Below are 46,621 nucleotides of genomic sequence, written 5' to 3' on the forward strand. Positions count from 1 at the left end.
ACAGCGTCATGCTCAATTCGGCACCCGGGTGGGTGACCTCCAGATCGAAAGACTGATTGCCAATCTGCAGGCGCACAAGGTCATAAAGCTCGGGCCCGGTGTATTTGAAGGTGAATTTAACGCCTTGAGCCGCCCGTTCCGCGCTGATGCCGTCGGTGACCACGTCGCCTGGAATCTCCAGAACCAGGTCGATCGGTCCTTGCAGATGGTAGAGCACGTCCAGATCGCGTGAGGGTTGCGGGTGGCCACCGAGGCGAGTTACGACGTAATACAGGCGATTGGTGCCATGTTTCAGGAGGTTATGCGGCACATAGAGGGGGATGCGCTTATGCTCGTCTCCGGGTTGCACGGTGTGGCTTGTCACCGGTGGTTCGTCGTCGTTGAGATAAAGGGCGACCGAATCGAATTCCGCCTTGGGGTCTTGAAAGAACTGCCGTTCAGTCCATGGATCGATCACCACCTGCAGGCCCAATGGGTTACCGTCGTAAATTGATTTGGGAATACCGCCGTGGGCACGATCGGCGGGCTTGATCGGGGTAATCCAGCCTGGAATGAATAAGGGATAAAGCTCAAAAATCTCGTTCGATATGGAATGGATATCCATGGCTTGCACCTCGCGTGATAGGCGTCTGTCCAATCGGACGTAGCTCATCTCACCTCAGGTAAAAGCCGTTGCCTACTGTCATATCTGACAGGTGAGGGCGGGTATCAGACGAACGGTTCCTGCGCTGTTGGTTGAAAAATAAAGCCTGAAACATTACTCGTCCAAGCCTGCTAATCATTAGCAGCCGCCAGCGACATGGCCCGTGACACCGTCGACCACTCACAGCGCCGAGCGATGCTGATGCTGCATCAGGTCATCATGCTCAGTGAACTGATGATCAACCGGGTACTGGACGGCCGCCGCGTCCCGAACTAATCACCGGCCCCCTGTAGGAGCTGCCGAAGGCTGCGATCTTTTGATCTTGTTTTTTAAAAGCACCATCAAAAGATCGCAGCCTTCGGCAGCTCCTACAGGTCGTAATTCATTCAAAAAGTGCCTCGATCGGAACTTCACAGCATAATTTAAAGTGTTGTTTTTTAAGGCAGGAGAGCCAGGCACAAAGTCAAGGTGCATGCCGTCAGGATACTGATAATCCTGAGCGTTCATTGCGTTCCTGATTGTTTTTTTTGCGGCCCAGGAATTGGTCTGCATATATTTTGAGTGATGGAGATAAATATTCCGATAAGGCTGTGCTCGGGTCAATTGAGCGGGATAACACTTTTATGGGAAAAAGCATTACACCGCCCAAAAAAACCTCCTGTAATTATTTATGTCTATCGAAAAACGCCAGCTTTGGGAGTAGGTGACAAGCGTCCCCACCGATCAAGGAGAGGCGCTTGGCGTGAGTTGCCGGTTTTAGTGTCAGTGATGCTGTTGGAAATTTTATTTCCTCTTACCTTAAGTACCGGGCTCACCTGTTGTTCACCGGCTCCCCTCCAACGGCGCGTTGTATGACGTAGCTGATTTTTAGTTTTTGAAAGTGATATGTTGAAATTGTACACTTTCGCGAATCACCTCTTGGCCCGAAAAATAAAACCTGAACTCATCGAACGCTTGGCCGTATTTTGGAGCGAAGTGCCTCTCTTCCCATACGTTTTCATCTGAGTTTAGAGGCACCGGGGTGGAGTGTACTACGACATTTTTCTCTAGAAGCTCAAGTCGGATGTGAAGTCCTGTTGCGTTTAAAGCACACAAGATTGTTGCACTCTTGGCACTTCCCTGTTTCAGTACCAAGGAGAACGCAAAAGGTTCTCGATAGGGCAAGATTGTGAGGCCGCCACCAGCACCAGTGCGGACGACTGCATTATCTGTGTGCGAGTTTGTAATAATCGTTGTTTTGGTGTGCGTTCCCTCAAGGAATGCCCCTGGGTTTGTGATAAAGACGCTTGATGGATACGAAGTAAAGTCTTCGACGAGGTCAACGAGCTCGGCAACGGTCACCGTCCACGCTCTTGACTGCGTCCCGCTGCCATACAACGCCTTGGCTTTGAACTCATGCCTCGTAGGTGTCAGCCAGGTCAGCAGTACCGTCCATACACCTTTGTCATCGGCCCTGACCTTTTTGCCAGTGGAGGTGGCACCGTCGAAAATCTCCACCTCAAGAAAGGTGTTCGCCGTCCCCGTCAGGCGGATACGGGTGTCAGGAGTACTTCCACCATTACTGATTGGCTGCCCGTTGGAATCATGCGCTGCAGTAATGGTCGGCGCCACGCCATTCAACACGGTCAAACGCCAGAGGTGCGACGTCGGATTATTCGCGTATTGGCCAACGGCCTTGAGGGTGTGCAGCACGTTCAGCGCTAATCCGCTTACGGTTCGTGTCCAGATCCTGTCGGAGCCAGCCTCCGCGATGCCTTTGGATATCGCACCGAGGAAAACTTCTACCTTCTGGCCGGGAGGGGCGGAGCCGGTGAGTGTGATTCTGGTGTGCACGGTATGACCGTTGTCTGGGATCTCCCATTTGCTTTCGTCTTGCACTGAGGTGATCGTGGGTGCGGTCAACTCGACAGCCAGGTGAATGTCCAATGTCGTGCTGTCGGAGATCTCAAAGTTGCCTAACTGGTCGGTCACCCTGAAATAGACGGTGAGCTTGCCGTCGCCCGTTTTCTCAAAGTCGGCGGTATACAGCGTCATGCTCAATTCGGCACCCGGGTGGGTGACCTCCAGATCGAAAGACTGATTGCCAATCTGCAGGCGCACCAGGTCATAAAGCTCGTGCCCGGTGTATTTGAAGGTGAATTTAACGCCTTGAGCCGCCCGTTCCGCGCTGATGCCGTCGGTGACCACGTCGCCTGGAATCTCCAGAACCAGGTCGATCGGTCCTTGCAGATGGTAGAGCACGTCCAGATCGCGTGAGGGTTGCGGGTGGCCACCGAGGCGAGTTACGACGTAATACAGGCGATTGGTGCCATGTTTCAGGCGCTTATGCGGCACGTAGAGGGGGATGCGCTTATGCTCGTCTCCGGGTTGCACGGTGTGGCTTGCCACCGGTGGTTCGTCGTCGTTGAGATACAGGGCGACCGAATCGAATGCCGCCTCGGTCTTGGAAGAACTGCCGTTCAGTCCATGGATCGATCACCACCTGCAGGCCCAATGGGTTACCGTCGTAAATTGATTTGGGAATACCGCCGTCGGCACGATCAGCGGGCTTGATCGGGGTAATCCAGCCAGGAATGAGTAAGGGATAAAGCTCAAAAATCTTGTTCGATATTGAATGGGTATCCATGGCTTGCACCTCGCGTGATAGGCGTCTGTCCGGTCGGACGTGCTCATCTCACCTCAGGTAAAAGCCGTTGCCTACTGTCATATCTGACAGGTGAGGGCGGGTATCAGACGAACGGCAAATCCTCTGTAGGAGTGAGCCTGCTCGCGATGGCGGTCGATCAACCATAACTGCGTTGACTGACACACCGCTATCGCGAGCAGGCTCACTCCTACAGGGGAGAAGGGGTTTCAGATGAATACAATTTCGTAAGGCAGGCGCATCCGCTCCAGGATTACCGGCGGCAGCATCGGTGCGATGCCGATCGCCGGTTCGCCTTTGAGCTGGCTGGCGTAGGCATGGGTGGCGTGGCTTTTGCGCGCCACAGTCCAGGTGTCGAGGCGCAGTTTGCGCGCGCGTTCCCAGGGGATCAGGTTCTGGTCGCGTTCCGGCCAGTGCCAGGCCCAGACCGGCACGTCATGGAAGGTCGCGCCGACTTGCGCTGCCGCTTTGGCACTCGCCCGGCCAACCGCCTCGTGATCGTCATTACGATCCTCACGCCAGGTGCTGAACACCACGTCGCCGGGGCGCAGATAACGGGCGATGAATTCGGTGAGGTCGGCCTCGCGATCGAGCAGGGCGTTGTCAGTGAACCCGCCACGCACCCATTTCAGGCTGTGCATCGGCAAGCCGAGACGGCGCAGCGCTTCGACACTTTCCTGGGGCCGGAATACGCTCAGGCGTTTTTCCGACCATTGCCGCGAGCCGGGATGGCTGGCGCTGCCGTCAGTGATCGACAGCAGTTGCAGCGGATGGCCAAGGCTGGAAAGTAGTTGCAGGAGCCCGCCACAGGTCACCACCTCATCACCCGGATGCGGGGCGACGACGACGGCTCGGGCACCGGGTGGCACCAGACTGTGGGTATTGATGACGGGGATGTTGTCGAGTTGCCGGGCGCTGTTCCATATCTGCGCCGGCAGCGGATTGTCGCTGAGGGTTAACGGTTTCATGGTATTACGTCCTTGTTGTCTCTGGCCCTCAGTCGTGCAGACACCGTGAAAAAATCAGGCGCGCTCGACCCGTGAAGGCGAATGGATTGCCGTGCGACGCTCCGAACCCTGGATTGCCGCGCAGCAGAGTATTGCTCATGAAACTTGATTCGTCGCGTCACAGATCAATCTGATCCGCTTTTTTTTAACCAAGCTGTGCCAGATTTCGCAGATAGTCACCGAATCCACCTCGTGCCCGGCTGTCCAGTCGGGCACTGGTGCGTACCTGCGGGCGATGACTCCAGGCGATGTCGGCACCGCACTGTTCCAGTCGCCGCACCAGTTGCACATCTTCGTCACAGGCCAGCGGCGGGAAACCACCGGCCCAGCGATAGGCGTCGGCACTGACCCCGAGGTTGGCGCCGTGGATGTGGCGATGCCCGTCACGGGCCTGATAGTGACTGTGATAGCGAATCTGCGCGGCTTCATCGAACGACTGATCCCAATGTTCGACGGTCACCGTGCCGCATACCGCGTCGGCGCCCAGCCCCAGTTGCGCCACCAGCCAGTCATCGGCTACGCGGCTGTCGGCGTCGGAGCAGGAAATCCAGCGTGCGCCGCGCTCCAGCAGGACCTGCGCGCCGGCGGCCCGGGCCTGGCCGACATTGCGCGCGTCGATGTGCAGGCTCAGCACCGGAAAACCGCTGACGATCTGCGCCGAGCGGTCGGTGCAACTGTCGAGCACCACCAGCACTTCGACCGGCTCGCCGGCCAACAGCCCGTGTTTACTGGCGCGCAGTGCCGCGCTGAGGCATTGCTCGAGCAGGTCTTCCTCGTTATGCGCCGGAATCAGAATGCCGATCATCGCAGGCCCTCCAGTGCGGCTACCGAGCGCGGCTCGCGGCTCCAGACTTCAAGAAGGAAGTCCGCTTCCTGATGCAATGCCAGACGCGGCAGCGGCAGTTGCTCGTGGATCAGGTCATGCACCTGCCGCGCGTTCAGCGGGCAGCCGTCGATGGGCGGGCGCCAGTGGCAAGCGAGCAATTGCCCGTCCGCGGTCAGGGATTCACTGATGCGGCGGATCACTTCTGTCAGATCCTGGGCATCGAGGTAGTAGCCGATTTCGCTAAATACAATCAGGTCGAATTTTTCTTCCGGCCAGTCGCCGGGCAGGCGACTTTGGCGCACTTCGGCGTGGTCAAACAGGCTCAATCGGGTACGCGCCAGGTTCACCGCTGCACTGGCGGTGTCGCAACACAGCAGACGGTCGCAGCGACCGGCGAGTTCGGCGCTGAGTTCGCCATTGGCGCAACCGGGTTCGAAGATCGCCCGATAATGCGCGCGGGGCAGGGCGGCGAGGGTGATCGCGCGTTTGCGCTGTTCGTACCAGCGCTCGCGAAACGCCCAGGGATCGTCGTTGGCGCTGAATAATCCGTCGAAGTAACGATCATCGACACTCATAGGAACACCACTTCGAACGGTTGCAGCAGACGATCCAGCACATACGGCGCCAATACCGGTTGCAGCCCGGCTTGCGGGTCGCCTTCCAGCTGGCTGGCAAAGGCATGCACCGCGTGGCGTTTGCGCGCCACTTGCTCGGGGGACAACAGAATCTTGCGCGCGCGCTGCCACGGCACCGCAGCGTCTTCCGGAGAGGCCCAGTGCCAGGTCCAGACCGGCAATTCGTGGCAGGTGGCGCCGACCCGCCGCGCAGCTTCGATACTGGCGCGGCCGGCAGCTTCGTGATCGCAGTGGCCGTCCTCGCACCAGGTGCTGAACACCACATCGCCGGGGCGCAGGTGACGCTCGATGAAGGCGACCAGCGACGGCTCATCCGCGGCGACCTGGCTATCGCTGAAACCCCCGCGCAGCCATTTCATCCGGTGCAACGGCACGCCGAGGCGGCGCAGGGCTTCGGCCGATTCCTGCGGCCGCACCACGCTCAGACGTTCCACCGGCCAGCGCTCGGAGCCGGGATGACTGGCGCTGCCATCGGTGACCGAGATCAACTGCAACTGGCGCCCGGCGGCGGCCAGCAACTGCAACATCCCACCGCAGCCGAGCACTTCGTCGTCCGGGTGCGGGGCGACAATCACCGCCCGCGCGCCCGGTGGCACCAGACTGAGGACATCGACGCTGTCCAGCGCCGCCAGGTGCCGGGAATGTTGCCATTGCAGCAGCGAAGTGCCTTGGTGGCCGATGATCGGATCGGGTTTGTTCACGGCATTCATAGCGTCCAAGCCTCCTCGGGGTGTTCAGCGAGCGCTTGGCCAAGGGCCGCCAGATCTCGCTCGGCATGGCTCTGGCGCAGGAACACCGGCAGATCAGCAATCAACCGGGCGAAGTGCCGATCCTTGCAGAACGGTCCGGCGCCCAGCGCGCGCCCGACGTCGCGCATCACCTGCTCAGCCGATTGCTCGACCACCGCACGGGCGCGCCGGGCCAACAGTGCGGCATCGGCTTCGGGGTGCGCATCAATGTGCAACGCACTGAAACGCAGCACATTGGCCGCTGCGTACAGCGCCGCATCGACCGCACCGAGGTGGGCGAGGGCATGCGGCTCCTGACGTTGCGCGCAGTGTTGACGCAGTGCCTCGGCGATCTGCCGCGCCGCGCCGTACCAGCACGCGGCAATGCCGATCCCGCCTTGCCAGAAACCCGGACGATTCAGGTAGTCGCCGGGTTCGCCAATCGCCTGGGCCTCCGCGCCGTCGAACAGCACTTCGACGCTGCCGGTGGCGCCCATGCCGACCGCTTGCCAGCCCTGATCGGTGATGGTCACGCCCGGTTGATCCAGCGCCACCGCGACCAGTTGCTGGCGATCCTCGGCATCCCACGCGGTGAGCAGCGCATGGCTGAGCACCGCGGCCCCGGAGCACCAGGCCTTGCGCCCGTCGAGGCGCACCATGTGCCCGGCTGGCTGTACTTGCACCCGCGCCTGCGGCGGTTCAGCCGCCCACATGCCCCAGGTGCTGCCCGGCGTGGGCGAATCACCGAGCTGCTCGATGATCGCCAGGGCGTCGGTATGACCTTCGTAGAGTTTGCACAAGCCCAGATCATGTCCGCCGACTTCCGCCAGGCGCTGAAAACGTTCCAGCGTGCGGCCGCTGCCGGACAACGGCAACTGATCCAGACCGGCCTCGACCAGCGCCCGCAGGCAATGGCCGAGTGCCGCAGTGTCGCGATAGTCCGGCGGGCGGCGCGCCAGATAGCTGTGCAGGTCCATATCAGTCTTCTTCTTCGCGGTGCAGTTCGAAAAGCAGCAGCGAACGCCCGGTCACCGAGTATTCGTGGCCGAAATCGAAGCGTTCCTGACCGCGAATCGATGGCTGATTGGTGTCGATCATGCAGGTCCAGAAACTGCCTTCCGGCACTTCCGGCAGGCTGAAGTTGACGATGTCGTGGTGGGCGTTGACCACCAGCAGCAACGTCGCGTCGGCACCTTTGCGGCGAATCCCGGTTTCCTGCGCGCGGCCGTCGAGCAGCATGCCCAGGCAGCGGTTGTGCGCGTCATGCCAGTGCTCGGTGGTCATCTCGGTGCCGTCCGGCGCCAGCCAGGTGACGTCCTTGACGCCGATGTCCTCGTTGTACTCGCCGACCAGGAAACGCCCGCGACGCAGGATCGGATAGGCCATACGCAACTTGATCAGGCGTTTGACGAATTTGAGCAGCGCCTTGCCGTCTTCGCTCAGGTCCCAATTGACCCAGCCGATCTCGCTGTCCTGGCAATAGGCGTTGTTGTTGCCGTCCTGCGTGCGGGCGAATTCGTCACCGGCGACGATCATCGGCGTGCCCTGCGACAGCAGCAGCGTGGCGAAGAAATTGCGCATCTGTCGATGGCGCAGTGCATTGATCTCCGGGTCATCGGTCGGGCCTTCGACGCCGTGGTTCCACGACAGGTTGTTGTTGCTGCCGTCCTGGTTGTTCTCGTCGTTGGCCTCGTTGTGCTTGTCGTTGTACGACACCAGATCGTTGAGGGTAAAACCGTCGTGGGCGGTGATGAAGTTCACCGACGAGTACGGCCGCCGCCCGCGCTGGTTGAACATCTCGCCGGACGCGGTCATGCGGCTGGCGAAGTCGGCAACCTGGCCGTCGTCGCCTTTCCAGAAGGCGCGCACGGTGTCGCGGAATTTGTCGTTCCACTCGACCCAACCCGGCGGAAAGTTGCCGACCTGATAGCCACCGGGGCCGCAGTCCCAAGGCTCGGCGATCATTTTCACCTGGCGCAGCACCGGGTCCTGACGGCAGGCGACGAGGAAGCTGTGACGCTCGTCGAAACCGTCGTGATAGCGCCCGAGAATGGTCGCCAGGTCGAAGCGGAAACCGTCGACGTGCATCTCGCTGGCCCAGTAGCGCAGCGAGTCGGTGACCATTTGCAGCACGCACGGGTGACTGAGGTCGAGGGTGTTGCCGGTACCGGAGTCGTTGATGTAGTAGCGCTTGTCGTCCGGCATCAGGCGATAGTAGGAGGCGTTGTCGATGCCGCGCATCGACAGGGTCGGGCCTTGTTCGTTGCCCTCGGCGGTGTGGTTGTAGACCACGTCGAGGATCACTTCCAGATTGGCTTCGTGCAGGTGCGCGACCATCTCCTTGAACTCGGCGATCTTGCCGCTGGCCAGGTAACGCGGGTCCGGGGCGAAGAAGGCGATGCTGTTGTAGCCCCAGTAGTTGGTCATGCCCTTGTGCAGCAGGTGCTGGTCGTTGACGAAGGCGTGGATCGGCAGCAATTCCACGCTCGAGACGCCGAGTTTGCGGATGTGCTCGAGCACGTCGTCGACCATCAGACCGGCAAAGGTACCGCGCACGTTCTCCGGCACCGACGGGTGACGCATACTGATGCCGCGTACGTGGGTCTCATAAATGATCGTCTTGTCCCACGGCACGCTGACGCGGTGGTCGTTGCCCCAGGTGTGCGCTGGGTCGATGACCTTGCACTTGGGCACGAACGGCGCGCTGTCGCGTTCATCGAAACTGAGGTCGGCGTCGGGGTGGCCGATGGTGTAGCCGAACAGCGCTTCGGACCATTTCAACTCGCCGACCAGCTGTTTGGCGTAGGGGTCGATCAACAGTTTGTTGTGGTTGAAGCGATGGCCGTTCTCCGGGTCATACGGGCCATACACACGGTAGCCGTAGATCAGCCCCGGATGGGCGTCGGGCAGATAGCCGTGGAAAATCTCGTCGGTGTATTCCGGCAGTTCGATGCGTTCGAGTTCGACTTCGCCAGCATCGTCGAAGATGCACAGCTCGACCTTGGTGGCGTTGGCGGAAAACAGCGCAAAGTTCACCCCCAGACCATCCCAGGTGGCGCCGAGCGGGAAGGGCAGACCTTCACGGATTCTGGACGGCTCAGCGTGCGCTGCGGGCTCGGCTTTTTTTGGACTGGACATGATTGCTCCTGCAAAACGGGTTGGTTCGAATAACGGATCAACTGTGGGGAACAGAATCTGTGGTGAGGGGATTGATCCCCGATCGGCTGCGAAGCAGTCGCAAACTCGGGGCCGCTGCGCGACCCATCGGGGATAAATCCCCTCACCACAAATGCTCTCCAGACAGGGGAGTAAAGTGTTTTCTTGAGGACGAGTAAGTCCTCGGTGGCGAGCGAACTCGCCACACAGTCATTCAGTTCAATAAATGCGGGTGTATCAGTTGGCCGGGGGCTTGCGCGGGGCGCGCGGCTTTTTCTCGGCGGCCTTTTCGCCCGGTGGAATCACTTTGGCGGCGCTGGAGGGCTTGGCTTTGGCGTCCGCTGGCGCCTTGGACTTGACCGCCGGCGTCTTGCTTTCGCTGGCTTTGCCGTTCGCAGTCTTGCCGGCAGTTTTGCTGCCAGCGGCCTTGGGCGACTTCTTCGGCGCCAGGGCCTCGGCTTCGGCCAGTTTGCGCGCCATTTCCCAATGACGTGCTTCATGCCCTTCAGGTTTGCCCTCCGATTCCCAGATCTGATAGGCAAACTCGCGGATGCGTTTATCGTCGGTACTCATCGCAATGCTCCTGAACTGAACTCGTCGTTACGTAAAGAGTTGGATAAACAGATTGACCGGGAAATCCCCCAGCGCGGCGCTGACGTTCAGCTCCCTGTTTTTTGTGACTGCGCTGCTGTGAAAAAGTCCCTTCAGGTTTGTGTCAGAGGCGGCGAACGGTAAAACCACCCGTGTATCGCCCCAGCGCAGCGCATCCACCTGTGGCACGGCACTGTTTTCCAGCAACTTCGCGCAGCGGATCGGCACGATCACGATGGCGTAGCGGCCTTCGTGCTCACGGGCGAACGCGAGCACGTTGTGCGCCTGCTCGCCCAGCACCTCCAGAGCCTGATACGTGCCCCGGCGAAACAGCTCGACGTGTTCGGCGCGCAGGTTCAACACCTGGGCGATCAACGCTTGCTTGATGCGCCCGTCACGCCAGTTCGCCAGCAGCTCTGGCAGCGGCGCGTGTCCGTCCAGGGCCTGCGCGCGCGCGGCGTAATCCACCGGCCGGCGGTTGTCCGGATCGACCAGGCTGAAGTCCCAGAACTCGTTGCCCTGATACAGATCCGGCACCCCCGGCACGGTCATGCGCAGCAAGGTTTGCGCCAGACTGTTGAGGGCGCCGGCCGCCGCGATGCTGTTGACAGTCTTGCTCAGCGCGGCACGCAGCAGCTCGCCTTCGTCACCGGTGAGCAGGCGCTGGGTAAACGTCTGTGCAGCGTTTTCGTAGGTTTCATTCGGCGCGCTCCAGCTGCTTTGCAGCTTGGCTTCGCGCAGGGCTTTCTGTTGCCACTGCCAGATGCGTTCGGCGTAGTCGCTGAAACCTGCCTGATCGTCATCACGCAATTGCAGCGGCCAACTGCCGAGCAGCGCCTGATACAGGATCAGTTCATCACCGGACGACGGTACTTGATCATCGTCGCGCAACGGCCGGGCGAGGGCGCGCCACAACTCGACCTGCTCGGCGTACCAGTGGCTGCGTTCGCTGAGCACCGCCAGTCGTGCGCGGGTGTCTTCGCCGCGTTTGTGGTCGTGGGTCGCAGTGGCCAGCAAGTTGTCGGGGAACGCGTCCAGGCGTTGCTGATTGACCGCATGGAAGTCGCTGACCGGGGCGCTGAACTGCTCGGTGTTGTAGCCGACGTCATTGCGCGACAGCAGCACCGCCGAGCGATACAGCGCGGTGTCTTCGACGGCTTTGGCCGCTGCCGGCGAAGTCAGTTGTTGGAAACGTACGCAGGCGTGCTTGAGGATCTTGCGCGAGCGCCCGCGCGGCTTGTGCCGCCATGGTGTGCCACCGAGCCAGGCCGCCACACAGTCGAGCACCGGCCAGTCGCCTTCACCCAGCGTCTGCCGCGCACCGTCCATGGCCTGCTGGAAGAACTGTTCATCCTGCGCCGCGCGACCCAGTGCATTGATGTAAGTGCGATACACCGGGAAATGCACGATCAGCGCCTGCAACACCCGGCGGATCGCGCCGAGGGTCAGGTCGCGGGTCATCAGGTCATCGCGGGCCACTTGCAGCAGCGCCTGGGCGACGCTTTCGAAGTCACTGGCCAGCGAGCCGTTGAGGATCTGTTGCCTCGCCAGTTGCGCTTCTTCAATGAACGCCGCCGGACGCTCGGTGCGTCGCTGCCAGAGGTCGCCGAGTACATGTTCGCCATCGGGGTCGTGTTGCAGCAACGACAGCTGATTCATGAACTCGTAACCGGTGCTGCCATCCACCGCCCAGTCGGTGCGCAGGGTTTCGCCGGCACCGAGAATCTTCTCGACGTAAATCGGCAAGTGCCGATCCGGCGCAAGCAAGTCGAGGCGCCGCCGCAGCTTGCGGCAATAGCCACGCGGGTCGGCGAGGCCGTCGATGTGGTCGATACGCAGCCCGTCGACCAAGCCTTCGGCGATCAACTGGAAAATCTTGCCGTGAGTCGCTTCGAACACGGCCGGGCGTTCGACGCGCAGGCCACCGAGTTCATTGATGTCGAAAAAGCGCCGCCAGTTGATGTCGTCGGCGGCGGTGCGCCAACTGGCCAGGCGATAGCTCTGGCGTTCGAGCAACTGGTGCAGCTTGTCGAAGCCTTCTGCAGTGGTGGAGTCGTAATGCGCGAGACTTTCCTCGATCGCGGCGAGGATCTGCGGATCGCTTGCCAGCTCTTTCAGTTCAGCCTTGAGCGGCATCGCCAGCGCATGCGCGTCGGTCTGGTAGCTGAGGGTACTGAAACGATCGGCGAGGGATTTCAGCGCTTCGACCGGTTTGAGCAGCTCGCCATAGTCGTTCGGGCAGATCGGGAAGTGGTGCTCGTAATGCTCAACGTGGAAGCGTCCCTGCTGTGCATCGAAGCGCAGTTTCAACGTGCCTTCCTGCAGCGCGACACCGTAATCGCTGCCGAGAAACGGCAGCAACAATTGGCCCTCCATCAACGGGTCGGGCGAGTGCCACTGGATGTCGAAGAACTCGCCGTACGGACTCAGGCGGCCCCATTCCAGCAGGTCGAGCCACCACGGATTGTCACCGCCACCGACGGCCATGTGGTTGGAGACGATGTCGAGGATCAGGCCCATGCCGTGTTCGCGCAGAGCGCTGACCAGACGCCGCAGCGCCGGTTCGCCGCCGAGCTCCGGATTGACTTGCGTCGGGTCGACCACGTCGTAGCCGTGCATCGAACCGGCGCGGGCCGCGAGCAGCGGTGAGGCATAGATGTGGCTGATGCCGAGGCGGGCAAAGTACGGCACCAGCGGCACCGCCTGTTCCAGAGTGAAACCCTTGTGAAATTGCAGGCGCAGGGTGGCGCGCAACGGTTGGTTGAACGATGAATTCATTGGTCACGCTCGGCAGCTTGCAGGCGGGCACAGGCCAGTAGTTCCAGGCGGCGCGCGGCATCGGCGCCATCGAGCAAGGCCTCGCTGTTGCCGGGCAGGCGCCGCGACCAGTTCGGATGGCTGTCGATGGTACCCGGCAGGTTGGCTTGCTCGTCGATGCCCAGCGCGTCTTCCAGTGGCAACAGCACCAGCGGCGCGCGGGTGTGGCCAAGGAAACGCACACTGGCGTCGACCACTTGATCGGCTTCGTGGGACTCTTCGCGGAAGTTTTGCGGGTCCTGACTCAGCGCATCGCGCAGGCCTTGGCGCTCACGCTGGCGATGCCGGCGCCATTCGATTTCACCGTTGGCATCGACAAAGTCCAGGCGCGCATTCCAGTCGATGTCGCGGCCATGCCACCAGCCGTTGAGCGTGGGCAGGTCGTGAGTGGTGGTGGTCGCCAGCGCGTTGTCCGGCCAGTCGAGTATCGGTTTGAAACGGGTGTTGTCCTGTTCGAACAGCAGCACGCGCATGCCGAGGATCGCCCGTGCGCTGAGTTTTTCCCGCAGCCCGTCGGGCACGGTACCGAGGTCTTCGCCGAGGACGATGGCCTGGTGCCGATGGGATTCGAGGGTCAGCAGCCGCAGCAGATCATCCACCGGGTAATACAGGTACGCACCGTCCGCCGGAGCCGCGCCGTTGGGGATCACCCACAGACGTTGCAGGCCCATTACATGGTCGATACGCAGCCCGCCGGCATGGGCGAAGTTGGCGCGCAGCATGTCGATGAAAGCGCGAAAGCCGTTACGGATCAGGCCTTCGGGGGAAAACGCGGAAATCCCCCAGCCCTGACCGGTGCGGTTGAGAATGTCTGGTGGCGCACCCACGGTGAGCGAGGCGAGCAACTCGTCCTGAAAACTCCACGCCTGGCTGCCGGCGCCATCGGCACCGACCGCAAGATCAGCGATCAGGCCGATGCCCATGCCGGCGCCGCGTGCAGCCGCTTGCGCACGCTCCAGGCAACGGTGGATCAGCCATTGGCAAAAGGCGAAGTAGCCGATGCGCTCGGCGTATTCCTCGGCAAACGCTTCGAGGGCGGCGCCGCGCGGCTCGTGCCAGTGTTCCGGCCAGTGCCGCCAGTCGAGGCTTTCACCACGGGCGGCGCGCATTTCCTGAATGGCTTCGAAGCGGCAGTGATTTTCCAGGGCTTCGCCACCGGCGTGGCGGAAACTGGCGAAGTCGGCGTGCAACGGATGCTCGCCGGCGACGAAACCGTCGTACAGGGCTTGCAGCAGTTTGTACTTGGCCTCGGCGGCGCTGGGCCAATCGATCAGTTTGAGGTCTTCCAGTTGCTTGAATTGCTCGGCCAGACCGCTGGCGTCGATCGCATCACGCAACGCCCGTTCGCCAAGGATCGCGCCCGGAGCGGCATACAGCGAATTGAGGAACAGCCGGCTGGACGGTGAATACGGGCTGTAGCGCCCGGTGTCGGCGCTGAACATCGCATGCAACGGACTGATCGCCAGCGCCTCGGCTCCGCGTTCGCCGGCCACCCGGGCCAGCTCTTCCAGCGCCTGGGTGTCACCAAAACCGCCATCGCCGGGGCGGCGCAGACTGTACAGTTGCGCGCTCAGGCCCCACACGCGCGGGATCGGATTGTCCACCGCATCGCCGACGCTGAAGCAGCGCTCCGGCGCCACGGCGAGGGTGAAATACTGATCGGCGATGTGTACTTGCTGATAGCCGACCGGAATCAACCCCGGCAGTTTGGCGTCGGCATCGAGCTTGAGGTTAAGCCGTGAACCGTCTTCAAGCTGGATTTCGCACGGGGTTTCCGGTTCGAAATAGCGGGCCAGATCAACGCTGACCCCGACATCTGCGGTCAGCAGCGGCGGCAGGTGGCGATCCTGTTGCACCTGTTGCAGTTGCAGCAGGCTGGCGTCGATTTCCTGCGCGGTATTGGCCGGATGACCCAGCCCGGTGAGGACATTGCGCAGCACCGCCGGGGCGACTTTCTGCGGGCGGCCATTGGCGTCGATCCAGTCGACGGCGAGGCCGGCGCGGCTTGCGAGTATTTCCAGTTGCGCATCGCTCATAGGCGCTCTCCATCCAGAGGTTGCAAGGGGGTTGCGGCCGTGAGGCTGACAAGCGCGCAATACGCGGGCAGTTGGCCCGGTTCCGACAGGGCAACGGCGGGCGGCTGCTGAAACAGCCACACGGCGTCGGTCTGTGGAGGGTTGACCACTGGCGTATCGCTGAGGTTCAGGTCAATTCGCAGCTCACTGCCATCGCCCAGGCGCCAGCGCGCGCTGACCGCGCCACGGCCGAGCATGTGCGCGCCGAGCGCCTGGGTGCCGGACAGATTGGGAATGATGTATTGGTGGCGCAATTGCAGCAGTTGCCGGTACAGCGCGAGGGTTTCCTGCTGTTTCTCAGTGCCGCTGCCAATCAGGCGAGGCTGCGAGGCGTGGAAGGTCTGTTCGGCATTCGGATCGGGAATCTTTTCGCGCTTGTGCGGATCGGTGAACGCGCTGAACGCCGCGAACTCATTGCGCCGACCTTCGCGTACCAGGTCGGCCAGTTCACCGTGGTGGCTGGTGAAGAACAGAAACGGTTGCTCGGCGGCGTACTCGTCGCCCATGAACATCAGTGGAATCATCGGCGACAACAGCAACAGCACGGTGGCGGCCTGCAGTGCCCGTGGATCGGCCAATTGGTGCAAGCGCTCGCCGAAGGCCCGGTTACCGATCTGGTCGTGGTTCTGCAGGAACAGCACGAAAGCGGTCGAGGGCAGGTGTTCGCTGGGTTCACCGCGCGGTTCGCCGTGGCGAGTGATGTGGCCCTGAAACACGAAGCCCTGACTCAGACAACGGGTCAGTTGTTCGGTGGGTTGCAGCGCATAGTCAGCGTAATAGGCGTCAGTTTCGCCGGTCAGCAGCACGTGCAAGGCGTTGTGGCCGTCGTCGTTCCACTGCGCGTCGTAATCCTCTTCAAGCAGGCTCGACTGGTTGAGCTCGTTTTCCACGGTGAGCCAGACATGGCGCGTCGGATCGACCTGCTGCCGAATACGCTGCGCCAGTTCGGGCAGGAAATCCGGGCTTTCGATCGCGTGCACCGCGTCCAGGCGCAGACCGTCGAAGCGGTATTCGAACAGCCACATCAGCGCGTTTTCGATGAAAAAGTCCCGCACTTCACGGCGGCGGAAGTCGATCGCCGCACCCCAGGGCGTGTGCTTGTCTTCGCGGAAGAAGCCTTTGGCGTAGCGTCCGAGGTAATTGCCGTCGGGGCCGAAGTGGTTGTAGACCACGTCGAGAATCACCGCCAGACCATGGCCGTGGGCGCTGTCGATCAGGTGCTTGAGTTGTTCCGGGGTGCCATAGGAGGCTTGCGGGGCGTAGGGCAGCACGCCGTCGTAGCCCCAGTTGCGCGTGCCGGGGAACTGCGCGAGCGGCATCAGTTCGATCGCGGTGATGCCCAGTTCGGCGAGGCGCGCCAAGTGCTGCTCGACTTCGGCAAAGCCGCCGAGTGCGCCGACGTGCAACTCGTAAATCACCGCTTCGCTCCACGGCCGGCCATGCCAGGTGGTGTTTCGCCACTGGTAGGCCAGCGGATCGACCACCACGCTGTGGCGGTCAAGGTCGCCATCCTGAGCGCGGGAGGCCGGATCGGGCACCTCCAGTTCACCGTCGATGTTGAAGCGGTAGCGGGTGCCCGCCGGGCACCGGGTCTTGATCACGAACCAGCCATCGGCCTGCGGTAACATCGGCAAGGACTGACCGTCTTCAAGTTCGACACTGACGTAAAACGCATCCGGTGCCCACAGCGCAAACTGAGTGTGTTCGGCGTCCTGCATGATCGCGCCGTGGGGCCAGTTTTCTTGGGTCCGTAACGGCATTGTGAAAAGCTCCCTGAGTTATTTGTGGCCGGCTTTACCCAGCGCCTTGGCGACCAGTTGTTCGTAGAGTTCGGCATACGGTTCGACCGCTTTGCACCAGTTGAACGGCGCGGCCATCGCTCGGCAGCGCATGGCGTTGAGCAGTTCGGGGAAGGCGAATACCTTGAACGCGCGGCTCAGGGCTTCGCGGTAACTCTCGACAGTGGATTCGTCGAAGAGAAACCCGGTGACGCCGTTTTCGATGGTGTCGGCCAGACCGCCGGTATTGCGCGCCACCGGCAACGAGCCGAAGCGCTGGGCGTACATCTGGCTCAGGCCGCAGGGTTCATAACGCGACGGCATCAGCAGGAAATCGCTGCCGGCGAACATGCGCCGGGCGTCGGTCTCATTGAAGCCGATGCGTACACCGATCTGCCCGGGAAAGCGCAGCGCCAGTTCACGCATGGCCTGTTCTTCTTCCGGCTCGCCACGGCCGATGATTGCGATCTGGCCGCCGTTCTGCACGATGTATTCGGACACGGCTTCAGTCAGGTCCAGGCCTTTCTGATAGACCAGACGCGAGACCACGGCGAACAGCGGGCCGCTGGAATCCTTCAAGCCAAACAGTTCACGCACATGGGCGGCGTTGACCGCTTTGCCTTCCCAGTCGCCGATGGCGAACGGCGCGAACAGGTGCGGATCAGTGGCCGCGTCCCAGCTCTCATCGATGCCGTTGGGGATGCCGCTGAGCAAGCCTTGCTGGGTCTTGGCGGCGAGAAAACCGTCGAGACCGCAGCCGAAATCCGGGGTGGTGATTTCCTGCGCGTAGGTGGCGCTGACGGTGGTGATGTGGCTCGAATAGGCCATGCCGGCCTTGAGGAACGACATCTTGCCGTAGAACTCCATGCCTTCCTGTTGCAGGGCGTGGGTCGGAATACCCAGCTCCGGGCACGAGCCGAGACTGGTCACGCCTTGATAGGCGAGGTTGTGAATGGTGAACAGAGTGGGCGTGCGCTGCCCGCGCCAGTGCATATACGCAGGGGCCAGACCGGCGGGCCAGTCGTGGGCGTGCACCAGATCCGGGCACCAGTGAATTTGTGCGAGGTTGGCGGCGATGTCGGCAGCGGCCAGGCCCAGGCGGGCGAAACGAATATGGTTGTCCGGCCAGTCGCGGCCGTTGTTGGCACCGTACGGCGAGCCTTCACGCTCATACAACTCGGGGCAGATCAGCACGTAGATCACCAGCCCGTCCGGCATGTCCATACGCCCGATCTTGCACGGAGGCAATGCGGCATGCCCGCCGAGTTCGCCGATGATGTGGATCGGGTTCTCGCTGTGCATCACCTGCGGGTAACCGGGGATCAACACGCGCACATCGTGCAGGTGCGCCATGGCGCGGGGCAGGGCGGCGGAGACGTCCCCCAGACCACCGGTCTTCACCAGATCGGCGATTTCCGAGGTGACGAACAACACTTTCTTCTTGTTGGGATTCTGGCTGGCGACCGGCGTCAGCGTTTTGGTGCCCGGGACGTTGATCGACCGGCTGCCGGGAAGACTCAATGTGCTCGCTTCGCCTGATGACTGCTGAGCACGCTCTCCCTGAATATCCAATGCCGCACTGATCATGTGAATCTCCCGTGTCGTTGATCTGTTTCTTGTCTGGAACAAGCCATATCCATGGCCAAATCCTGTGGCCGGGCGCAAACGCGCCACGCATCGGTGAGCAAACGCTACCCAACACGCGCAAGCAGAATGGGTGAAGTGGCCGTTGCAAGGATTACACCAGTCGCGTTGCCCCTGCCTTTCTGATGACCCGTCGCTTCACGCAAAAGTTTCGACTTTTTTTGCGTGCGGTGACCGACTGGTCTGACCCCGCGAAAATCAGTCTAGGCCAGATCCTAGAGCGGGCGAGGGCAAATGGGTAAATTGTTCGACAATCGGTTTGCGGGCGGCGAAAGACGTGGTGTGCAGGGCGGAACGCACCGACGAAGTGCAGGTTTTTTTGTTTGGAGGGGCTAAAACGGTGACTGGGCGGTCACGATTCTGTGCTAGCGGGGAGAGCGGGCGCACTGTTGTGGTGCGGGCAGTTTGTTGCTTTCGTGTCTGCTGATGTACCTCTGTAGGAGCTGCCGGAGGCTGCGATCTTTTGTAAAAACAAGATTAAAAGATCGTCCGATCGCGGCCCGAGCCTCCGGCAGCTCCTACATGGGATCAGTTGAGGATTCGGATTGGGTTATCTGCCGCCCAACCCTGAATATCCTCGATCATCTGCGCGAAGAACTGCGCATAGTTCTGCCGACTCACATACCCCACGTGCGGCGTGGCCAGCACATTGTCCAGGGTGCGGAACGGATGCAATTCAGGCAGCGGCTCCTGATCGAACACATCCAGCGCCGCGCCGGCGATCTTCTGTTTCTGCAACGCCTTGATCAGCGCCGCTTCATCGACGATCGGCCCGCGGGCGGTGTTGACCAGCAGTGCGGTGGGTTTCATCCAGTTCAGCGCTTGTGCATCGACCAGCCCGCGGCTGCGCTCGCTGAGCACCAGATGCACCGATAGCACGTCAGCCTGTTCGAACAGTTGCTGCTTGCTGACCCAGGTCACGCCGGCTGCTTCAGCGCGTTCAGCGGTGAGGTTTTCGCTCCAGGCAATCACGCGCATGCCAAACACCTGACCGAATTGCGCGACCTTCTGGCCGATGCTGCCCAGACCGAGAATGCCCAAGGTCTTGCCGTGCAAATCACCGCCCAGCCCTTGCTGCCAGTCGCCGGCGCGCAGGGAGTTGGCTTCACTCAGCAGATTGCGCGTGGCGGCCATGATCAGCGCCCAGGTCAGCTCCGGCGCCGCGTGTTTGTAGCTGTCCGTGCCGCAGACATTGATCCCGAGGCTGGCGGCGGCCTGCATGTCCAGCGCGGCGTTACGCATGCCGCCGGTGACCAGCAGTTTGAGATTGGGCAGGCGCTGCAGCAGGTCCTGATCGAAACGCGTGCGCTCGCGCATCACGCAGATCACCTGGTACTGGCCCAGTCGTTCTGCCAGCGTGGCATTGTCCGCCGGGTAGTCATGCACAAACGTCACTTCGCCGATGCTGTCGAGCACCGACCAGTCGACCACGTCCCGTGCCACGTCCTGCCAGTCATCGATCACTGCAATCTGCACCGCCATCAGCCTTACCTCATCAACGAACGGGATTGGGGTTGTTCAGCCAGCCGAGCAAGGCCTGGTGAAACTTCGCCGGTTCTTCCATCTGCGGCGCATGGCCCATGCCGGGGAATTCCACCAGCGTCGACTGTGGAATCAGCTGGGCGACCTGCTTGCCGAGCACCTCATAGTGGCCGATTTTCGCCTTGACCTCGGGTGACGCGAGATCCTTGCCGATGGCCGTGGTGTCCGAAGTGCCGATCAACAGCAGGGTCGGCATCTTCAGGTCCTTGAACTCGTAATACACCGGCTGGGTGAAGATCATGTCGTAGATCAGCGCCGAGTTCCACGCCACCTGGGTTTTGCCCGGGCCGTTGCTCAGGCCGGCGAGCATATCGACCCAGCGGTCGAATTCGGGTTTCCAGCGTCCGTCGTAATAGGTGTTGCGCTCGTAGTCGCGAATGCCTTGGGCGGTGACTTTCAGTTCGCGCTGATACCACTGATCCACGGTGCGATACGGCACGCCGAGCGCTTTCCAGTCTTCCAGGCCGATCGGGTTGACCAGCGCCAGTTGGTCGACCTGATCCGGAAACAGCAGCGCGTAGCGAGTGGCAAGCATGCCGCCGGTGGAGTGGCCGAGCAGGGTGGCTTTCTGAATGCCGAGGGCCTTGAGCAGCTGTTGGGTGTTGGTCGCCAGTTGCTGGAAGCTGTACTGATAGTGATCGGGTTTGCTGGAGGTGCAGAAGCCGATCTGATCCGGCGCGACGACGCGGTAACCGGCCTCGCTCAAGGCTTTGATCGAACTGTCCCAGGTGGCGGCGCAAAAGTTCTTGCCGTGCATCAGCACCATGGTGCGCCCGTTGGCCTTGCCGTGGGCGGCGACGTCCATGTAGCCCATCTGCAGGGATTTACCCTGGGACTGAAAGGCAAAGTGCTTGAGCGTGTAGGGGTATTGGAAACCTTGCAGCTCCGGGCCATAGGTCTGGCCTTCGGCGGGTGCAGCTTCGGTGGGCGCGGCAGCGTGGGCGAACAGTGGCAGCGCAGCAGTCAGGAACAGGCCGGGCAGCCAGCGGGACAGCGTGACGGACATAAGGGCAAACTCCATGGAAATCGGCCGATGCTGGAACGCCCGGATTAGGGCGACGTTAACCACAGGCAACGCCATGGCCGGAATGTTCAACCGAGCCAGCCCAGGGTCAGCATTGCCACCACGGCATAACGCGCAGCTTTGGCCAGCGTGACGATCAGCAGAAAGCGCCCCAGCGGCTCGCGCATGACGCCGGCGATCAGGGTCAGCGGATCGCCGATCACCGGCAGCCAACTCAATAGCAGCGACCAGTGACCATAGCGCTCGTAGTGTTTGCGCGCAGTGGCCATGTGTTTCGCGCTGACGGGAAACCAACGTCGATCCTGAAAGCGTTCGAGGCCGCGCCCCAGCCACCAGTTGACCAGCGAACCGAGGACGTTGCCCAGCGTCGCCACGCCCAGCAGGCCCCAGAGCCAGTAACGGTCGCTGGCGATCAGCCCGACCAACAGCGCTTCGGACTGCAGCGGCAACAGCGTCGCTGCGCCGAACGCGCGGCGAACAGCCCGATGTAACCGGCAGCCATCAGTGCGCCGGGTAGTCCGCCACCACCACATCCGTGCCGTCCTTCTTCAGGCCGATCACTTGATAGGCATCGCTCATGCCGTCCATTTCCATGCCCGGCGAACCCATGGGCATGCCCGGTGCGGCCACGCCCAGCAGATCGTCGCGTTTGCTCAGCGCCAGCACTTGTTCAGCCGGCACATGGCCTTCGACGAACTTGCCGTTGATCAGCGCGGTGTGGCACGAGCCCAGGCGCGGAGGCACGCCGTGTTGCTGCTTGAAGCTGCTCATGTCGGTTTCGACGTGGTCTTCGACTTTGAAACCGTTGGCTTCGAGGTGACTGATCCATTTTTTGCAGCAGCCACAGTTGGCGTCGCGGTGGACTTCGATCGGGATCAGATCGGCGGCCTGGGCCAGGGAGGACAGGAGCAGGGCGCTGAGGGCGGCCAGTCTCAGGGAGGTTCGCATAATGGATTCTCGGCTCGGATGACGATCAATAAAGGAAAGCATTTTGACCGGATTATCCTGCCCGGCATCAACGGAGTGTTTCAAGTTGATACAAGGCAGGCCGGCAGGATGATCATGGATCAAGCCTGACAGCCTGCTGAGCGAGAGATTACAAATCTGTCAGGCAGAATGGAGATGCGCTCTGTGGCGAGGGAGCTTGCTCCCGCTCGGCTGCGCAGCAGTCGCCAATCGGCCAATTTCGGCTTCCTGTTTATTGCGGTGTCAGAGTTGGGGCCGCTTCGCGACCCAGCGGGAGCAAGCTCCCTCGCCACAATAGACTGGTAGGGGAATCACCGGACCTTGAAGCGTCCCATGATCGCGCTCACCCGGTTGTTGGCTTCAAGCAGTTGGCGGGTGTTGAGTTCGCTGGCCTGGCCGCTGTGCACCAGTTCTTCGACCATGTGGCGGATCTGCACCATGCTGCGGTTGATCTCTTCGGTCACTGCACTCTGCTGTTCGGCAGCGGTGGCGATCTGCGTGCTGAGGCTGTTGATGTGGCTGACCGAACCGGCCATTTCATCCAGACCCGAGTTGACCCGCGCCGTGGCGTCGGCGGCGGACTGGCAGCTGGCCTGGGTGTTTTCCATGGCGCTGACCGAGGAACTCACGCCTTGCGTCAGGCGCGTGAGCATCTCGTTGATTTCCGAGGTGCTGGCCTGAGTGCGGGCGGCGAGGGCGCGGACTTCGTCGGCGACCACGGCAAAGCCGCGACCCTGTTCACCGGCCCGAGCGGCTTCGATGGCGGCATTGAGCGCCAGCAGGTTGGTCTGCCCGGCAATTGCACCGATCACCCCGAGAATCTCGGTGATGCGTTGTGCGTCCTGCTGCATGTTCTCGACTTTTTTGGTGGCGCTGGCCACTTCGTCGATCAAGGCCACCACGCTGTTGGTCGCTTCACCGACCACGACCCGCGAGCGGTCGGCGTTTTCGTTGGCGCGCTGGGTGAACGCTGCGGTTTCAGCGGCGTTCTGCGCAACGCTTTCCGCCGTTGAACTCATTTCGGTGATGGCGATAACGGTCTGATCGGTTTCCGAAGCATGGCGCAGCAGAATCTGGCTGGTGTTGGTCGACGTGCGCTGCAGGTCATCGAGGCTTGAGGCCATGGCGCCGGTGGCCTGGGTGACTTCACCGATCATGTTTTGCAGGTAGGCAATGAAGGTGTTGACCGAGTGACCGATGGCGCCCAGCTCGTCTTCGGCACGGATGGTGATGCGCCGGGTCAGGTCGGCATCGCCGCTGGACAGCAAGTCGATGTTGGCTTTCAGCGCTTTCATCCGCGACACCAGTTGGCGAATCGCATACACCTGCAACAACACCAGCAGGATCACCAGCGGAATCTGCAACAGGCTCAGGCTGCTGAGCACGTCGTCACGCTGGGCGGTGAGCATTTTTGTTGGCAGGGCGGTGGCGAGAAACCACGGCGTGCCTTCGATCGGGCGCATGAAGAAGGTGCTGGCTTCGCCATTGTTGTCGAACTCGACGCGTTGCGCCTGATCGCGGTTCTGCAGGCCGGCCTTGACCTGACTGGCGAAGGTCGAACCGGCGGCGAGTTCGCTGATGTTCTTCAGCACGATCGGGCCGCTGATACGCGAGCTGTTGCTGATGATCTTGCCGTCGGCCTCGACGATCAGCATTTCGGCGTTAAGGTCTTTTTCCTTGCGCGCCACCAGATCGTTGAAGAAACCCAGCGTCACGTCGATGGTCGACACGCCCCAGGCCGCACCGTTTTTCTGAATCGCCATGGCGCAGTTGGTGCGCGGCTCGGCACTCGCATCATCTTTATAGGCCGCAGCCCAGGCACATTGGCCGCGCGGAGTCTGCATGCCGCCCTTGTACCAGCTCTGATCGTAGTAGTTGGGCGCCGCGTCGCTGTTCCAGAAGGTGTTCACCGCCAGTTTGCCCGAGGCATCGCGGTGCCAGAAGGTGCTGAACTTGTTGCGCCCGGCCTCACGCTGGCCCGGCAGTGGCCAGATCCCCCCACCGAAGACTTTCAGCTCGCCGTACTGATCCACCAATCCCGGCAATACCGTGTCGATGGCCGCACTGTCGAGCAGCGGAATGGTCTGGGTGATGCTGCGCTGCTGCGCCTGGACTTTGTTCAACTCGCCCTGGATCTGTTCGGCAACTTCGGCAATCCGGTTGAGCACCACTTGTTCTTCGGTATGCCGCAGCTTGGGCGCGACCAATTGGCTGATACCGACCACGGTCAATACCGACAGCAGCAGGATGAACAGAACCAGAAATAACGTGTAGCGAGCCTGAATGGTGCGGAATGCGGGCATGGATACCGGTCCTTGAGCTGCGATTCTTATTGTGGGGTCGAGGGAAAAACGGCGGGGTCACACCAGCGTATCGTCGGTGAACGGCGAAGCTTTAGGTACTTTCGTGCAAGAAAACGTCGGGCTGACAGAAGGGGCGTATCGACCTCGATACAAATGAATTAACCGGCACATCAATCGGCGTAAAAAGGCAATCGGCAGCCATCGTCAAACTGCCATGAAACCGCGAGACAGTGAGCTTCTGAGGGTTTGTATCGAGAATGTACAGAAATTGTAAGCGACTGCACTAAAAGGGTTGGTGCCATCACTGGGCCGGTAGATACTTCGCGGCATTCGAGTAGTCCAGCAAGGACATTTCATGGTTATTTCACAGGGAGTCTTCTCATGACGATCGGCATTGTCGGCGGCTGGGAGAGCAAGGCAGGGGTGCTGGTTCGTAATACGGGCGCGAAAAAGCAGGTGAGTCAGAGCGTCAAGGTGCAGCAGATGCTGACCATGGTCGGCAATGATCCGAACGCGATCAACACCGCGGAAATGGACAAGCAGGGCCTGCGCAAGAACATCAAGGGCTTCGATCCGTCGAACACCTCGGTAAAGCAACTGGGCAATCTGAGCGTGTTCCTGCGCAGCCGCGGACTGATCTCCGAGATCACCTCGTTCACTCTGCTCAATGCCGGCGACAAGTTCGACCGCTTCGGCGTGACCAAAGACGTTGATGCCAAATTCAATGCGCTTGAGTATTTCGCGACCCAGCTCGACGCGATCCAGAACAATGGCCTCAATGGCAATGCCTACGGCAAGAACCTGATCCCTGAATACAAAAAGGCGATCTACGTGCTGCAGAACCTGAAAACCTACGGTGAAGGCAACGCGCCGAAGCCGGTGGACCAAGGCGTCAAAGCCAAGGCCTGAGCCCGTCACCCACGGCCCACCCATTGATTGGGTGGGCCGTTTTCGTTTTTAGTCTTGATACCGTTCGCCGGCCTGCTGCGCCTGATCCTGCAGATGCTGCATGTGTGGACAGTGCAGGTTCAGCGCGGAGGTCTGGTAGCCACGATGAAACAGTGCCAGCCAGCCGTTGCTGTAGTCATCGGGGACAACCCCGGTGAAAGCGAAGCCGGCATCGGCAAGTTTGTGCAGCGCGCTGGAAAACCCTTGGGCGAGTCTGAGTCTGATCGAAATCAGCCAGTGCGCCGGCAGTTGTCCCAACTGGTTGAGCAGGTTGTCATCGAGGGCCTTGAGCAGCAGGTCATAGCGCCCTGATACGTGATCGAAGCGGATCTTCGGGCCTTTCCATGGCACGGTATTGTCGGTGGTACCAAACACCGCCTCCAGACGCGACATCAGCTCGCGGCAATCCTGCGGCCAGGCGAGTGCCGGCAGCGGGCGCTGATGACCGTCGATGCTGCAGTGACCCACAACAATCGTCTCCCGCCCTGTTCCATCGAACGGCGAAGGCGCGTAATCGGGCAACAGACCACAGCTGTGAAACCCCAGACCGGCGGCCATGCGCTGCGTATAGGGGTGGTGCGTGACCTGTTTGATCGTCACGCCTCGGCAATCCAGCGCCTGGGCATGAATCAGCAGCTGCTGGCCCAGCTGGGTGGCGATGTTTTGCCCGCGGGCTTCCGGGTGTACCACGGTCAGTGCCAGCTCCGCCAGTGCGGTTCGGCCAGATTGGCGAAACAACGTGGCGTGCCCGCAGATATGCTCGTTTACCACTGCCACCAGCGAGTGCCAGCGACCGTCACTGTGGTTCTGGCTGATCATCCAGGGCAGATACACGTGGGGTTGAGGATAATGAACACCGTAGATTTCTTCGAACAGGCGGCTGACTGCCGGCGCATCGGCGACGCGATAGCGGCGGATGATTGTCGTGTCCATCACGCTTGTCCCTGCTGCGGATGCTCGTAAACCCGTCGATCCACGACCCGCTGATGTTTGCCGGAGCGTGGATGACAGGTCAGTTCATCGTTGGCACAGGCGATCACGTTCAGCTCCAGCAATTGATCGAGCTGCAGCTTCTCGATCAGCGGGTATTGGTCGATCAGCGCACGGCGCAGGGTCGAGCTTGCCTGGCTGATGTCAGGTGTTCGCGTGCAAGGTACCCACTTGAGGCTCAGCAGATCTTTGCTTGCTCGCTGTTCGATGAGCAGTTGCCAGTCATCGCTGGTGGCGACCTTGCGCACCAGCTCGCCGATGTCACCGGTATCCAGACTCAACACGCTCACCCGCACGCGCTGGCTATTCATGCTGCGGCCCATCAGGGCGAACTTGCGCATCGGCGTCCCCGGCGGTTCACGCCAGCAGGCGAGGTCGCCGACCGGGTAGCGGATCACCGGCATCAGGCGCCGGGTGAGGTTGGTCAGAACCAGCCTGCCGTTACGGTTGCACTCTTCGATGACGTCACCGCTCATCTCATCGATGATCTCCAACACGCTGTGCCGCTCCAGCATCCGGTGTTCGCCCAGGCTGCAATCGCGGGTGCTGACACCGATCAGTCCGGCATCGACGCTGGCGTAGCCGATAGAGGCAATGCGTGCGTTCGGGAACACCCGCTGGAGCGTTTGCAGCTGGGCGGCAAACAGGCTCTCGCCGCCGTAGAGCAGGGTTTCGACGCCCTCCAGGATCCGTGACTGGCGTTCCAGCCAGGCGGCGAATTTGAGCATTTGCGCCGGCAGACCGGCCAGCACATTGATCCGGTACGCAATGATCGACTCGGCCAGTACGGCGCTGTCGACGGCCCCGGTGAAGGGAAATTCGCTGACGGGGCTCTGGACATGTGCCAGCGCGTCGTGGAGAAAAATGAAGCTGGCATACAGGTCGCCGACGAAGAACAGATTGGCGACCCGGTCGCCGGGATTCAGTTGCGCCGTGAGGTGGCTGCCGAAATCGCGCACCAGGGTGTGCCATTCTGCGCGGGTGAACAGCGAGAGTTTTCCAGAGCCAGTGGTGCCCCCGGTCTTGAAGACCATCGCGCCTTCCAGCGGGCCTGACAACACTGGCCATCGGTGCGGATTCTGACTGTCACGCCAGTATTGTTCAGGGTCGATCAGGGGCAGTTCGGTCAAAGCGCTGATGGGGGCCGCGACATTTTTGAAGTGTTCGCGGCAATAGGCCGAATGATGGCGGGTGTAACCGAGCAAATCGTTCAATTCAATGAGCGTGTTCATGATTTTTTCTTGTATGAATGGCGATGGGCCGCGTGCAGGTAGCTGCTGTCAGCGGCGCGTATCAATCAGTAGGGGCGTCTTGCCGCTGTGCCGGTTTCGGGCGAACTGCTCGACGGCGCAATGCTCGACATCCAGCGTGAGCAAACCGGTCTGCACCAGCGTGATCAGCGTCGAATAGTTCTGCAGTCGTCGGTGGGCTTCGGCCGGTTCCAGAGGACAGCGCAGTCGCATGCGTTCCAGGCCGTCAGGGCCGTGATCGAGGACCAGCTGAAACGGCGCTTGCAGGTGCTGCGCCAGTGTCGCCAGTGAAATGAAATCGGTGCCGATGCGCAGCAGCTTGCCGTGGCGTTGCAGCAGTTCGAAGCGCGGCGACGTCAGGCCGCAGGCACACGGGCCGGGGAGCCAGCGTCCGCTGTCGCCAATGTCATAGCGCTGCACGGACTGGCCTTGGCGTGCTCGAGTGGTCACCAGCAGTCGACCGGGCTCGCCGTCACTGACCGGCGTGTCCTGAGCGAAATCGACGATCTGCAGATGCTGGATTTCGCTCATCAGGTGAAAGACGCCATCAGGCGTGGCATGGCACGCATGACCAATGGGACCGGCGTCGACGCTGCCGTAAATCGCCGAACGGATCAGGCTCACGCCGCAGCTGTGCAGCAAATCGCGGGTGGGTTGACTGAGGTGTTCGCCGCCGAGAAAGACTTTTTCGATGCCGCCATAGCGCCGCAGCGTTTGCTGTTCGTTGAGAAACAACCGATGCAGGGTGGCGGGCATCCCGATCAACACGCTGATCTGCTGTTGCTCGATCATCTGCGCTATCTCCCGGTAATCGTCATCTGCCGGCGCGCCCATTGGCCAGTGCCGGGCCTGCAGTTGCTCCAGCACCTTGGCAAAACTGGAGAAGCCGCCGTATAGGCCGCCACTGAAGAACAGGTTCATCACACGATCCCGCGCCGGTTCCAGGCCGGCCGCCAGCAAGCCATCGGCGGCCGCCTGCATCTGGCGCTGGAAGTCGTGGTGACTGAAACCCGAAAGCGCCGGCGTGCCGCTGCTGCCTCCGGAGCGAAAATACAGCTGCGCCTGCGGGTGCGGCGGTCGATCGATGAAGGCTGTCTTGTCCATGATCGGCACCCCGGCCAGCGCGGGTGGCGATGGCTGGCGATCCAGCGTGGCGTGACGCGCCAGTGAATTCGGCGTCAGGCTGACCGACACTCGACGGCTCAGGCGCTGCAAGGCATAGACGCCGTCATGGGGTTCGCCGTCGTAGCCATCGTGAATGGCGTCGAGCGGGGTAATACGGGTGACACCGGCGGCGATCAGGGTTTGCGCCAGTTCGGTGATCTGCGCCTCAGGGCACAACAAGGCACAGCTTTGCAGGACGTTGCGCCAGGGCAGCAACGTAGCGCTGAGCAGCTCGCGGGGCAGGGGCTTGAGCAGCAGGCTGCGAAACAGCGCCGACGGTTCGAGCTGGCGGTCATGGCTCCAGATCACACGCCAGCCCGGCGCGCTCCAGACCCGACCGGTCTTCCCGGAAAAACTCTGGGCCAGCTGCGCCATTGCCGTGCAGGTGGTGATTTGCGAAGCCTCTTCAAGCGTGGGGGTGAGGGCCGGCCATCGCCCGGCGCGGCGTTCGAATGCGGTGGCCAGTTGAGCGCCAATCTCGCTCAGCACGGCGGCATCATCACTGTCCACCAGCAGCCATTGCGGGCTGGAGCAGGCTTGCTGATCGAGGCGGCAGACTTCATCAACGATGGCATCGAGCACGGCGGGGCAGACCGCGTCCGGGGTCAGATAGGCGAAGCTGATGCGATGCCCCCAGTCGATCCAGCGACATCCTGGCGGCACGTGTTGGCGAATGGCCTGCAGCGCGGTTTCGCCACCCCACGCCGCGACACCGTTGGCGTGTCTGCACAGCTGAGCGATTTGTCCGGTGCTCGCCGGCAGGACTGCGACATAACCCTTGAGTTGACCGCTCGGATCGCATGCGAGCAACGCCTGGAGCAAGCGCGCGGTGAGGCCACCGTCGCTGCTGCTGGGGCGCAGCCAGTTGACGTTGCCGCTCAGCAGACTCTCGATTACCGCACAAAACGCCAGCAGTGGCGCGTTCGCGGGCGTGATGTGTACCACCAGGCCCAATGGGCTCCAGCGCTCAAAGCGTGACTGGCGATAGTCGATGCGCCGCAGCGAATCAGGTTGCAGGCCGAGCTCGCGATCAAGCTTGGCTTGCAGCGCGGCAGGCTGGCAGAAATCGATCAGCGCCGGGCGTTGCCCGACATCAAGCGGCACGCCCGCTGCGTGCTGTTGCAGGTGGGTGGCGAAGGCTTCGGCGGCTGCAAGCAGCGTAGCGGTTTCAAGGGGCGTCTGCAGATGTTGTGGCAACTCCACGTGAAGTTGCTGCAAGGCGCTGTCGAGGTCGCACTCGGTGTGCAGTTGTCCGTTGATCAAGTACATATCAGTGCCTCCCCAGCAGTTCGGAGGCAGCCATGGCGCAGCTCCTCGCGGCGGCGGTGCCGGCGCGGCCATGCAGTTGGAACCAGTCGCTTGCCAGGCCGCAGTCGCAACTGGCGGCGGGATGCAGCGTGGCGAGGTCACTCATGACCACCGCATGCGCCGGACTGGAGGAAATGTAGGGTGAAACCAGATTCAGCAGTCCGCATTGCCCATAGGGCAGGACCGAAAAGTCCACGGCGCTGCGCACGTAGACTTTCGAATATACCGGCACGTGAAAGCGGTGGTGGGCACACTCGATGTAAGGCACCGCGTGCTCGACGGCGCCATAACCATCGCGACAGTCCCGGGTACTGATGCCCAGTTGCTGCTGGATCCGCGCGTACAGCTGTTGCTTGGGGACTTCTTCGGAGGTGCGGGTTTTCCAGCCGCCGCCGAAAAATGCCAATGATCCTGCTGGCAGTTGCACATCCTGCACAGCCGTGGCGCGCATGCGTTGCAGGGTTTCCCAGAGAAACGCCGGGAAGCCGAAAATACGCACCGGCAGACCTTCTTCGGCAAACGCCTGCAGAGCCGCGATGACCCCGAATAGATCGAACTGGTGGCTGTCACCATTGCGTCGCAAGGCGTAAATCACCCGGTTGGCGGGGGCAAAGCCGCACAGGAACTGATCGGTAAAGGACGTGCCCAGGGTATTGCACGGCTCAGGCTCGTAGCTCAGCAGCAGATAGTTGCAAGGTGTATGCGGTGTGATCCAGCCGTACTGTGCGAATATCCGCTCGACCATGTATTGCGCTGCGCCGAGGCTGCGCGCGTCATACCGCATGCGGCTCTTCTGCCCGCTGGTGCCGGAGGACGTCAGTTCCAGAGCGTCCTCGCCCGTCGGGCTGAGCAGCAAATGTTGCTTGAAGAAATTGGCGAAAATCGGTGGCAGTTGCGACCAGTCGTCCAGCGTGTCGAGATCATCGACATCGACCGAGTGGGCCTTCAGCCAATGGCCGTAACCGGGCGTGTGGCGAGCGTGGAACCGGGTGATTTCGCTCATGGCCTGATTGAACAGCCCCGCGGGTACGGAGTCCGGGCAATAGGGTTGCGACAATGCGCAGAGCGCATCGCCATGGGGAAATAAATTCATCGAATATCCTTATTGATGTACGTTGGACGCGGCGGGTGCCGCAGGGTGGTGGCGCAGAATGCGGTAGAGCAGGGGCAGGCACAGCAGGCCGCCGAGGGCTGCGAACAGGCAGAAGGATTGCAGATTGTCGCCGCCACCAACGGTAGCGATGAGCGAGCCGCCGAGGCCCATTACGGCAATCGACAGCATGCCGATCATGGCCGAGACCAGACCTTTGCCATCGGGGCTGGAGAACAGCGCCAGCCGGTACAACGCAGCGTTGCTCATGCCCAGTCCCAGCGCATAGAGGGACAGTCCGCCGACGGCCATTACCAGTGCCGCCGAACTCAGGGCCGCGCCGATCAGCATCAGCAGTCCGAGACAGAACGGCCACAGAGCCAAGCCAATCACCCGGACCAGTGTGTGTCTGGCGAGCAATCGATCCAGCAGCAGATTGCCGACGATCACCGCCGAGAACACCGGGATCTGCCACACGCCGTACGCCAGTGCAGACAGCTCCAGGCGCTGCATGAGCAATACCGGCGCCAGTCCGATCCAGGCAATCAGTGGCAGGCTCATCAGGCCCAGCGCCACGCTGCAGCCGACGAATCGGCGATTGCGCAGCAGTGTGAGGTAGCCCCGGCCGACTTGCGTGAGCGAAAACGCCGCCGGGGCCTGCTGCTGGCCGTCGCGGCGCGTGACGCCTATCGTTTCCGGCATCCAGGCCAGCAGACCGAGCCAGACCACGGCACTGGCCAGCCCCAGACCCAGAAACATCTGCCGCCAGCTCAGCCATTCCAGCAGCAGGCTGCCGAGCAACGGTCCAAGCAGCGGCGACAGCAGCGCGACATTGCCGAGCAACGCCATGAGCCGCACCGCATCGGCCTCGCAGAACACTTCCTGCAACGCCGGATAGCTGACGGCAACGACGAACCCCAGACCCATGCCCTGAATCAGGCGCAATGCGTTGAAGGCCTCGATGCGCTGCGTCATCACCGCCGCGCTGCACGCCAGACCAAACAGCGCACAGCCGAGCAACAGCAGCCGGCGTCTGCCGTAGCGATCCGAGAGCGGGCCGATCAACCATTGCAGGCACACGCCACCCAGCAGGTACAGATTGAAGGCATTGGGAACGTGGCGGGCATCGGCATTGAACTCGCCGGTCACCGTCAACATGGCCGGCATGATCATGTCGCTGGCCATGTAGGTGAGCAGTTCAAAAGCGGTAATGGCCAGGCAGAATCCAATAGTCTGCACGGGCGTCATTACGATCAAGGTTCTCTGCATAAACATCCCTGTTTCAGTGAGCGAGAAAGTTCACAGAGACTAGGGGCAGAGCTGTTGCAGCATCCAATGCTTTGCTGCGACATGAAATTTCAAATACTTACAGCGTATTTAAGTGAATCGACCTGCGCATTGAACAGTCATGATCGACGGTCGCGCGCAGCCAAAAAAATGCCCGCTGGCGGGCGGGCATGGTTTGCTCTGAGATGATTTTTACAGCGTCTCTTCCTGTGCTTTCAGACACACCGGAAGGCGAACAATCCTGTTCTAACGATGGTAATAACCGGGGCCTTCCTGATAACGATGGTGGTCGTCATGCCAGCCGCCGTGGGGGAAAATGATGCAGCCGCTCAAGGTCAGAACGGCAAGGACAGGAATCAGCCAGGTGATTCGACGGAACATTTCAAGGATCCTCATGGTTACGCCGGCATGAAGCCAAAACTCTTCATCGGCTGTAACATGAGACCGCGTTCAGCCACGCCCATCCCCGCAACACGGTATGTGCATGGCATGCAATCGGATACAAACCGGATACATTTGAAAGTTTCAGGAACCCGCAATGACCCAGAAGCAACGCTTGAAATACTCGATCCTGATCGCCCTGTCGGTGCTGGCGATCATGCTCGGCCTGTCCTGGCTGCAAAATGCCGGGATGATCAGTCAGAAGATGTTCCAGTACATCGCCATGGGTGTGGCGGTGGTCGTGGTGGTGATCAACGGGGTGATGCGCCGCAAGGTCAAACCCTGACGGCGATCGCGGGACGCTTCAATCGTGATTGAGCACGGCAGCAGCCTGTGGATGCAGGCTGTAACTCTTGTCCGGGTTGAAGGTGACCACACCTTCGGCACACAGACGTTTCAACACTTCGCGCACGCTGAGAAAGGACAACGGAATATCCAGGTCCAGCAACTGGCTGTGCACACCGCGCACGCCCAGGCGTCGATCGCTTTGCGCGGCGACCAGCAGGGCGTCGATGACTTTCAGGCGAATCAGGCTGGTGCGCAGGCCGAAGCTTTTCAGCAGCAGGCGAATGCGCTCATTACCCAGGCGTTCGGGGCTGGGGGCGAAACTGCTCGCGCGGGAACTCATGGCAGCTCCTTGTGACGCCTGGCTACCGTCCGTTGGTAGTTGCGAGTTGTACATGGGGTTACTCCTTTTCAGAGCCCGATCAGGAAACGTTTTGACTGCTCTCAGTAAACAAGACGTTTCAGCACGACAAATCATGAAAGGAAATATGTAGAAATTTTGTCGGTTATTCGTTGTTTTCCCGTAATCAGTGGATTGCACCCTCGTCAATCGGGCTAAATTTTTTTTCCCGCATTCGTTTCCTGAACAGCCGTCTTGCGCCCAGGCGCATGAATCAATTTCAGAGCGGATCCGGCGCAAGCGCCGATCCTTGTCTTGTCGTTCAGGAGCGAGTGTGATTATTTCCCGACAGTTAACCGGACTGGCCCTCGCCGGTGCGTTTCTCGGACTCAGTCTGTCCGCCCATGCCTTCAGTCCCGCAGCACAGGCCAGTGCCGATATCCGTCGCACCTCCTTTGGTGTGCCGCACATCCGCGCCGAGAACGAGCGCGGTCTGGGTTTCGGCATCGGTTACGCCTACGCGCAGGACAACCTGTGTCTGCTGGCCAACGAGATCGTCACGGTCAATGGCCAGCGCTCGCGCTATTTCGGGCCGGAGCAGTTCACTGTCGAACAGCGCGAGAATCGCGTCAGCGATCTGTTCTTCACCTGGCTCAACACTCCCGAAGCAGTGAAAGCCTTCTGGGACGCGCAACCGGCGCAGGTGCACGATCTGGTAGAAGGTTACGCAGCGGGTTACAACCGCTATCTGGCCGAGCGCCGCCAGCAGGGGCTGCCGCAACAGTGCCAGGGGGAATGGGTGCGTGATATCGCCGCCGAGGATCTGGTGAAACTCACTCGACGCCTGCTGGTCGAGGGCGGTGTCGGGCAGTTCGCCGAAGCCCTGGCAGGCGCGACGCCGCCCCAGGCCACGGCGCAGCTCGGCAGCAATGCGCAGGCCTATCAGTTGGCGGATGCGCGCCTGCAGCGCTTCGCCCTGGATCGCGGCAGCAACGCCGTGGCGGTCGGCAGCGAACGCTCGTTCAACGGACGCGGCATGCTGCTGGCCAACCCGCATTTTCCATGGGTCGGCGGCATGCGCTTTTACCAGATGCACCTGACCATTCCGGGCAAACTCGACGTCATGGGCGCAGCCTTGCCGGGGCTGCCGATGATCAACATCGGTTTCAATCAGCATCTGGCCTGGACCCACACGGTGGATTCGTCCAAGCACTTCACCCTGTATCGCCTGCAACTCGATCCGAAAGACCCGACCCGCTACCTGCTCGACGGCAAGTCGCTACCGTTGAACAAGCAGACCGTTACCGTGCAGGTCAAACAGGCGGACGGCCAAGTGGTGCCGGTCTCGCGCGATGTCTACAGCTCGCAGTTCGGCCCGATCGTGCAATGGCCGGGCAAGCTCGACTGGGATCATCAGTACGCCTACAGCCTGCGCGACGCCAACCTGGACAATGACCGCGTGCTGACGCAGTGGTACGCGATGAACCAGGCGTCGAGCCTCAAGGATCTGCAGGTTTCGGTGCACAAGCTTCAGGGCATCCCCTGGGTCAACACCCTGGCCGTGGATGACAAGGGGCAGACGCTGTACATGAACCTGTCGGTGGTGCCGAACGTCAGCGCCGACAAACTGGCCAAGTGCAGCGACCCGCGCATCGGTTTGCAGATGATCGTGCTCGACGGTTCCAACAGCGCTTGCGCCTGGGACATCGATCCGCAAGCTGCGCAAAAGGGCATTTATGCCGCCAGCCAGCTGCCGCAACTGTTGCGCGAGGACTTCGTCCAGCACTCCAACGATTCAGCGTGGCTGGCGAACCCGGCACAACCGCTGACCGGATTCTCGCCGCTGATCAGTCAGGACGGTCAGCCACTGGGCCTGCGTGCGCGCTTTGCGCTGGAGCGTCTGAGTGCTCTGGGCAAAAAAGGCCCGCTGGCGATGAAGGATCTGCAACAGATGGTGATGGACGACAACGTCTATCTGGCGACTCAGGTGCTGCCCGATCTGCTGAAGTTCTGCGCTGCGGATCTGGGTGCGGACGCGGCCGCGTTGAAGCCGGTTTGCGTCAGTCTCAAGGGTTGGGATGGCCGGGCGAATCTGGATTCGGGCATTGGCCTGGTGCATTTCCAGAACATCATGCAGGCGCTGCAAGCGTCGCCTGATGTCTGGCGCGTACCGTTCGATCCAAAAGACCCGCAACACACGCCACGCGGTCTGGCGATCGAGCAACCGGCGGTGAGCAAGGCACTGCGTGAAGCGCTGCTGGCGTCGGCCGCCACGGCACAGAAAATGGGCCTCAAGCCTGAAACCCGCTGGGGCGATATTCAGGTGGTGAGCAGCGGCGCTCGACAAACTGCGATTCACGGCGGCCCGGGAACGCTGGGGATCTACAACGCGATCCAGAGTGTGCCGCGTGAAGACGGCAAACTCGAAGTGGTCAGCGGCACCAGCTATCTGCAAGTGGTGACCTTCGACGACAAAGGCCCGCACGCTCAAGGGCTGCTGGCGTTCTCGCTGTCGAGTGACCCGGAGTCGAAATACTCTCGCGATCAGACCGAGGCATTTTCGAAAAAACAGTGGAGTGTGCTGCCGTTCACTGAGCAGCAGATCGCAGCTGATCCGCAGTATCAGCTGCAAACCGTTCGCGAGGTGGCGGGCAAGAGCGCCGAGGTGGTTGCGCAGTAAGTCAGCCTGAACGAAAAAGCCGCTGCTCCCTGAACGGGGACAGCGGCTTTTTTTGCTTGTGTGTCTCAACTCTTCGGTGGCTGCCGCGGCATCGAGTTGATCACCGGATCACCCTCGGTATTGCGCGTCAGGTAGACCGGCAGCACCTTGGGCAGGGTGTTGACGAGGCCGCCGAGTTCTTTGATGTTGTAGACGCCGCCGACGCGGATCGTGCCGGTGTTGGCGTCGGCCAGTTTCAGCGGTTTGCTCAGGTAGCGATTGATCAGCGGCAAGGCGTCGTTGAGTGCCAGGTTGTCGAGCACCAGTTTGCCGTTGCGCCAGGCCAGGGCGTTGTCGTTGGCGTAGGTCTGGCTGATCTGCGGCATGTAGTCGCCATGCCGGTACTGCGCCTGCATGGCCGGCCCCAGGCGCAGACCGTCGCCGGGCAGGGCGGCGTTGCTGGTCACCAGCACCGAGCCTTCGATCAGATTGACCCGCACCTGATCTTCGTAGAGCCAGACATTGAAGCGGGTGCCGGTCACGCGGATCTTGCCTTCGCCGGCCCTGACCACGAACGGGTGGGAGAGGTCATGGCTGACTTCGAAAAACGCCTCGCCTTTTTTCAGGGTGACTCGGCGTTCGTCCTTGTAATTGCTGAAGGTCAACTCGGTATTGAGGTTCAGCTCGACCTGACTGCCGTCCTTCAAGGTGACCTGACGGACATTGTCGGTGGCTTCGAAGTGCTGATAGCTGTTGGGCAACCAGCCCAGGTTCCAGCCGCTGTAGGCCGCCAGTGGCAAGGCCAGCGCACAGACACTCGCGGCAATTGCATAGCGACGCCAGGCAGGCAGCGGTTTATTCAGCGGCACACTCGGCGGCGTCTGCGGACGTGGCAAGTGTTCGGCAACGTCCCAGATTTCCAGCATCGCTTCATATTCGAATGCATGCAGCGGATGCGCATCGCGCCATTGCTCGAAAGCCAGTCGCTCCTCGGCGGAGCAGTCTACGGCGTGCAGACGCATGCACCAGTGCGCGGCGGCATCGGTGATCGCATCGTATTCGGCTTCCGAGAGGGATTCTTGGGTCATTGACTCGTCCTGATTTGCTGCATTCTAACCTTGCGGGCGTTGCGCCGAGAACATCCGTCATGGCAATTGCCCATCAAAGTGGAACTTATTTTTCTGTCAGACGCCCAAAAACAGGACATCCGAGGAACATCATCCACAAATGGAGTGAAAAAATGATCAAAAAAACCTTAGCCGCTGCAATTGCCACCGCCGCTCTTTTCAGTGCCGGTGCCGCCATGGCCGATCGCCCCGGTGCAGGCTGGGTCACCATCGAAAAGGCAATCGAGATCGTGAAAACCAAGGCCGGTTACGTCGAAGTCTATGAAATCGAGGCCGACAATGACGGCTACTGGAAAGGTGAGGGTCGCAAGGCCGACGGTTCGGTGTATGAATTCCGCATCGACGGCGCCTCGGGCAATGTATTGCGTGACCAGAAAGACTGATTCCATTCCGCGATAAACCATGCGCAGGCCAATGCCTGCGCATTTTTTTTGCTTAGTTGAGCCCTTCGTGAGGCTGGACCACCGGGTCGAGTTGGCGGCCCATTTCGCAAATCAGGAAAGCGATGGAATCGGCATTACTCAATATCGTGTCGATCCTTGGGTGCGCATTCGTCGGGCTGAGAAACGCTGTTCGCGCCTCTTCCAGATTCGCGGTATGGGTGGTCCTGAGAATTTCCCTGCGCACATGACCCATGCCCGGCGTCTCGTCGACATCGAGCCATTCCTTGAATTCTTCGCTCCAGCGCGAAAACAGTTCTTCACGAGGTGTGGACAGTGACAAGGCTTCGCGCTGGAATTGCGTTTGTGCCTGTTTCTGGGCCGCGCCGTAGCCGGTGACTGTGGCAATCAAATCCGTAAACGGGCGGCGGGCTTCCAGGGTCGCGATGTCCACGGTCTTGCCGAACTGGTGAGAAAACTCGTGGATCAGCGTTGCCGCCCGTGCATGCCCTTCGACATTGAAAGGCTGGGTAAGACCATTTTTGTACCAGTCCAGCCCCTGATTGAAGAACTTCTCGGTGAAGTGCACGCGTTGGAGCAAATCCTCGCCCAGTACAAAGGCAATGACTCCCGAGTTGCGGTGCTTATTCGAGCCGACGACAAAGCGACTGGTATTCATCAGGTCTTCCGTGGGGTCGACCAAGGCATCACAGATCGGCACGATGGCCAGCTTCAATTTGTCGAGAATGTCGGCATCCAGACGTTGCACGCCAAAAAAGCTTTTGAGAAAAGTATCGAGGCGAGTACCGGGCGCGTAGTTTCTGAGCTGGGCAAGATTGTGCAGGCTGTTGAACGCGTAATGCCGGGCCAGATCAATCGCCTCGATGATCATGCGCGCCTTTTCCGGGTGTCTGGCGCGGATTTCGTCCATGCCTTGCGCCTCGATATTCAGCCAGTGTCGGGTTTCGCGATCAGTCGCAAAGCGGTTGTACATTTTCGACAGGCCTTTGCCGAAATGCACAGTATGGCGATCCGGGTCCAGCACCAGTTGCCGGGAAGCGGTGTGTTGCAACACCGGACCTGGCTGCTCGGCGCCCTTGATTTGCCAGACGGCTCCCGGCCGCTCCACGGGATAGACTTTGCCGGCAATGGGGGCGTAGGTCGCTTTGGTTTTCAGGTCCTGATACGTGCCTTCGGCTGCATTGTGAGTCAGATCCTTCAGCGCGACCGTCGAAGCTTCAAATGTCTGCAGCGAGGTGCGCAACGGGTCGGTCGGCTTTGTCTGTGCAAGGACGGGAGCGCTCAACGTGGTTGGCTGCGGTGCTTGCGGCGCTGCCACAGCTTGAGATTCCAGACGTGACTCCAGTGCCAGTCGCCCGAGACTGATCATCTGCGCTGCGCCGGCGACAAAGGTTTGCAGCGCACGTTTCCAGTGGTGATCCTGCAACGCTTCGGCCGAGTCCAGAAAATCCCGGTAGCTTTGCCAGAGAAACTGCACATAGGCGAGTTTGCCCGGCAGCAGGCCCCGGATCTGCTGGATGCCTGAACTGAACAGATTCTTCGCGGCGTCCCAATCCGCCTGCGCCGATGGCAGCGAATGGCTGCTCAGCAAGTGGGGTAACAACGCCAGATTGTCGTCGAACAACTGCAGCAGCAAGTTGCCGTCGACCGGATTGGCGGCCAGGGTCATTTCGCTCGTCCGGCCGCTGCCCGCCTTGAACAACGCGCTGAAGATCGAACGTTGACTTTCCGGTAAGCGGCGCAGCAGCAAGTCCTGCAGTGAGCCCGGCGTATTCAGCGCGGCGATCACTGCCGCCTCGTCCTCGAACTCACTGAATGCGTACTCCCCATGGTAGGGCGCATAAAGCACCTGAGGGCCGGGTTGTCCCGCAGGGCCGATCAAGTACAGCCCCAGCGCCCTGATCGCTGATGCCCCGGCGGTCTTGATCAGCGCCAACGGCCGGACAATGGCATCGGCCCCTTGCACGGTGGCACGAGCGACGGCATCGGGCATGTCGAGCACTTGCGAAATCAAGTCGAAGGCTTTTGTCGACAAGCGTTGTTGCAGTTGCAGCTGATGGGCATGCTGCAGCAGTTGCCAGGGTAATTGGCGGAGGAAACGCTGCTTGCGTTGTTCGGCGTCGACGCCATCCACAGACAACGCCTTGGTGATTTTGTCGGCAAATGTTGTCGCTACGTTCAAGGACAACAGCAGGCTTCTGACCGCTTGCTGGTCGAGTCCCGTCGGCAGCGCCTGTTCGGTGCTCGAACTGAGGGTGAATGCAGTGTCCTGTGCAATATGCGCATGGTTCAAGGCGAAATCGGTCAGGCTCATCGCAGACCCGATCATGCTCAGCGCCGGAGTGACGATGATCTGCTCGGGGTCGAGAGCCTGCCTCTGCAAGCGGCTGCTCAACAGCGTTTGAAGCGTCTGCCTGATGTAATCACGCAAGGTTGGCAGCGCGTGGAGATAATCCTCGTCGTCAATGACACTGAGGCGCCACTGTTCCAGCAGTTCCAGGTGCAACTGCTGCTCCTCAAGCGTGGCCATTCCCAGCCAGGCAGGCAGTGAGTGCTGCTTGCCGAGTGCCTGCGCCAGAGCGCTGGCGCGTTGCAGATTGGTTTCGACGACTTGCTCACTCAACGTGTTGAGGATCCGGGTTTCGCGCGGCGTTGGCCATTGGCGGCCCCGCACCTGATCACAGCGCTGGAGAAAGTGTTCGATCGCTGATTCGATACGATCCTGCAGGACATTGCCGCTGATCAGCTGTAAAGGTCCCAGCGTGTAGTGTTGATGGAACCTCTGGTGCAGGGGTGAAAGGTTTTCCTGCAGCACCAGGCGTTTTTGCGGATCCAGCAGTCGCTGGTTCAAAACCTGTCTGGCCTGCTCGATCGAGCGGAAGACTTCCAGGCCCAGAGCCGGGGTCCACAAGATCGCGCGTCCGGAGTGCTGCGTATCGGGGCCACCGCGTTCCGTGAGCAGGACGCAGTTGGCCAGCGGCAGCACTTCGCTCTCACCGGCGACCTGTAACGTCAATGACCAGGCATCCGGCCGAATCCCGTTGAGTGCCTTGCGGCGGCTGCGATCCGGGTGATCCGGATCGAACACGGTGTCGACCAGGGCTTGCGCATGACGGCTCAGCGTTCCGTTCAGGACTCTCAACCGTGCTTCGCCATTGATGCCGACAGACAGGGCGTGTGCAAGTTTCGCGGCGATGCCCAGCAGATAGGTGCGCTGCAGCGCCGTGACGCTCAGTGGCTGGGCGACGAAGTCTGCGGCGATGGTCGGCATGATGCTGGCGAACTTGCGCACTTCGGCTGCGGCAGTGTCTGCCAGCACCCTTGAGGGCAATGGGTTACCGGTGAGCATCGGCCGGATGCTCCAGCGTCCGCGGGCATCCAGTGGCACGAGGCGCTCGTGGAGCATCGAACGGATGTCCAAGGCCTTGTCGAACAGCGCGCGGATATCCACGACGCCGTCGCTGTGCCGGTACAACTGCAAGGCATAATCGATGTTCTGTCGTTGCTTGGTGATGATCAACTCGAGCAGGACGCTGAACACGTCTCCGGCAATCGATTGGCCGGAAACCTGCGGCCGGTCGAAACCGAGGAAGCGTTGGCGCTCGTCGAGACTCAACAGACCATAGAGTTCGTCTTCATGCCCGGGGCTGGCGAACTTGCCGAGCAACATGGCTTTGAGATCTGCGTAGTCCCTGAGCACCTGCAAACCGTGAGTCGGGGTATACAGGCAGCTGTCGGAATGGCCGATCATCAGCGCACCGGCCAGTTCCACGAAGTTTGCCTGGTGCTCCCACAGACGCACGGTTTCCACGGCCGCGCGAGGTGCCAGACTTTCATTGAAACCCAGCGAGGTCAGCAGGCTGTCGAATTGACGCTGATCGATGATGCCGGCCTCGCGTTTGAGCAAAAAGTCCGCCAGCGCCTGTTGCCGAATGATCTGCGCAAATACGTCGCGTCGCGAGGCCCCGTCAGTGCCGGGCCCATTCCAATAGCGCTCCATTTGCTGGTACAGCAACACCAGCAGTTTGCCTGAAGCCGTGGTGACGGCTGTCTCCCAGTGTTGCTGATCACTGGCCAGGAAAGTCCGGCCGGAGTGCGAAAACTCATGGGTCTGGCCAATCGGCCATCCGGAGTGGCGATAGTGCAATAGCAACGCGTCGCCAAGCGACAGTGCTTCGAGCTTGCGTCGTGAAGGAAGGTCGGGCGATGCCGGGCCGGTTGCGGTTGCGGTTGCGTACAGATTCACGCGCGTGCGGGTCTGGTCGACGTCGCGCATCGTTGGCGTCAGCAGTTCGTCGACGATGGTCTGGAGCAGGCTGCCAAGCTCGGGCAGTTGCATCAGCTCATCGAGCATCGCCTGTGCGTTGAGCTGCTGGCAGTGCTCGATGGCGGCGCGTTGATCCTCGAATATATCGCCCTCGATAAGCTGATAGGTCACGCTGATACCGTGCCGTTCTGCCAGTCGTTTGCGTTGGGAAAGTGCGAGAAGCGCGAGCAGCCGATCGTCCTCACGGGCACTGTTCAGATGCTGTTCCAGATGCGCAGTCAGGCTGGCGAGGCTGGCATGTTTTTTCAGCCCGGCAAAAGGCGTGTACAACAGAATGCCGCGATCATCCGGGGTGGCGCTGAGGATGAAGCTGCCCGCCAACGGCACCGCTGTTGCGCCTTCGGTGTTGAGCAGGATGCGCTGGGCAAGCATGGGCGGGGTCTGCTGACTGCGCAGGGCATGAGTCCCCAGTTGCACGTGACTCAGCCATCGGAAGTCAGCGCTGGACATGTGATGGAGGTGGCCGAGTTCGCGCCACGATCCGGGGGAGTTGAGCATGGGCTGGAGCAGCAGGGGAGGAGTGGGTGCAGGCATCATCGGGTCTCGTTCAGGGCACCGGCCGGTGCACCGGTAAATTGAGACACGAGACTAAAGACCGGGCAGATAGCACGGGTGGTACATAGTTACCGCACAAGCGGCAGCGCAATGTGCTGGCAGCGACATGCCGGCACCACAACGGTTGACAGCACCCGTACCGGGCGTGGTTAATCGCTGGGCAAGCTGTTCGTACGCTGTTGTTCCCTCCAATAATTAGTCTGGAGCTTCAGATGTCTGCGCCACACGATTCCGTGTCTTCCCCCGTTGCGTCCACACTCTCGCTCGAAGCGCTGACGCAATTGCTTGAAAAGGTTTTCCTGCGCCACGGTACGTCGGCGTCCGTCGCCCGCACTCTGGCTGCCAACTGCGCCGGTGCCGAACGCGACGGTGCGCACAGTCATGGCGTGTTCCGTATCCCCGGTTATGTTTCGACACTCAATAGCGGTTGGGTCAATGGACAGGCTGTGCCGCAAGTCGAGGACGTAGCCTCGGGTTTCGTGCGAGTCGATGCCGGCAACGGTTTCGCCCAGCCGGCGCTGGCCGCTGCTCGTTCGTTGCTGGTGGAGAAGGCGCGCAATGCCGGGATCGCGGTGTTGGCGATTCGCAACTCGCATCACTTTGCGGCGCTGTGGCCGGACGTCGAGCCGTTTGCCGAAGAAGGGCTGGTGGCGCTCAGCGTGGTCAACAGCATGACCTGCGTGGTGCCGCATGGCGCCGATCGGCCGCTGTTCGGCACCAACCCGATTGCCTTTGCCGCGCCGCGCGCCGGTGGTGCGCCGATTGTGTTTGATCTGGCGACCAGCGCCATTGCTCACGGTGATGTGCAGATTGCCGCGCGCAAGGGTGAACGTCTGCCTGCCGGAATGGGTGTGGACGGTCTTGGGCAGGCGACGCAGGATCCGAAAGCCATTCTTGAGGGTGGCGCGCTGTTGCCGTTTGGCGGCCATAAAGGCTCGGCGCTGTCGATGATGGTCGAGCTGCTGGCGGCGGCGTTGACCGGAGGCAATTTCTCCTTCGAGTTCGACTGGTCGAACCATCCCGGGGCCAAGACCCCGTGGACCGGGCAGCTGTTGATCGTCATCGACCCGAGCAAAGCTGCCGGGCAGAGCTTTGCCGAGCGCAGCGAAGAGCTGGTGCGGCAGATGCATGGGGTGGGGTTGAAGCGCTTGCCGGGTGATCGCCGGCATTTGCAGCGGGCCAGATCGCTGGCCGAGGGGATTGTGCTGGATGAGCAGACGCTGGCGCAGTTGCGCGAATTGGCCGGAGAATAATCGGCATAGAACACATATGGCGAGGGAGCTTGCTCCCGCCGGGTTGTGAAGCGGCCCCCCTTTGTCTGTTTGAAAACAGGGGGACTGCTGCGCAGTCCAGCGGGAGCAAGCTCCCTCGCCACAGGTTTTTTGTCAGACGTCGATCAACGACGACCGAGCAGCAGGCCCACCACCAGACCGAAACCGGCGGAAATCGCCACGGTCTGCCATGGATGGCCGCCAATGTAGCTCTCGGTGGCCTCGACCGCCGGTTTGGTGCGTTCACGCACGCTCGACACGGAATCCAGTGCCTGTTGCAGCTTCAGGGCGATTTGTCCGCGCAGGGTCTCGGCTTCTTCGCCCACCAGTGAGGCGCTGCTCTTGAGCAGTTTGTCGGACTCTTCGATCAAAGCCTGAAGTTCGCTGAACGCCTGATCCTTGATTTGGTCTTCGACGGCTTGCACGCGGGATTTGCGGGCCATTGGGTGACTCCTTGCAGATGGATGAACAGTGATCAATGGAGTGCGGCGCTGACTGAAAAGTTGCACTGATTTTAGGTGCGAAAGAAAAACCTGCGCGGGAGATTTCCGCCGAGCGTGTAAGATGTCGCCATTTTACGCAGCAGGTATTTCCCCATGAGTTTCAATCTGGCCGACAAATCCCTCGCCGAGCGCGCTGCGCTGGAAGACGAGAAATCCCGTCTGTTCGAACTCTGGCAGAACAATCTGGGCAAAGCCAAAGGCGAAGCCGCGCGGTTGTTCGGCGAACGCTCCAAGCGCAAGGGCAAATGGGCCGAGTGGGTGCGCGCCGAGCTGGATGGCATGTCCCCGCCGGAATTCGCCAACATGGTGCGCAGTGAGGTCAATCGACTGATGGCGGCCAACAAGTAATAGCGGCCCAGTCGGTGTTGAAGCACCCGACAATCGCCTCACGCACCTTGATCACCACCGGATCGATCTGCGTGCTGGTGCGCCAGCCCAGTTCGATCGGATAGCGCGGCAACGCCAGCGGGCAGGGCAGCAGCACCAGCCCGCTGAGCTCGGCAATGGCCTGGGCGGCATGGCGGGGGATGGTTGCCACCGCGCCGCTGCCCCTGAGCAGATGCGGCAGCGCGGCAAAGTGCGTGGTCGAGGCGCAGACCCGCCGGCTCAGGCCCAGCGCCGCCAGCCCCTCATCGGTGATGCCGATAAAACCGCCCGAGGACACCAGCATGTGCTCGCGGGTGACGAACTCCGGCAAATCGATGTTCTGTTGGCCGGGCGCCAGACTGCCCGGATCGACCAGACACGCATAATCCCCTTCACCCAGTACCTGACGGCTGAGCAGACGCTCGGCAAAACCACCGGCGGTGATCGCCAGGTCGATGCTGCGCTCCATCAGCGCGCGGGCGACGATCTGACTGTGTGTCTGGCGAAAGATCAGCCGCAGCTTGGGCGCGCTGCGAGCGATGGCTTCGATCAGGCGCCGGCCGTAGGCAATTTCAAAGTCATCCGACAGGCCCACGGTGACTGAACGGCCCTCGTAGTGATGGGCTTCTGGGTCGACCATCGCCAGGCTCTGCCGGCATTTGTTCAGCGCCTCGCTGACCACCGGTTTCAGTTGATCGGCCTTGAGCGTCGGCGCCAAGCCACGGCCGGTGCGCACGAACAACTGATCGCCATACACCTCGCGTAACCGGCGCAACGCTGCGCTGACTGCCGATTGCGTCACCCCCAGACGCAGCGCCGCACGGCTGGCGCTGGACTCTTCATGCAGGGCTTCGAAGACTTTCAGCAGGTTAAGGTCGACGGTTGCGATATTCATATGGCTCATATCATTCAGCAGTGATTCGGTCTTTATTCATGATCCCGCGCCACCGCAGAATCGGCAACACCTGAACCCGATGGAGTGACCGCAATGCCCAAATCAATCGTCGCCGCCCTGCAGATCGGCGCCTTGCCCGGTGGCAAGGCTGAAACCCTGGAACAGATCCTCAGCTGGGAAGACGCGATCAGCGAGTCCGGCGCGGCGCTGGTGGTGATGCCTGAAGCGTTGCTCGGCGGTTATCCGAAAGGTGAGGGCTTCGGCACGCAGTTGGGTTATCGCCTGCCCGAAGGCCGCGAGGCCTACGCCCGCTACTTCGCCAACGCCATCGATGTGCCGGGAGCGGAAACCGAGGCACTGGCCGGTTTGTCGGCACGCACCGGGGCCAATCTGGTGATCGGTGTGATCGAGCGTGCCGGCAGCACGTTGTATTGCACGGCGCTGTATTTTGATCCGCAGGCGGGGCTGGTGGCCAAGCATCGCAAACTGATGCCGACCGGCACCGAACGGTTGATCTGGGGCAAGGGCGATGGCTCGACGCTGCCGGTACTCGACACTCAGGTCGGCAAACTCGGTGCGGTGGTGTGCTGGGAAAACATGATGCCGCTGCTGCGCACGGCGATGTACGCCAAGGGCATTGAAGTCTGGTGCGCGCCGACCGTGGATGAGCGCGAGATGTGGCAGGTCAGCATGCGTCACATCGCCCATGAGGGCCGCTGCTTTGTGGTCAGCGCCTGTCAGGTGCAGGCCTCGCCGAACGAGCTGGGTGTGGAGATTGCCAATTGGCCGGCGGATCGTCCGCTGATTGCCGGCGGCAGTGTGATTGTCGGGCCGATGGGCGATGTGCTGGCCGGGCCGTTGCGGGGCGAGGCGGGGTTGCTCACGGCTGAGATTGATACTGACGAGCTGGTGCGGGCGCGCTATGACTATGACGTGATCGGCCACTATGCGCGGCCGGATGTGTTTGAGCTATCGGTTGATGAACGGGCCAAACCGGGCGTGCGTTTCACCGCATAACCTCAGGACTGACACATA

38 protein-coding genes and 1 pseudogene (1 of these 39 cut by a window edge) are annotated in these 46,621 nt (G+C 61.2%); 8 read left to right on the forward strand and 31 right to left on the reverse strand.

Annotated elements, in window-relative coordinates:
• Positions 1–604 carry the beginning of a hypothetical protein gene (locus tag PMI25_RS27760; RefSeq protein WP_024164505.1) on the reverse strand. The gene continues 1,775 nt to the left of window position 1, outside the view, so the window shows 604 of its 2,379 coding nt (coding positions 1–604); it begins with the start codon at positions 602–604; its stop codon lies off the left edge, out of view.
• A 195-nt stretch (positions 605–799) separates the two neighbouring features.
• On the opposite strand from PMI25_RS27760, the gene PMI25_RS30055 reads away from it, so the two are divergent.
• Positions 800–919 carry a hypothetical protein gene (locus PMI25_RS30055; protein ID WP_007962186.1) on the forward strand — a complete coding sequence of 40 codons (120 nt, stop codon included), beginning with the start codon at positions 800–802 and terminating at the stop codon, positions 917–919.
• Here PMI25_RS30055 and PMI25_RS29400 read toward each other — a convergent pair whose 3' ends face one another.
• The 19 genes and pseudogenes from PMI25_RS29400 to PMI25_RS27595 all read right to left on the reverse strand — a co-directional run bounded on the left by PMI25_RS29400 (position 920) and on the right by PMI25_RS27595 (position 24,379).
• Positions 920–1,150: a hypothetical protein gene (locus PMI25_RS29400; protein ID WP_160165325.1), complete on the reverse strand. Its 231-nt coding sequence runs from the start codon at positions 1,148–1,150 to the stop codon at positions 920–922.
• Between the two features lie 360 nt (positions 1,151–1,510).
• On the reverse strand, positions 1,511–3,031 hold the full coding sequence (locus tag PMI25_RS27765) for a hypothetical protein (RefSeq protein ID WP_024164506.1): 1,521 nt from the start codon (positions 3,029–3,031) through the stop codon (positions 1,511–1,513).
• Entirely contained in the window at positions 2,994–3,269 is a 276-nt protein-coding gene (locus PMI25_RS29405; protein ID WP_160165326.1) for a hypothetical protein, read from the reverse strand. Before PMI25_RS29405 ends, PMI25_RS27765 begins: the two co-directional genes overlap by 38 nt.
• A gap of 227 nt (positions 3,270–3,496) precedes the next feature.
• On the reverse strand, positions 3,497–4,255 hold the full coding sequence (locus PMI25_RS27520) for a PIG-L deacetylase family protein (protein WP_007966265.1): 759 nt from the start codon (positions 4,253–4,255) through the stop codon (positions 3,497–3,499).
• A 184-nt stretch (positions 4,256–4,439) separates the two neighbouring features.
• Positions 4,440–5,099 carry a glycosyltransferase gene (locus tag PMI25_RS27525; protein WP_007966267.1) on the reverse strand — a complete coding sequence of 220 codons (660 nt, stop codon included), beginning with the start codon at positions 5,097–5,099 and terminating at the stop codon, positions 4,440–4,442.
• The gene (locus tag PMI25_RS27530; protein ID WP_007966268.1) at positions 5,096–5,695 is read right to left on the reverse strand and encodes an SAM-dependent methyltransferase; all 600 of its coding nucleotides are present in this window, start codon (positions 5,693–5,695) and stop codon (positions 5,096–5,098) included. Before PMI25_RS27530 ends, PMI25_RS27525 begins: the two co-directional genes overlap by 4 nt.
• Entirely contained in the window at positions 5,692–6,465 is a 774-nt protein-coding gene (locus PMI25_RS27535) for a PIG-L deacetylase family protein (protein WP_007966271.1), read from the reverse strand. Before PMI25_RS27535 ends, PMI25_RS27530 begins: the two co-directional genes overlap by 4 nt.
• Positions 6,462–7,460, reverse strand: a complete 999-nt coding sequence (locus tag PMI25_RS27540) for an acyl-CoA dehydrogenase family protein (protein ID WP_007966272.1) — start codon at positions 7,458–7,460, stop codon at positions 6,462–6,464. The genes PMI25_RS27535 and PMI25_RS27540 overlap by 4 nt, the downstream gene beginning before the upstream one ends.
• Position 7,461: 1 nt before the next feature.
• Positions 7,462–9,621 (reverse strand): glycogen debranching protein GlgX, encoded by a 2,160-nt coding sequence (gene glgX, locus PMI25_RS27545; protein WP_007966274.1) that lies wholly within the window; start codon positions 9,619–9,621, stop codon positions 7,462–7,464.
• A 255-nt stretch (positions 9,622–9,876) separates the two neighbouring features.
• Entirely contained in the window at positions 9,877–10,212 is a 336-nt protein-coding gene (locus PMI25_RS27550) for a DUF2934 domain-containing protein (protein ID WP_007966276.1), read from the reverse strand.
• A 27-nt stretch (positions 10,213–10,239) separates the two neighbouring features.
• Positions 10,240–13,008: a malto-oligosyltrehalose synthase gene (locus PMI25_RS27555; protein WP_007966278.1), complete on the reverse strand. Its 2,769-nt coding sequence runs from the start codon at positions 13,006–13,008 to the stop codon at positions 10,240–10,242.
• On the reverse strand, positions 13,005–15,083 hold the full coding sequence (gene malQ / locus PMI25_RS27560) for a 4-alpha-glucanotransferase (protein ID WP_007966279.1): 2,079 nt from the start codon (positions 15,081–15,083) through the stop codon (positions 13,005–13,007). Before malQ ends, PMI25_RS27555 begins: the two co-directional genes overlap by 4 nt.
• Positions 15,080–16,882 carry a malto-oligosyltrehalose trehalohydrolase gene (gene treZ, locus PMI25_RS27565; protein ID WP_007966281.1) on the reverse strand — a complete coding sequence of 601 codons (1,803 nt, stop codon included), beginning with the start codon at positions 16,880–16,882 and terminating at the stop codon, positions 15,080–15,082. The genes malQ and treZ overlap by 4 nt, the downstream gene beginning before the upstream one ends.
• Before the next feature lie 18 nt (positions 16,883–16,900).
• Positions 16,901–18,487, reverse strand: coding sequence for a glycogen synthase GlgA (gene glgA / locus PMI25_RS27570; protein WP_007966283.1), 1,587 nt, complete (start codon positions 18,485–18,487; stop codon positions 16,901–16,903).
• Between the two features lie 585 nt (positions 18,488–19,072).
• Positions 19,073–20,026 carry a D-2-hydroxyacid dehydrogenase family protein gene (locus tag PMI25_RS27575; protein WP_007966284.1) on the reverse strand — a complete coding sequence of 318 codons (954 nt, stop codon included), beginning with the start codon at positions 20,024–20,026 and terminating at the stop codon, positions 19,073–19,075.
• A gap of 13 nt (positions 20,027–20,039) precedes the next feature.
• A complete protein-coding gene (locus PMI25_RS27580) occupies positions 20,040–21,092 on the reverse strand; it encodes an alpha/beta fold hydrolase (protein WP_007966286.1) in 1,053 nt (350 codons plus the stop codon).
• An 86-nt stretch (positions 21,093–21,178) separates the two neighbouring features.
• A pseudogene (locus PMI25_RS27585) lies at positions 21,179–21,612 on the reverse strand (YqaA family protein).
• Positions 21,612–22,058 (reverse strand): DUF411 domain-containing protein, encoded by a 447-nt coding sequence (locus PMI25_RS27590; RefSeq protein WP_007966290.1) that lies wholly within the window; start codon positions 22,056–22,058, stop codon positions 21,612–21,614. Before PMI25_RS27590 ends, PMI25_RS27585 begins: the two are co-directional and overlap by 1 nt.
• 329 nt (positions 22,059–22,387) lie before the next feature.
• The gene (locus PMI25_RS27595) at positions 22,388–24,379 is read right to left on the reverse strand and encodes a methyl-accepting chemotaxis protein (protein ID WP_007966293.1); all 1,992 of its coding nucleotides are present in this window, start codon (positions 24,377–24,379) and stop codon (positions 22,388–22,390) included.
• Between the two features lie 381 nt (positions 24,380–24,760).
• On the opposite strand from PMI25_RS27595, the gene PMI25_RS27600 reads away from it, so the two are divergent.
• The gene (locus PMI25_RS27600) at positions 24,761–25,288 is read left to right on the forward strand and encodes a hypothetical protein (protein ID WP_007966295.1); all 528 of its coding nucleotides are present in this window, start codon (positions 24,761–24,763) and stop codon (positions 25,286–25,288) included.
• Positions 25,289–25,336: 48 nt separating this feature from the next.
• On the opposite strand, the gene PMI25_RS27605 is transcribed toward PMI25_RS27600, so the two are convergent.
• The 6 genes from PMI25_RS27605 to PMI25_RS29790 all read right to left on the reverse strand — a co-directional run bounded on the left by PMI25_RS27605 (position 25,337) and on the right by PMI25_RS29790 (position 32,797).
• Positions 25,337–26,260 carry a GNAT family N-acetyltransferase gene (locus tag PMI25_RS27605; RefSeq protein ID WP_007966297.1) on the reverse strand — a complete coding sequence of 308 codons (924 nt, stop codon included), beginning with the start codon at positions 26,258–26,260 and terminating at the stop codon, positions 25,337–25,339.
• Positions 26,260–27,549 (reverse strand): phenylacetate--CoA ligase family protein, encoded by a 1,290-nt coding sequence (locus PMI25_RS27610; protein WP_007966299.1) that lies wholly within the window; start codon positions 27,547–27,549, stop codon positions 26,260–26,262. Before PMI25_RS27610 ends, PMI25_RS27605 begins: the two co-directional genes overlap by 1 nt.
• A 48-nt stretch (positions 27,550–27,597) precedes the next feature.
• Positions 27,598–30,000: an aldehyde dehydrogenase family protein gene (locus tag PMI25_RS27615; protein ID WP_024164508.1), complete on the reverse strand. Its 2,403-nt coding sequence runs from the start codon at positions 29,998–30,000 to the stop codon at positions 27,598–27,600.
• A gap of 1 nt (position 30,001) precedes the next feature.
• The gene (locus PMI25_RS27620; RefSeq protein ID WP_007961859.1) at positions 30,002–31,132 is read right to left on the reverse strand and encodes a LuxE/PaaK family acyltransferase; all 1,131 of its coding nucleotides are present in this window, start codon (positions 31,130–31,132) and stop codon (positions 30,002–30,004) included.
• Positions 31,133–31,141: 9 nt separating this feature from the next.
• Positions 31,142–32,398, reverse strand: a complete 1,257-nt coding sequence (locus tag PMI25_RS27625) for an MdfA family multidrug efflux MFS transporter (RefSeq protein ID WP_007961860.1) — start codon at positions 32,396–32,398, stop codon at positions 31,142–31,144.
• A gap of 264 nt (positions 32,399–32,662) precedes the next feature.
• Positions 32,663–32,797, reverse strand: a complete 135-nt coding sequence (locus tag PMI25_RS29790) for a hypothetical protein (RefSeq protein WP_007961861.1) — start codon at positions 32,795–32,797, stop codon at positions 32,663–32,665.
• A gap of 157 nt (positions 32,798–32,954) precedes the next feature.
• Between PMI25_RS29790 and PMI25_RS27630 the strand changes: the two genes are divergently transcribed.
• Complete coding sequence (locus PMI25_RS27630; protein WP_007961862.1) at positions 32,955–33,143, forward strand: hypothetical protein; 189 nt, start codon at positions 32,955–32,957, stop codon at positions 33,141–33,143.
• An 18-nt stretch (positions 33,144–33,161) separates the two neighbouring features.
• Here the strand turns inward: PMI25_RS27630 and PMI25_RS27635 are convergent, their stop codons facing one another.
• Positions 33,162–33,539 (reverse strand): fe2+ zn2+ uptake regulation protein, encoded by a 378-nt coding sequence (locus tag PMI25_RS27635; RefSeq protein WP_045122207.1) that lies wholly within the window; start codon positions 33,537–33,539, stop codon positions 33,162–33,164.
• Between the two features lie 277 nt (positions 33,540–33,816).
• Between PMI25_RS27635 and pvdQ the strand changes: the two genes are divergently transcribed.
• Complete coding sequence (gene pvdQ, locus PMI25_RS27640; protein ID WP_007961864.1) at positions 33,817–36,162, forward strand: bifunctional acylase PvdQ; 2,346 nt, start codon at positions 33,817–33,819, stop codon at positions 36,160–36,162.
• Between the two features lie 65 nt (positions 36,163–36,227).
• Here the strand turns inward: pvdQ and PMI25_RS27645 are convergent, their stop codons facing one another.
• Positions 36,228–37,229: a FecR family protein gene (locus PMI25_RS27645; RefSeq protein ID WP_007961866.1), complete on the reverse strand. Its 1,002-nt coding sequence runs from the start codon at positions 37,227–37,229 to the stop codon at positions 36,228–36,230.
• 152 nt (positions 37,230–37,381) lie between these two features.
• On the opposite strand from PMI25_RS27645, the gene PMI25_RS27650 reads away from it, so the two are divergent.
• Positions 37,382–37,651 (forward strand): PepSY domain-containing protein, encoded by a 270-nt coding sequence (locus PMI25_RS27650; protein WP_007961867.1) that lies wholly within the window; start codon positions 37,382–37,384, stop codon positions 37,649–37,651.
• Between the two features lie 52 nt (positions 37,652–37,703).
• Here the strand turns inward: PMI25_RS27650 and PMI25_RS27655 are convergent, their stop codons facing one another.
• Complete coding sequence (locus PMI25_RS27655; protein ID WP_045122224.1) at positions 37,704–42,530, reverse strand: DUF6543 domain-containing protein; 4,827 nt, start codon at positions 42,528–42,530, stop codon at positions 37,704–37,706.
• Between the two features lie 233 nt (positions 42,531–42,763).
• On the opposite strand from PMI25_RS27655, the gene PMI25_RS27660 reads away from it, so the two are divergent.
• Complete coding sequence (locus PMI25_RS27660) at positions 42,764–43,804, forward strand: Ldh family oxidoreductase (protein WP_007961869.1); 1,041 nt, start codon at positions 42,764–42,766, stop codon at positions 43,802–43,804.
• 143 nt (positions 43,805–43,947) lie between these two features.
• Here the strand turns inward: PMI25_RS27660 and PMI25_RS27665 are convergent, their stop codons facing one another.
• Positions 43,948–44,265 carry a DUF883 family protein gene (locus PMI25_RS27665; RefSeq protein ID WP_007961870.1) on the reverse strand — a complete coding sequence of 106 codons (318 nt, stop codon included), beginning with the start codon at positions 44,263–44,265 and terminating at the stop codon, positions 43,948–43,950.
• A gap of 153 nt (positions 44,266–44,418) precedes the next feature.
• Here PMI25_RS27665 and PMI25_RS27670 point away from each other — a divergent pair, with 153 nt between their 5' ends.
• The gene (locus PMI25_RS27670) at positions 44,419–44,673 is read left to right on the forward strand and encodes a hypothetical protein (protein WP_003224595.1); all 255 of its coding nucleotides are present in this window, start codon (positions 44,419–44,421) and stop codon (positions 44,671–44,673) included.
• Here the strand turns inward: PMI25_RS27670 and PMI25_RS27675 are convergent.
• Positions 44,645–45,595, reverse strand: a complete 951-nt coding sequence (locus PMI25_RS27675; RefSeq protein WP_007961871.1) for a LysR family transcriptional regulator — start codon at positions 45,593–45,595, stop codon at positions 44,645–44,647. The genes PMI25_RS27670 and PMI25_RS27675 overlap by 29 nt on opposite strands.
• An 84-nt stretch (positions 45,596–45,679) precedes the next feature.
• On the opposite strand from PMI25_RS27675, the gene PMI25_RS27680 reads away from it, so the two are divergent.
• On the forward strand, positions 45,680–46,603 hold the full coding sequence (locus tag PMI25_RS27680; RefSeq protein WP_007961872.1) for a carbon-nitrogen hydrolase family protein: 924 nt from the start codon (positions 45,680–45,682) through the stop codon (positions 46,601–46,603).
• The last annotated feature ends 18 nt before the right edge of the window (positions 46,604–46,621 follow it).

Source organism: Pseudomonas sp. GM30, from assembly GCF_000282275.2.
Taxonomy (GTDB): domain Bacteria; phylum Pseudomonadota; class Gammaproteobacteria; order Pseudomonadales; family Pseudomonadaceae; genus Aquipseudomonas.

Excerpts from the sequence above, each read along its gene's own strand:
- PMI25_RS27550 (WP_007966276.1), bottom strand. The coding sequence starts at position 10,212 with ATGAGTACCGACGATAAACGCATCCGCGAGTTTGCCTATCAGATCTGG.
- PMI25_RS27525 (WP_007966267.1), bottom strand. The coding sequence starts at position 5,099 with ATGATCGGCATTCTGATTCCGGCGCATAACGAGGAAGACCTGCTCGAG.
- PMI25_RS27675 (WP_007961871.1), bottom strand. The coding sequence starts at position 45,595 with ATGAGCCATATGAATATCGCAACCGTCGACCTTAACCTGCTGAAAGTC.
- treZ (WP_007966281.1), bottom strand. The coding sequence starts at position 16,882 with ATGCCGTTACGGACCCAAGAAAACTGGCCCCACGGCGCGATCATGCAG.
- PMI25_RS27615 (WP_024164508.1), bottom strand. The coding sequence starts at position 30,000 with ATGTACTTGATCAACGGACAACTGCACACCGAGTGCGACCTCGACAGC.
- PMI25_RS30055 (WP_007962186.1), top strand. The coding sequence starts at position 800 with ATGGCCCGTGACACCGTCGACCACTCACAGCGCCGAGCGATGCTGATG.
- malQ (WP_007966279.1), bottom strand. The coding sequence starts at position 15,083 with ATGAGCGATGCGCAACTGGAAATACTCGCAAGCCGCGCCGGCCTCGCC.
- PMI25_RS27670 (WP_003224595.1), top strand. The coding sequence starts at position 44,419 with ATGAGTTTCAATCTGGCCGACAAATCCCTCGCCGAGCGCGCTGCGCTG.
- PMI25_RS27580 (WP_007966286.1), bottom strand. The coding sequence starts at position 21,092 with ATGTCCGTCACGCTGTCCCGCTGGCTGCCCGGCCTGTTCCTGACTGCT.
- PMI25_RS29400 (WP_160165325.1), bottom strand. The coding sequence starts at position 1,150 with ATGAACGCTCAGGATTATCAGTATCCTGACGGCATGCACCTTGACTTT.
- PMI25_RS27600 (WP_007966295.1), top strand. The coding sequence starts at position 24,761 with ATGACGATCGGCATTGTCGGCGGCTGGGAGAGCAAGGCAGGGGTGCTG.
- PMI25_RS27680 (WP_007961872.1), top strand. The coding sequence starts at position 45,680 with ATGCCCAAATCAATCGTCGCCGCCCTGCAGATCGGCGCCTTGCCCGGT.
- PMI25_RS27590 (WP_007966290.1), bottom strand. The coding sequence starts at position 22,058 with ATGCGAACCTCCCTGAGACTGGCCGCCCTCAGCGCCCTGCTCCTGTCC.
- glgA (WP_007966283.1), bottom strand. The coding sequence starts at position 18,487 with ATGATCAGTGCGGCATTGGATATTCAGGGAGAGCGTGCTCAGCAGTCA.
- PMI25_RS27655 (WP_045122224.1), bottom strand. The coding sequence starts at position 42,530 with ATGCCTGCACCCACTCCTCCCCTGCTGCTCCAGCCCATGCTCAACTCC.
- PMI25_RS27535 (WP_007966271.1), bottom strand. The coding sequence starts at position 6,465 with ATGAATGCCGTGAACAAACCCGATCCGATCATCGGCCACCAAGGCACT.
- PMI25_RS27665 (WP_007961870.1), bottom strand. The coding sequence starts at position 44,265 with ATGGCCCGCAAATCCCGCGTGCAAGCCGTCGAAGACCAAATCAAGGAT.
- PMI25_RS27650 (WP_007961867.1), top strand. The coding sequence starts at position 37,382 with ATGATCAAAAAAACCTTAGCCGCTGCAATTGCCACCGCCGCTCTTTTC.
- PMI25_RS27520 (WP_007966265.1), bottom strand. The coding sequence starts at position 4,255 with ATGAAACCGTTAACCCTCAGCGACAATCCGCTGCCGGCGCAGATATGG.
- PMI25_RS27625 (WP_007961860.1), bottom strand. The coding sequence starts at position 32,398 with ATGCAGAGAACCTTGATCGTAATGACGCCCGTGCAGACTATTGGATTC.
- PMI25_RS27605 (WP_007966297.1), bottom strand. The coding sequence starts at position 26,260 with ATGGACACGACAATCATCCGCCGCTATCGCGTCGCCGATGCGCCGGCA.
- PMI25_RS27645 (WP_007961866.1), bottom strand. The coding sequence starts at position 37,229 with ATGACCCAAGAATCCCTCTCGGAAGCCGAATACGATGCGATCACCGAT.
- PMI25_RS29405 (WP_160165326.1), bottom strand. The coding sequence starts at position 3,269 with ATGGATACCCATTCAATATCGAACAAGATTTTTGAGCTTTATCCCTTA.
- PMI25_RS27555 (WP_007966278.1), bottom strand. The coding sequence starts at position 13,008 with ATGAATTCATCGTTCAACCAACCGTTGCGCGCCACCCTGCGCCTGCAA.
- PMI25_RS27620 (WP_007961859.1), bottom strand. The coding sequence starts at position 31,132 with ATGAATTTATTTCCCCATGGCGATGCGCTCTGCGCATTGTCGCAACCC.
- PMI25_RS27660 (WP_007961869.1), top strand. The coding sequence starts at position 42,764 with ATGTCTGCGCCACACGATTCCGTGTCTTCCCCCGTTGCGTCCACACTC.
- glgX (WP_007966274.1), bottom strand. The coding sequence starts at position 9,621 with ATGTCCAGTCCAAAAAAAGCCGAGCCCGCAGCGCACGCTGAGCCGTCC.
- PMI25_RS27635 (WP_045122207.1), bottom strand. The coding sequence starts at position 33,539 with ATGTACAACTCGCAACTACCAACGGACGGTAGCCAGGCGTCACAAGGA.
- PMI25_RS27630 (WP_007961862.1), top strand. The coding sequence starts at position 32,955 with ATGACCCAGAAGCAACGCTTGAAATACTCGATCCTGATCGCCCTGTCG.
- PMI25_RS27595 (WP_007966293.1), bottom strand. The coding sequence starts at position 24,379 with ATGCCCGCATTCCGCACCATTCAGGCTCGCTACACGTTATTTCTGGTT.
- PMI25_RS27575 (WP_007966284.1), bottom strand. The coding sequence starts at position 20,026 with ATGGCGGTGCAGATTGCAGTGATCGATGACTGGCAGGACGTGGCACGG.
- PMI25_RS27610 (WP_007966299.1), bottom strand. The coding sequence starts at position 27,549 with ATGAACACGCTCATTGAATTGAACGATTTGCTCGGTTACACCCGCCAT.
- PMI25_RS27530 (WP_007966268.1), bottom strand. The coding sequence starts at position 5,695 with ATGAGTGTCGATGATCGTTACTTCGACGGATTATTCAGCGCCAACGAC.
- PMI25_RS27540 (WP_007966272.1), bottom strand. The coding sequence starts at position 7,460 with ATGGACCTGCACAGCTATCTGGCGCGCCGCCCGCCGGACTATCGCGAC.
- PMI25_RS29790 (WP_007961861.1), bottom strand. The coding sequence starts at position 32,797 with ATGTTCCGTCGAATCACCTGGCTGATTCCTGTCCTTGCCGTTCTGACC.